This is a genomic window from Cytophagales bacterium (assembly GCA_019456305.1).
Lineage (GTDB): Bacteria > Bacteroidota > Bacteroidia > Cytophagales > VRUD01 > VRUD01.
Genome location: VRUD01000018.1, coordinates 1 through 49,551 on the forward strand (window position 1 = coordinate 1; position 49,551 = coordinate 49,551).

The window sequence follows — 49,551 nt, forward strand, 5'->3', positions numbered from 1 at the left end:
TATAATGTAGATTTTTGTTTTGCGCACATATTCAGTCATTTACATTCGCATAAACAGCAAAATGTATAGATAATGCACATTATTGCACACTTATTTATCGTAATTATAAGATATTCCACAATATTATAAAACAGAACCATTATTTTTTAATTCAATCTCAAATAAGCCAACAACCCATGCAGCCCTCCTTCACGTCCAAACCCGCTTTCTTTATAGCCGCCAAATGGTGAAGAAGGATCAAACTTGTTGTAGGTGTTTGCCCACACAACGCCAGCCCTCATCTGGCTGGTAGCTTTAAATATCTTCGCCCCTTTGTCGGTCCACACACCGGCAGATAAGCCATAGGGGGTATTATTGGCTTTTTCCACCACTTCTTCCACCGTTCTGAAAGTTTGAACGGCCAGTACCGGCCCGAAAATCTCTTCCTGTACAACCCTGTGCGACTGCGATGCATTCAGAAACAAGGTAGGCCTGCACCAGTAACCTTTATTGGGTAAAGAGCAAGATGTTTGATACAACTCAACTCCTTCATCCAACCCAATTTTGAGGTACTTGTTGATCGTGTCTAATTGCATTTTAGAATTAATAGCTCCAATATCGGTATTTTTATCCAACGGATCACCTACTATAAGCGTTTCCATCCTGTCCTTGAGCTTACGGATAACTGTATCAGCGATTGATTCCTGTACAAACAACCTGGAGCCTGCACAGCACACATGTCCCTGGTTGAAGAAAATGCCGTTGATAATGCCTTCTACGGCCTGGTCAATGGCAGCGTCTTCAAAAATGATATTGGCAGCTTTGCCTCCTAATTCCAGCGTAACCTTTTTGTTTGTTCCTGCAATCGCCTTTTGAATGATCTTACCCACTTCAGTGGAGCCCGTAAAGGCAATTTTATCAATATCGGGATGGTTAACGATGGCAGCGCCTGTTTTGCCTGCTCCTGTAATAATATTTACCACTCCCGGAGGCAGATCAGCTTCCTGGATAAGTTCAGCAAGCTTTAACGCAGTTAATGGCGTTGTTTCAGCAGGTTTTAACACTACGGTATTACCTGTTGCCAGGGCAGGAGCAATTTTCCATGCTGCCATCAATATTGGGAAATTCCAGGGAATGATCTGGCCGGCAACCCCGATTGATGCCGGCTTCCTTCCCGGGAAAGCATATTCCAATTTGTCTGCCCAACCGGCATAATAGAAAAAATGGCTGGCAGCTAACGGAACATCCACATCCCTTGATTCGCGGATCGCCTTCCCGCCATCCATGGATTCTATCACGGCAAACTCCCTTGCTCTTTCCTGGATCATGCGGGCTATGCGGTAGATGTATTTGCCTCTTTCTTTAGCCGGCATTTTAGACCAACTATTTTCGTAAGCATTCCGGGCAGCTTTAACGGCTTTATTGACATCTTCCTCCGTAGCATCCGCCACCTCTGCTATTTTTTCTTCATTAGCCGGGTTGATCGTATCAAAATATTTGCCTCTGGCAGGCTTAACAAATTTCCCGTTGATGAAAAGATCATACCTTTTTTTTAGCTTGATATGATCGGTTTGCTCGGGGGCAGGGGCGTAGCTCCAGCCGGTTTTGAAGTTTAGGGTTAAGTTGTTTTGTTTGTTATTCATGATTAATTTTTAAAAATTAGCAATTTCAACATCCTGGGGATCTAATCCGACTGTATAGTCTTCATTTTTAAGATCCAGCTTAATATCCCAGCCTTGCATAAAATCTACCCCAATGATCATTTCGCGGGGCATCTTATCAATGATATAGAAGAGGCCGCTTAGAAGTTTTCCTTTCATTTCAACTTCAATACCACAATAATTGCTGGCGGAGAAAGCTTCTTTGCCATTTACCCCATTAAAGATAATTGGTTTGTGCAGTTTTAATAAATGTTGAACAACCTTATTAACAACATCTCTTCTAATAAGTGACCGGCCAGCACCGCTATCAAACAATGCTATGACATTGATTTTACCTTTATCTGCGTAAACAGGCAGGTTTTTTTCGATTTTTCCCATGGTATAAATTATTTAGGAAATGAAACGGTAAAGTGGTTATTTTCTTTTTTAATATCTGCAATATATTTTTGTACAAACATTTTTTTCAATTCTTTGCCTGACATAATTCAACGTAAAAAGCAACCTAAAAGTTAAATTATTTTCTATTTGAATCTGCTCCTTTTACCCAATACTGAATTTGTTTATCTACGTTAATCATTCGAAAAATAATCCAATGACTGATAATTTCCCGTTCTCTCTTTCACTATCTGCATCAACACATCATTTGCCAGCCTGCTTGCACCGAAACGGAACCAATCTGGTGAGAGCCAGGCACTGCCCAATGTTTCTTTCACCATCACTAAATAATGTAACGCCAGCTTTGCTTTGGAAATACCGCCTGCAGGTTTCATGCCCACCATCCTACCCGTTTCATAATAAAAATCCCGTATGGCTTCCAGCATGACCAGGGTAACGGGCATTGTTGCTGCAGGGGTGATCTTGCCGGTGGATGTTTTGATAAAATCTGCACCGGCATGCATGGCGATCTCGCTTGCTTTCCGTACGTTATCCAGGGTAGAAAGTTCGCCGGTTTCCAGGATCACCTTTAAATGGGCTTTACCGCATGCTTCCTTTATTACTGCAATTTCGTCAAACACATAATTGTATTCTCCTTTCAAAAATTTACCCCTTGAAATGACCATGTCCACTTCATCGGCCCCTTCCTGCACGGCAAATTTTGTATCGGCAATTTTTACCTCCAATGGCGCCTGCCCGCTTGGAAATGCCGTGGCAACTGAGGCCACTTTGATGGCGCTGCCTTTCAATGCGGCTTTTGCCACCCTGACAAGCGTAGCATAAACACAGATTGCAGCTACTGATGGCAGGTCATCCAAAGCATCATGCAAATGCATGGCTTTATAGCACAATTGTTTCACTTTGCCGGGACTATCCATGCCTTCCAGCGTTGTAAGATCAATCATGCTCAGCACCAGCTTCAGCCCGGCTATCTTGGAATCTTTTTTTATGCTGCGCTTTGAAAACCTTGCCGCGCGTTCTTCTATACCTACCTGGTCTATGCGGGTGGTATTGGATAAAGCCCCCCTAAATCCCCCCAAAGGGGGGACTTTGCCATCGCTTTTGCCATGGGGTAGTTCAGATACTTTCATATTTTCTGTTGATTTATACGTTAAAATTTCTATGATCAAACTTCCATTCTATTTCTTTGCACTAAAACAACCCCATACATCCATAGCAGCCCAGGCACTTTCCTTTATCAACACCGCTTTTAGTGCTTAGTAATTGAAGCATTGGCTTCAAAAATATTTTTATTTTAACAATATAGATTGGTGCATTAAACTCACTTTTAACGATCGTTTCTTTTGTCAGCATCCTTCTATAACCTAATCCTCCTCCAATTCCCAGCCAGGTAAAAAATTTGTAATAACCAGTCAATGAAAATGTAACAACTCCTACTGATTTATCGAAAAGAACCTTACCCGTTTCGACTTTATATGCTTTAATGCCACCTAACCCAAACTGTAAGGGTAAACTTATTTCTCCTCGTTTTTCTTTAAAAATTAAAAATTCCCAGTAGGGGCCTAAATAGTTAAACTCAATTTCAACAGTATCTTTTTTAGTTTTAAAACTTTTCAGGAAATAAAATCCCAGCCCGGCTCTTATTTTCCCCTCATACTCCAATCCGAGCTTTATCCCTCCCATTTTTGCTTTTTGATCAGTAATAAATGATTTTCTACCGTCAGTAGCAATGATAAATTTCATTGCGCTGATTGGTTCAGCAGTATCCTTCTTAATATTTATGGGTGTACTATATTCTACGTCTTGTGTAAAAGCTGCTTTATATTGAAACACTAAAACCAGTGCTACTGTGATTAATCGTTTCATGGGCGTAAGTATTGGTAGTTGGCTATTAGATATTGGATAATATCAAAAATAAAAATCAATTATCAAATATACAACATCCAAATTACAAAATTACTTCATTTCCAAATTATCAATCATATCCTTTGTCATTTTCACCAAATCATATTCATGCTGCCAGCCCCAGTCATTTCTGGCTGCAGTGTCATCAATGCTCTTAGGCCAGGAGTCTGCGATCTGCTGTCTGAAGTCTGGTTTATAGGAAATGGTAAAAGCGGGTATATGTTTTTTTATCTCATCTGCAAGTTGTTTGGGTGAGAAATTAACGGCAGTTATGTTATAGGCAGAACGGACCTTTACTTTTTCTTTATTTACCCCCATCAAGTCTATAGTTGCTTTAATTGCGTCTGGCATATACATCATTGGCAGGAAAGTATCCTCTGAAAGCGGGCATTCAAAGTGCTCGTTATTTGTAGCCTTATGGAAAATATCTACCGCATAATCAGTGGTTCCCCCTCCTGGCAGTGCTTTATAACCGATCAGACCGGGATAGCGTAAGCTTCTTACATCCACTCCGTATTTTTTAAAATAATATTCACACCATCGCTCTCCTGCCAGCTTGCTTATACCATAGACAGTAGCAGGTTCCATGATAGTGCTTTGTGGTGTATTATCCTTTGGTGTGTTGGGTCCGAATACGGCAATAGAGCTTGGCCAGTAAATTTTTTTCAGCTTTTTCTCCTTTGCGGCATCCAGTACATTGATCAACCCGTCAATATTCAATTTCCAGGCAAATTTTGGCCTGTTTTCCCCGCTTGCTGATAAAATAGCTGCAAGATGATATATATGCGTGATCTGATACCGGTCAATGATTGCATTGAGCCGGTCAGCATCCAAAACATCAAGTATTTCAAATATTCCCGATTCGGTTATCAGCTGCTTTGATTGTATAATATCAGATGCTATTACGTTATCAACGCCATAAACATCTCTGAAACAGATGGTTAGTGCGGTGCCTATCTGCCCGCAAGCTCCGATGATCAAAATTTTTTCCTGGCTCACAAAAGTTGTCTTTTTTTGCCACTAAATCTCTAAAGCGCTAAATCCCACTAAAGAAATTGACAATTGACAGTAGACAATTGACAATATGCCTGCTGTCAATTGTCAATTGTCTACTGATTTAGTGGCATAATTTTTACTTCTTTATATCCAACGCTTTTTTAATTAAAAACAAAATATGTTCACGATGAGCTTTTGTTACCGTATTTGTAAATTCGGCAGCAGATAACGTAACTTTGATCTGATTTAAATGAAAAAGGGCTAAGGATTGTGATATATTGTCGTATTGAGATTTCTTGCCACTGGTACCCGGGATGATGTTAATTAGGCGTTCAATGTATTCAATCTGCAGATTTTGCCTGAAAGAATTCACTACAGTGCCCTTGTCATCTCTAAATATGGCTTTTGTAAGATCATACATATATTCAGATAGCTTGTATTTGTTGCCATATAACTCAGAGTCAGTTATTCTTTTTAGTACATTCGGATGCAAAAGATGGTTTAAGATATCTTTCTGAATATTTAAGATCCTTTCGTGGATCCTGGGGTCTTCATTTTTTCCGAAATGATTGAACCCCCTCCTTTGTATTTGCAGATAATTATATAAATCAGCGGGGAAATTGAATGCATCTATACCAAATGCATATTTTGACAAAGCATTCATAGCTCTTTTTTGCTCTTCATAGCTTACCGGTGTAAAGGGTTTGGAAGCGCCCTGCTGTCCTACCATAGCACGGTCAATATATACACCTCCTATATATCTTGAGATCACTTTCGCAGCAACATAATATTCGCGTGTCAGGATCAGGTAAGCGCTTCTCAATTCATGATAAGACTGCCCCTCAGTACTGTATTTTTCTTTAAGGTTTGAGAAAATGTTGTTGACTAATTTTATCCGGTCTATGGCATAGGTAATAGCATCACCAGACATATCCCCGATCATTATTTTTGGATCTATACCGGAACCAGGGCTGCGCATATCATCAGCATCATTGCCAAATGCCAGCATCGGATCAGTAGAGCGTGACAGGATACTATCTAATCGCTGCTTTTCTGCTTCCGGGTCATCTAATGCTTCAGAATAACCGTATAGAATCGCCCATTTGTCATAGGGTCCTGGTTTAACATCATAATAAAGCCCCTGTTTCTCTTTATCAAGGGCAATATTCACAGGTGAATAATCCATTACAGAACCGGTAAGCCCGATCTCTAATGTTAAATTTCTATCGTTTATTTGTTGGGGTGAATGAAGCTGGCTGGCTTTCATGTTATGGTTCAGGCCAAAAGTATGGCCCAATTCATGCAAAATCAGGGCATATAATGACTGTTTAACCAATTCTTTATTTTCCATTTCTGACAGATCATTCGCCTTCAGTGCACAGATCCCGAATAGCTTTTCCTGATGTAAGAAATCACCAAAAGAGCAGTATGCCAGCCCTCCTTTAACTCCGGGGATAATATCTTCCCCTTCCTGACCTGTGGTGGAGAGGGGGCCAGGGGGCGAGGTGGACACGCTTTCAAAAAGTTTTTCATACTTGAAACGATTGGTCATATAAATAAATTCCAGCATAATATCAGCGCCCAGGATCTGCCCTGTTCTCGGGTTGACAAAGCTGGGGCCGTATCCTCCAAAGGGAGGATTGGGTGATGAAGTCCATCTCAGAACATTATACCTGATATCACCCGCATCCCAGGTTGCATCATCAGGCTGGATCTTTACCTCGATTGCATTTAAAAAGCCTGCTGCTTCAAAAGCTTCGTTCCATGCAAGGGCAGCTTCCTTAATTATATCTCTGAACTCGTTCGGTGTTGTTTTTTCAATCCACCAAACTATCGGTTCAACCGGTACAGAGAGGTCTGCTTTTTTACGCTTTTTTTCCAGATGCCACCTGTGGACCAGGTCCCTGTAAGGTGTGGCGCTCACTGAGGTCATATTATCCACCTGACTGGTGAAATATCCCACACGCGGATCATCAAATCTGGGTACAAAGTTGTTTTGAGGCACTTCTAAGAGACTATGCTGGATTTTAACACTCACAAAGCGAGCATCCGTAACAGCTTTACGACCGTAATTTACAGGATAAAAATTTTCATAAACGTATTCTACAACGATATCGGTATTCATTGGATAGTTTTTTATCCTGACATATTTGGTTTTTCCCTTGCTCAGCTTACCTAAATTAAAGCGTGTAGCCGCTTGTTTGTCTTTTGGATTTGGAGAAGGCTTGACCTGCTGCATACTCTCTTTGAGAAAAATATCATCTGCTTTGATCAGAAACTCTGTTTTGTTCTTGTTTTCTCCAACAATTATTTGATTTGCAAGAATAGCCCTGTTAATATTGGCGTCAGCAGCCCGGCTTAATGGATTTTTTTCATCAAAATAATAGCCGGTATTTTCCAAAATAAATTCGATCTTGTTAAAGTACTTTTTTATCCTGAATATTTTTGCTCCCCTGTAAGCCCCCCTGAAATGCCGTGCATCCAGAATACCTTCCACGGTGTGGCTGAAATAAATATACTCCTTATTTAATTCATCTTTATGAATTAACATATAGAGTATTCCATTTGTCGTGTCCTGATACAACGTAAACAGACCTTCATATTTCCTGCATGGCTTTGTTATCGATTTTATCGATTTTATTGTTTCCTTCTTTTTATTTTTGGCAGCTTCAATGATCTGTTCTTTGATTGATTTCTGGGCAAATGAAACAGTAGACAGCAGACAGTTGACAGTTGACAATAAAACCAATGCTACAATAACAGATAAAATTCTTTTATTGACCATAATAAAAAATTTTGTTAAAGCACAAATATAGTATTTTTTAGTAAAAAAAGAACAATGAAATAAAAACCAAAATTTACAAAAATCTGAAATCCACAACTGTATTGTTAAAATTAATAATTAATCCATTTTTGCAATTATAATGTTTAACATATTTTGAGCAAACATAACAATAATTTATGTGCCCCGCACATAAATTTTATGTGCGGGGTGTGCGGGGTTATGGTATTCTTTTCATTCTTTTAAAAAAATATTCCTGTAGTTATAAACGATGAACACCTGGTACAAATCCGTACGTACATCAAAAACAATCCCGAAAAATGGAAAGATGATGAACATTACAAATATTCATTAAATCCTAAAATCTTAATTAGATTTGTTTGGCAAGCCGATGTTTTAGTGTTTTTAAAGAAAATATGAGATTTTATCAGGTTTTTTAGTAATTGTGTATTATATTGCAGTGTTTTTTTCAAATCACAAGGCACCTGGTCTCAAAAAGCCGGCTTTGATTAAATTCTTTATCTTTGTCTGATTTTAAAAATATAAAACAATGACAACAGTAGTTTTAAAAATCCCCGATAAAAAAGAAAACTATTTTTTGAGTTTATTTAAAAAACATCGTTTGAAAACGCGTGTTTTAGAACGGGAAGAAGACGAAGACCTGATAGCGCAGTGGATTGACGAAGGAATGAAAAGTGAGGATGTCTCCGAAGAAGAAATTTTTGAAATATTCCGGAAGAATGGAATTAAAGTATAAAGGTTCTTTTAAAAGGGATTTTGAAACAAACAACCGGCTCATTATTGAAGCGGTGCACAAAGCGGTTATGAATGTAAAAAATGCTTCATCGGTAACCCAAATTCAAAATCTGAAAAAAATGCGTAAATACACAACTCATTACAGAATCCGTATAGCAGATGATTATAGAATTGGCGTTATCATCAGAAGCAACACCGTTTGGTTTACCCGTTTCGGACACCGAAATATTTTTTATAAAAAACTTTTTCCATAAAATCATTTAAAACCCTAAAACCATGAAAAAATCAAATCTCTTCCACGCAGCAGTTGCCATTGCAACTTTCTACTTTCTAACTTTACAAACTTTCAACTGCTTTGCACAGCCCCCCCCCACCATCTCCTCCTTCACCCCTTCATCGGGTGCAGTAGGCACATTGGTAACCATTACAGGCACTAATCTAAGCATCCCCACGGCTTTTACCATTGGCGGAGCTACTGCCATAGAGGTATCCAATATCGGAACCACATTAGTAGGCTTGGTAATGCCCGGCGCTGTTACAGGCGCTGTATCTGTTACCACAGCAGGAGGCACAGCAATAAGTGTCAGTAATTTTACGGTTACACCAACACCTTACCCTGGCTTACAGCAGGGAAATAAATTAGTCGGCACAGGGGCTGTGGGCGCTGCACGACAAGGTTGGTCTGTTTCCATTTCATCCGATGGGAATACGGCTATCGTGGGAGGATTAGGTGATAGTAGCTGGGCAGGAGCAGCCTGGGTTTATACCCGCACCGGCGGAGTGTGGACACAGCAGGGAAGTAAATTGGTCGGCACAGGGGCTGCGGGCGCTGCATTTCAAGGCATCTCTGTTTCCATTTCATCCGATGGGAATACGGCTATCGTGGGAGGATATCAAGATAATTCTGCTGCAGGAGCTGTATGGGTTTATACCCGCTCCGGCGGAGTGTGGACACAGCAGGGAAGTAAATTGGTAGGCACAGGGGCTGTGGGCGGTGCAGAGCAAGGCGCCTCTGTTTCCATTTCATCCGATGGGAATACGGCTATCGTGGGAGGAGATGGTGATAGTAGCTTTGCAGGAGCAGCATGGGTTTATACCCGCTCCGGCGGCGTGTGGACACAGCAGGGAAGTAAATTGGTCGGCACAGGGGCTGTGAGCTCTAACGTTCAACAAGGCGCCTCTGTTTCCATTTCATCCGATGGGAATACGGCTATCGTGGGAGGAATTGGTGATAGTAGCGGTATAGGAGCAGCATGGGTTTATACCCGCACCGGCGGAGTGTGGACCCAGCAGGGAAGTAAATTGGTCGGCACAGGGGCTGTGGGCGCTGCAAATCAAGGCATCTCTGTTTCCATTTCATCCGATGGGAATACGGCTATTGTGGGAGGACGGTTTGATAATAGCAGTGCAGGAGCAGCATGGGTTTATACCCGCTCCGGTGGAGTATGGACACAGCAAGGTAGTAAATTGGTCGGCGCAGGTGCTGCGGGCGCTGCATATCAAGGCATCTCTGTTTCCATTTCATCCGATGGGAATACGGCTATCGTGGGAGGACATCGTGATAGTACCAATGCAGGAGCAGCGTGGGTTTATACCCGCTCCGGCAGTGTGTGGACACAGCAAGGAAGTAAATTGGTCGGCACAGGGGCTGTTGGTTCACTCGTTTATCAAGGTTACTCTGTTTCCATTTCATCCGATGGGAATACGGCTATCGTGGGAGGATATCGTGATAATACCGATACAGGAGCAGCATGGGTTTATAGCGTCTGTACTGTTACGGGTACTCCTGCATCCGCAGCAATTTGTTCAGGAGACAGCATTTTAATCAATGGAACATACAGAAGCGCAGCGGGAACTTATACCGATACGCTCACAGCGGTGAATGGCTGCGACAGCATCATTGCAACCACTTTAATGCTAAATTCAAACCCTGTTATCATTTCATTTACCGTAACCTCTATTGGCTGTACACCGCTTAATAATACGCTATGTGTTACTACAACCGGTGCCGATACACTCTTTTGGTATTTTGGGGATATGACTTATGATACAACCTTATCAGATACCTGTCTCACCCATATTTATACCAATGTTACCGCCAGTCCTGTTTTTTACAATCCAACCATAATTATAGAGAATGTTTTTGGCTGCAGGGATACAGCTTCAGCAACAGTTACGGTTTTACCACCGGTAACTGCTGCATTTACTGCTTCGCCAGATACGGCCGGCTGTCATCCTTTTACGGTTGATTTTCAAAATTCCTCAACAGGTGCGGATAATGGCTACTTGTGGGATTTTGGAGACGGAAGTCCGGCAGTTAATGATACAAATCCTACCCATATATTTACCAATACAGCAAGCCTGATTGATAGTATTTATACCGTTAGATTGATCGCTACCGGTTTTCCGATCTGTAAAGATACTGCTGTACGACAAATATTAGTACATCCAATACCAACAGCAAGCTATACAGTAAGCGATACTGTTGGCTGTGTAGGCGATACTGCCTTTTCTACCAATACAAGTACCGGAGCGACTTCATACCTGTGGCAGGTAGATGGTATTACTTTAAGTACAGATACAAATGCTTTTATAATAGCGCCTATACCCGGCACTTATGCATTCAGGTTAATAGCATCAGATGGTGTATGCAGCGATACCTCAGCAGAGACAATTATAACGGTCTATGCTTTACCCACTGCAAGTATTACAGGCACAGATCTAAGCTGTACCGCAGCTAATGATGGGGCTGCTGACCTGACAGCTTCCGGTGGCGCCCCGCTTTCATACAACTGGTCTAACGGAGATACTACTGAGGATATCATGGGTTTGTCTGTTGGTACCTACACGGTGATCGTTACCGATACGAATGGCTGCACAGCAACTGACAGTGTTATGATCTCAATTACCGGTAACTTAATAGTTGTCATAACAAGCATAATTGATGCTTCATGTATTGAACTATGTGATGGCGTAGCTTCTGCATTTATAACCGCAGGAACAGGAACTTACCAGTGGAATGATCCTTCAGGGCAAACAAATCCCATAGCTAATAACCTCTGTACAGGTGAATATAACGTAGTTGTAACTGATTCTGCCGGCTGTACTGATACAGCCACTGCAATAGTTGGGTCACTCCCTGAATTGACCCTGGCCATCACTCCAACAAATTCGACTTGCGGCAACACAGATGGCAGTGCAACGGTAAATGTGTCCAATGGCGCTATTCCTTATACTTATTCCTGGTCAAGCGGTGATACCCTTCTCTTTGCAGACAGCCTGGCATCAGGTATTTATGTTGTAACCGTTACAGACGACAATGGTTGCTCAAGCTTTGAGATTGCCATCATCAGCGACAATAACGGGCCAGTTATCACGGTGGTGGCAGCAAATGATATTACCTGTAATGGTGGTTCAGATGGTTCAATTGCTGTGAGTGTATCAGGCGGAACAGCGCCTTTTACTTACCAGTGGTCAAACGGAAGCACCGGACAGGTTATCACAGGTTTGGTTGCCGGGCCTTATGAACTGACGGTTACAGATTCTGCCGGTTGCATTGCCAATAAAAGCGTTACGCTTATCCAACCTGACGCACTGAGCTTATTAATAACCACCACCGATGCCATTTGCAGCAATAACGATGGAAGTGCAACGGTGAATGTAAGTGGTGGAAACGGTGGCTATACTTATTCCTGGTCAAGCGGAGATACGCTGCCCGATGCAGACAGCCTGGCAGCAGATGTTTATACTGTAACCGTTACAGATGTTAGTGGATGCACAGATTCCGCGAGCGCTGCTGTAAGCAACGCAGGTGGAGCAACGATCACCATAGATTCTATCATTGATGGAGGATGTGGCGCTTCTTTAGGTTCAATTTATATCAGCTTAACAGGCGGGTCAGGGATATTTACCTACTTATGGTCAGATGGTTCTATCAATGAAGACCTGGTAAATGTATCTTCAGGAACGTATAATGTAACTGTAACCGATACCAACAACTGTATAGCAACAGCAAGCGCTCACATATCAGGAATACCTTCAGTAGAAGCTTCAATTTGTCTTGTCACGGTTGACAGCGCTACGGGCAAGAACCTGATCGTATGGGAGAAAACACAAACACAGGGCGTTAAATCTTACAACATCTACAAAGAAAGCTCTCAAATTAACAATTATTACTGGATAGGAAACGTACCTGTTGACACCTTAAGCATATTTGTAGATACTTTGTCAGACCCAACGATCAGATCGTGGAGGTATAAGATGCAGGTGGTAGATTCATGCCTAAATGAATCAGAATTAAGTGCAGACCATAAGACGATGCATCTAAATATAAATTTAGGAATACCCCCTGCAATAAACCTGATATGGGATCATTATGAAGGAGATTTTTCATTTTCCACATATTATGTTCTTAGATATACAGCATTAACAGGCTGGGATACATTGGGCGCGCTGGCAAGCAATCTTACTTCCTTTACTGATCCTTTACCGCCTCCTAATGAAGACCTCTATTACGTTGTTGAAGTAAAGCACCCTACGGGCTGTGATCCAAATCTGAGTAAGGTGTTAGTTTACAATTCAGCCAGGTCAAATGTATCCAACAGGCTATTGCCTACGGGGATCACTGAGGGGGGTACCTCGCTTCGCCCGGTACAGGTTTTTCCCAATCCATATTCGGGTGTGACTCAGATAAGCTATACTTTACCTGAAAAAGCAGATGTGCTCTTAGAAGTATTTAATGTTTTGGGCAAAAAGATACAGGTATTGGTTAACGGTGAACAAAACAGCGGGAATTACCGGTATAGTTTTAGCGCTAAAGGGTTGGGTTATTCTTCGGGGGTTTATATCCTGAAATTAAGAGTGGGTGATAGTGTATATACTAAACAGTTGATGGAGTATTAAGGCGTCCCGGGTAATTAGTATATCGTTTCACTAAAATAATACACCAAAAATAATTACTATCCTCAATTATTCATAAAATCCCAATTTCAAAATCCCAAGTTCAAAATAAATCCCAATTTCAAAATCCCAAGCTCAAAATAAATCCCAAATGAAAAATCCCAAAAACAAAACCACCAATCACGATTGTCTGCCTCCTGATGACTTATTAATGATAGTGCTTAGAATACTTATGATCTCTTCGGATTCCTGAATATCAGCAGCAACTTCATTGGGATTCAGGTAAGTACCACTTATTGTCCGCAGAAAAAACCTGACTTCCTTAGCCTCCTTCCTGGATATCCCCACTTTGTTTATGAAATCCTTTTTAGTCAAAGTCCCATCGGCTTCTTCAAAATTAGCGCCTACAGAAGTTCCCGAAGCGCCCAATTGTCCACGTATTCTGGCACATTCAGGATATTTGGGAAGCAATTTACATATTTCGAGCATCCTTTTTCCAAATAGCAATAATCGCTCTCTCAAATCATACGGCTTTTTGGGATTTTTCATTTGGGATTTATTTTGGATTTTGAGCTTTGGATTTGGGATTTTATTTGTTTCATCTTAAAGTTTAGGAATAATATAGGTTAAATGTTATCCTTTTTATGAAACGCTACACTAGGGAGCGCATAGCGGATCAACGTTCGCTATGCTCAATGCTCTTATTTTTCATTTCTTTTTTTCTGTCTATAAAATAATGAATAAACTTAATAATAGACATTATACCAACGATAATAAATATAATTGCACCAATTATTCTTAAAGTTATTTCTATTTGCTCTAAAGATATAACTAAAAATAATATTGTCATTAATATAAGTTCACTTGTATCTTTCATTTTTGAGTTTTGAGTCCACTCTAAAAAGTCCGAAAAATAAAAATGCCACTAAATCACCAAAGCACTAAATCCCACAAAACCCTGAAAATCAATTAGTTAATTTTTAGTGGGATTTAGTGTTTTTGTGCTTTTGTGGCAAAAAAGACTTTTTAGAGTGGACTCAGTTTTAAAAATAAGATTTGTAATTTGAAAGTTCTACTGATTCACTTTATCTGGTTCCCCATCAACTTTTTCTTCTACTGTATCTGTTACTACCGGTTCGGGTTCTTCGGGTATTTTTTCAGTTTCAGTAAGTGTAGGCAGGGATTGTTCTCTTATCTTATTTTCCAATTCTTCCATTAATTCGGGGTTATCAGGCAGCATTGCTTTAACGCTGTCCCTGCCCTGCCCGATCTTGCTACCTTTAAATGAGAACCATGAGCCGGATTTTTGAAGGATATCCAGTTCAACGCCCAGGTCAACCAACTCACCTTCTTTTGAAATGCCTTTTCCATACATAATGTCAAATTCTACCGTTTTGAAAGGAGGAGCAACCTTATTTTTAGCAACTTTTACTTTTACACGGTTACCGGTAATTTTATCAGGTCCATCTTTGATTTGGCCTATCTTTCTAATGTCAAGGCGTACAGAAGCATAAAATTTGAGGGCATTGCCGCCCGTGGTTGTTTCAGGGTTGCCGAAAAATACGCCTATTTTTTGCCTTAGCTGGTTGATAAAGATACAACTGCAGCCTGTTTTATTAATAGTTCCGGTTAATTTTCTCAATGCCTGTGACATCAGCCGTGCCTGGAGGCCCATGGTGCTGTCTCCCATCTCACCTTCTATTTCGTTTCTGGGCACCAGGGCAGCCACTGAGTCAACGACCAGGATATCTATTGCCCCGGAACGGATAAGGTTCTCGGTAATTTCCAGCGCCTGTTCCCCGTTGTCTGGCTGTGATATAAGCAGGTTTTCAGTATCGATGCCTAAATTTTCGGCATAAAGTTTATCAAAGGCGTGCTCGGCATCTATAAAAGCAGCAATGCCTCCGGTTTTTTGAGCTTCAGCAATAGCGTGCATGGCAAGTGTGGTTTTACCTGAAGATTCAGGGCCATAAATCTCTATCACTCTGCCTCTGGGTAATCCGCCTATTCCAAGCGCCATGTCAAGACCTATGGAGCCCGTAGAGATAACAGGCATATCCTGTACCTTCTCATCACTAAGCTTCATCACAGTGCCTTTACCGTAAGATTTTTCAAGTTTTTCTATGGTGAGCTGCAGGGCTTTAAGCTTTTCGGATTTTTCTGAGTTTGTGCTCATGGTTTTAGTTAGTTTTTTAAATATGAAATTATACAACGGGGTAAAGTTACTTTAATAAAAATAATTAGCAAAATGTTTTTTTGGTTTTAATTTTTAATTTCTTAAATTTACAGTCAGAATAGGATATCAAGCAGCCCATATCCTTAAAGAAAGAGTAAGAATAAACGTATGAAAACAATCATAATGAAAAAATTATTATTTCTTACTTTCCTGTCTATCTTTTTAATTAATCCCGTACCAGCCCAATTAGACAACAGCGCTTTTTACGATGAAATAACAATTGCATCTAATACTAAAAACAAGCTCTATCTTGGTATCAATAACCTTAATTTTGCAAAGAACAATGAATACTTCAATAAAATAGCCGATGGCTATACCTTGTTCGGTTTTCAGCTCAATCCAGCGCTTATTTATTACCCTTCTGACAATGTCCGCATTGATGGGGGCATATTTTTGTGGAAAGACTTTGGCAATGACAGGTTTTCTCAAATAGCTCCTACCTTTACAATAACGATTAAGAAAAACGATCTCCGTTTTCTCTTCGGGAATTTAACCGGGAGCCTCAATCACAGGCTGATAGAACCCATTTATGATTTTGAAAAAATCATGCTTGACAGATTGGAACACGGAGCTCAGCTTATTTTGAAAAAAAATTGGTTGTACTTCGATGCCTGGATAGATTGGGAAAAAATGATATACCGGGATTCTCCTTTTCAAGAAGAAGTATCAGGAGGGCTATCGACAAATTTTATATTATTAAAAAAACAAGATAGTAATACAAATGAAGGGAACCTTTCCCGACCTGCGGTGCGGGACAGGTCGGCTTCGCCTCGCAATAAAAATCTGACATTTGAAATACCTTTTCAATTTTTTGCCTATCATAAAGGCGGACAGATTGATACAAATACCACACCGCTATTATCTGTACTTAATACAGCCGTGGGGTTTTCTATTGATAAGAGATTAGGCTCAAAGGTGTTTTATGATCTTCGCACTGATAATTATTTTGTTTATTATAAGGATTTTTCATTAACAAAAAGGCAAGCATTTAATGAAGGAACCGGCATTTACCTCAACCTCGCATTAAAAACAAAATTTCTAACGCTGATGGTTAGCTATTGGCAGGGAGAAAGGTATATCGCTGAATATGGTGGTAAGTTGTATCAATCAGTATCAAGTAAAAAACAGGGGGAGTATGAGGGGGTACGTCAATTGCTTTTTCTCAGGTTCATGCATGATGTAAAAATAACAGACAATATATTCCTGGTATTCCGCTTTGAACCTTATTATGATTTTGTTAATGATAAAATAGAATTTTCCCACGGGTTGTATGTGACTTACGGGCAGGATATTTTTTTGAAGAAAATAAAATAGCAAATAAATTCAATTACGTCCATTCTTCCTCACGTACAATTTTCGCCAGGTCTTTTTCCAAAGCTATCTTCTCATTTTCTTCAGGCGTGTTGGATTCTTTGGTTTTTGAATAAGGGACATTTTGAGGTATAAAGTCATCCTTTGCCCCGGGCTTGCTGTAATCATAAGGGCCGCGATAAACGGTAGGAATTTCACCTGACCAGTTGCCGTGAATTGGCTTGGGATCGGCAGTCCATTCCAGCGTGTTGGAGTTCCAGGGATTTTGTGGCGCTCTGCGTCCTTTGAAAATACTGTAGAAGAAATTGAACAAGAATATCAATTGAGCGCTCACTGCAACGAAAGCAAACATACTGATCATTGAATTCAGGTCTGCAAATTTATCAAAGGCATCAAAGCCGGTAAAGGAATAGTATCTCCTTGGAACCCCTGCCATACCAATATAGTGCATGGGGAAAAACACCAAATAAACAGAAGCAAAGGTGAGCCAGAAATGCAAATACCCAAGCTTTTCATCCATCATCCTGCCAAACATCTTGGGGAACCAGTGATAAACACCTGCTATTACACCAAATAAAGAAGACATACCCATCACGATATGAAAGTGAGCAACCACAAAATAGGTGTCGTGCAGTTGAATATCAATGGCAGGACTACCCAGGAAAAGCCCTGTTAAGCCGCCTGAAATAAATACGGAAACAAGGCCTATAGAAAACAGCAATGCAGGCGTAAAAATGATATTCCCCCTGTACAGAGTGGCGATATAGTTAAATACCTTAACGGCAGAAGGAACGGCTATGATGAAAGTGAGGATCATAAAGACTGACCCCAGAAACGGGTTCATACCTGTTATAAACATATGGTGCGCCCATACAATAAATGAGAGACCCGCAATGGCCAAAAGCGAACCAACCATTGCCTTGTATCCAAAGATAGGTTTCCTTGAACAGGTAGCAATGATCTCTGATGTGATGCCCAATGCCGGCAGCATAACAATATAAACTTCAGGATGGCCCAAAAACCAGAACAGATGCTGAAACAGAATAGCGCTTCCACCAATATTATGGAGCGCTTCTCCTGCGATATAAATTTCTGACAAGTAAAAGCTGGTCCCAAAACTCCTGTCAAAGATCAATAATAAAGATGCTGAAAACAATACAGGAAATGATAGTAAACCAAGAATAGCAGTGAGGAAAAATGCCCATATAGTTAAAGGCAATTTAGCGAAAGACAGCCCTGGTGTTCTGAGGTTGATCACCGTAGTGATATAATTGATGCCTCCCATTAACATAGCCAATATAAACAAGGCCATGCTGACAAGCCATAAGGTCATCCCCAATCCCGAACCTGCAATAGCCTGGGGTAAGGCGCTTAAGGGCGGATAAACGGTCCATCCCCCAGCCGCAGGGCCAGACTGAACAAAAAATGACCAGAACATAACCAGACTGGAGGCAAAGAAAAACCAGTAGGAGAGCATATTGATAAAGGGTGACGCCATATCGCGGGAGCCGCACTGGAGGGGAATGAGGTAATTGCTGAAGGTTCCGCTCAATCCGGCAGTTAGCACAAAAAACACCATGATGGTACCATGCATGGTGATCATGGCCAGATAAAATTCCTGGTCGATCTTACCATTTTGAATCCATGCCCCTAATATAGGTTTGAGAAATCCCATTTCCATATCGGGATAACCAAGCTGCAGCCTCATCAAAACAGACAGGGCAGCCCCGATCAAAGCCCAGAAGATACCGGTAAACATAAACTGCTTGCCAATGATCTTATGGTCCTGGCTGAAAACGTACTTAGTGATAAAGGATTCTTTTTTATGATCGTGATCGTGTCCAAGTCCGTTTTCCTCAATATGAGCAAAACCGTCTCCTTCTTTGGTATCAATTTGCTGGGTTTTTGTGCCTGCTTTTGCCATGTTTAAAGTTTAGAGATTAAAGTACAAAGTTAAAAATTTTTATATGTAAATATACAAATCTATTACTTATTCTTCTTCATCCTCACTTTCATCTCCTTTTACTTCCTCCTGCGCTAAAGCTTCATCAGGCAGGCTTTCAATACCTAACACAAATTTCCTTAATTTTTCAGGCACTTTTTCCAGATATTCAGGATGTTTACTTAGCCATGACTTTTGTTCAGAGAGCCACTTATAGTAATCCTCCTCCTCATCTACATAAATCAGATATCGCATAGCAAAATGTCCCTTGCCGCATAATTCAGCACAGGCGAGCTCATATTTAAAATCAGGGTTATTGAGCTTCTTGCGCATTTCTTCCGTAGTAGTTCTCGGAGTAAAATAGAACCTCGTAGGCATACCTGGCACTGCATCCATTTTTACCCTAAAATGAGGTGCATAGACACTGTGCAATACGTCCCGCGACCTGATCTTAAACATAACAGGCTTGCCTTTTGGGATATGGATTTCACGGGGACTAAAATCATCCAGGGATGCTTTGTCGGTAAAGTCTACACCGTTTTCATTGGTTTCATCAATAAGCCTGAAATCATATTTGCCTAATTTACCATCGGGGCCCGGATACCTGACTTTCCAGGCAAATTGCTTGCCCATAATTTCTACAATTACAGGATCTTCAGGGGGATCCATCATCACATTTATCCAGGTTTTTAATCCGTAGAATGCCATAATAACGATCATAATTGTAGTAGCAACTGTCCAAAAGATCTCTAATTTATGATGATCAGGAAAGAAATATGCTCTTTTGCCTTCTTTATATTGGTATAAGTAAGGGAAGACGAAAAGTAGAGTATTTAAGAAAAGCCAGGCAATAACCGTAACTACTGTAGTTACCCAAAACAGATTGTCAGTTACCAGGCCATGTACAGAAGCGGATTCAGGTAAAAACTTTAAACTGAACTCTCCATAAGTCCCGAATAATAATCCGATGCCTAATACCATGATGACCGGGAATAAAATAGCATTTACCTTATTGAGCTTGTCTACCCGCTTTCTGAAACTTCCACGTAGAACAGAAAAGAGAGTGTGGGTCCGGTAACCTAACAGTAAGATCACCATGATCAGAATGGCAGCGATGATTAGCAATATTTTGAACATATCATTTTGAATTTGAAAATATTAAGAAAATTTAAACAGTATGATGCACACTCTCCTCCAACATCGGATGATGCTTCGCTATCAGCGATGCTTTGGAAAGCGCAAAAAGAACAGTATATAGAAAAATACCGATATAAATCACTGTAACGCCTATTTCCATAAAACCTATACCTCCCTGTTCGTGTACGGTGCCGGGCATCACCATCAGGTAAAAATCCAGCCAATGACCGAAAAGAACTAACATACAAACAATTTTCACTATTGCCATATGGCGCTTCGAATCTCTTGTCATCAATGCCAGGAAGGGAAAGATAAAGTTAATGATCAGGGTGGCAAAAAACCATGGAGCATATTGATCGCTCAACAACCTTTGTACAAAATAAATTGACTCTTCGGGGATATTGGCATAATAGATCAGGAAGAATTGACAAAACCACAGGTAGGTCCAGAAAACGCTGAAAGCAAATACAAATAAAGCCAGGTTATGAATATGGTTCTCATTTACGATTGCCAAATAGCCATTTTGTTTGAGATATATTACTATCAATGTAATAAAGCACAACCCTGAAACAAACCAGCTTGAAAACACATACCACCCGATCATGGTGCTGAACCAGTGAGCGTCAATGGACATGATCCAATCCCAGGCAGCCATAGAAGAGGTAACGCCAAAAATTACCATAAAAAAAGCGCAGATCATTCTTAGCTTATTAAAATGTTCAAGCCCGCCACTAATATCTTCCGTAAGAGAATATTTTCTGATCAACCAGAACAGCCCGAACCATAATACAAAATATCCTACCATCCTGGAAGTAAAAAATGGCATATTCAGAAAGCCACTCTTTCCATCGAGTATTTCATCATACCTTGCATCGTTTTTATCATAAAGATATTCGTGTGTCCAATGAAACAGGTCATGGTTTGCAACAAGAAATATAATTAGCATCAGTACACCTGCAACAGGCAAAAAGTAGCCAAAAGCTTCCGGGACTCGCTTTATTGACACCGACCATCCTGCCCATGCTACATATTGCATAGAAAGGAAGAACACACCAATAAGCGCTATACCTGTAAACCAGACATTATTGAGCCAAAGATTCGCCCATAGTCTTTTTGACCAGTGGAGAACATGATTTAGAGCTTCTCCTCCCTCATGCTCACCGTGACCGCCAACGTTCATTAATACAATTCCGAGTATCACCAATAAGATACCGGCACCGATCATTGTCATCAGGCTTTTTTTAGCCTTTTTTGTAAATTCAAATTTTTCTTCCATGAGATAGTTATAAAAAAATCACTTTATTGGTTTAACTATTATTTAGAAAAGATTTTGAAGAATACCGCCAACGGTGTCCTCCATAAACCCAAAAAACAAGCTCTCTGGATTTTGATTCCCATTCATCTATAGTATTAAGGTCACCCCCCTTAGTTTTATCCCATTGATATTCAAAAGCGCCACCAGAATAAAACGATGCGGAACATCTAATTATTTATTTCTATGCTTTTTTTCCCTTTTTTCTTCCCTTTTTTCTTTTATTGTTTTAGCTGGCTTCTTTTTTATGTTTTTTTTAGCATTTCTTTCTTTTGCCATGATTTTAGATTTTGGTTATTATTTTTTTTAAATGGTTGCTAACGTATGTGCAATTCTTAGACTTATATCCCCAATATGGTACGGTAAACGAAGTCTGCAAAGATCAAATTTAATATTTTTTTTTCAATCCATACTTAAAATAATCGTTATCTTGTATTTTTACTGTAATTGTTTTCATGATTATTTAAATTGGTTTTTCAAACGTAATTGATTATTTGTCATAGTTTATTGTTTATTGTCAACTGTCTACTACCTATTGCCTACTGCTTCTGCTTCTGCAATGCTTGAACATAATGAACGATCTTCCACCTTTCCTGTGGATTAAGCTGCGAAGCATGAGACCCCATCCTGCCCTTTCCCCAGGTGATGGTATGGAAAATATGTCCTTCTGCCAGATTCTTTACCCTGCCTTTATTGTATGCAGCAACGCCTTTAAAAACAACACCAACAAGCCCATCCCCTTGCCCGGTTTCTCCATGGCAATGAACACAAAATCTTGAATACAATACTTTACCTTCCTCCAGTATTTCATCAGTCAGCGAAATTGGATTCTTTAAAGTTCTTGCAGCCAGTTCAAAGCTGTCTTTAGGTATATGATAAGGCATCTGTCCGCGGGCAATCGTGCCAGGAACAGGTTCCCGCATTCTACTTGCATCAGAGTTGGCTTGAACTTCTGTTTTTTTAAGAGGTTCATAGGGAATTGAGTGATACATATTAGGCGCAAATTCAATACCCGGGTCACCCGGATCCTTTTGGCAGGAGGTCAGTATTACGAAACTGAAAAAAATAATATAGTACAGATATTTGTTCATATTGAAATTCGTTAATCGTTATATTATATGTTACATTTCTTTCTTATTAACTTCAGCCGCACCTGTATCCTTTAAAATTGTAGTGATCTTTTTTGCATCCAGATCATTTGCTTCAAGTTCAACTGCCAAAACAAATTTATCATTAACACTTCTGACGTCAAACATTTTTGCTTTCACACCAGGCAAAAGCCAGCTCCTTAAAAGGAAAGTTGCTACCATTCCCAAAGCACACAACAATACGGTCATTTCAAAAGCAACAGGTATAAAATCAGGCAAAGGGATACCCGATTTACCGCCAATGATCATAGGCCAGTCAAAGCCCAGCATCCATATTTGCATCAGCAGCGCAAGAGAAGTACCGGTGGCTCCGAACAAAAACGCCACAATATCTATCCTTGATCTTCTGAGCCCCATCGCTTTATCCAATCCATGCACAGGAAATGGTGTATAAGCTTCATGGAGCTTTACGCCTTTGTTACGGCTTTCTTTTACAGCTTTGAGGAGAACTTCCTCATCATCGTAGATTCCGACTAGATAATTGTTAGCCATTGTTTACAAAGTTGATTATCATTAAAGTAATTCAACAAAATATTCTACAAGGTAAAGGCAAATTATGCGCTTTTCTGGTTTCTATGCTTAACTCAATAGCTTCCTTAATATTTTTTAAAGCTTCTTTTTTGGTTTTACCTTGAGATACACAGCCTGGTAATGATGGACACTCAACTACAATATAATTATCTTCACCTTTAGTTAATGTGATAATAAATTTCATATCAATTATTTAATTAATGTATATGAACTGCTACTGCTACTTCTCCCTATTCCCTTATTCCCTCATCTTTAACCAAACCCATTGTCCATCAACATGAATGTTGAGTTACAACCCCCTATTTCCCTATTTTCTACAATCCACGACATAAATGTCGTGCTACGATTCCTTCCCATTCACCCTATCCGAAGACGATTTCAAAATTGACTTCACCTCCCACATATTTATCACCGGTAGTACCTTTGCAAATAATAAGAAACAGAGGAAGAAAAAAGCCAGTGAAAACAGGAAATCGCCCATATCTATGAGCGTTGGGTAGAACATAGCCCAACCAGATGGAAGATACTCCCTGTGCAACGAAGTTGTAATGATCACAAAACGTTCAAACCACATGCCTATATTGATCACGATTGACAAAATAAATGTACCAATTAAGCTTCTTCTTATTTTCTTTATCCAAAAAAGCTGCGGTGACAACACATTACAGGTCATCATGACCGCATAAGCCCACCAGTAAGGACCCGTAGACCTGTTTATAAAGGCATATTGCTCGTAAGGCACGCCTGAGTACCAGGCAATAAAGAATTCTGTAATATAGGCGATACCGACAATAGAGCCGGTAAGAATTATGATCTTATTCATGGATTCAATGTGTCCCCTGGTTATGTAATTTTCCAGCTTAAATACCTTTCGGGTAATAAGCATTAAGGTCAACACCATAGCAAAGCCGGAAAACATAGCTCCCGCCACGAAATAGGGCGGGAATATAGTGGTATGCCAGCCCGGCACCAGGGTAGTGGCAAAATCCATACTTACAACTGAATGTACTGATAATACAAGCGGGGTAGCAATACCGGCTAAAATCAAGCTTACCTGTTCATATCTTTGCCAGTCTTTTACGGAACCAATCCAGCCAAAGCTCAATATGCCATAGATGAATTTAGATACTTTATTTTGGACTTTTTCGCGTATCGTGGCCAGATCAGGTATTAAGCCCATATACCAGAAAACTAAAGAAACAATAAAATAGGTGCTTATTGCAAACACATCCCACAATAAAGGTGAGTTGAAATTGACCCACAGCGAACCAAATGTGTTGGGTAATGGAAACACCCAATAAAACCCAACCCAGGGACGGCCCATGTGTATAATTGGAAATAAACCAGCACACATCACAGCAAAAATCGTCATTGCTTCGGCTGAACGGTTGATGGAATTTCTCCATTTTTGCCTAAAAAGCAATAATATGGCAGAAATGAGCGTTCCCGCATGCCCGATCCCTATCCACCAAACAAAGTTGGTTATGTCCCATGCCCAGCCTATTGTCTTGTTCAATCCCCACATACCGATGCCTTCGAATAATGTGAAGTATAAAGAGATCATTCCAAGTGTTAAAAGTCCGAGCACAAATCCTACTGTCAGCATCCAGGAGATGGTAGGTTTACCAATCACCTGCCTGGTTATGTCATCGGTCACATTGCCCATGGTTTTTTTGCCTGTGACTAAGGGTTCTCTTACGGAAGATACTACTTGCATGGTCGTTGTTTGTAATTCAGTTACAATTCAGTTGTAAATTACTATTGAATTATTTATTCCTAATCTTCGTCAAATAACTCACATTCGGCTGCGTATTCAATTCTTCAAGCACATGATAAGCCCTGTCTTTGTTTTCTTCTTCCAATGTTTTAGATATCTTGCTTTTCGGATCGTTCATATCACCAAATACAATTGCCTCTGTGGGACATGACCGGGCACATGCTGTTGTAAATTCACCATCAATGGGTCTGCGGTTCTCTTTTTTAGCCTTTAATTTACCTTCCTGAATTCTTTGCACACACATGGTACATTTCTCCATCACTCCCCTGGAGCGAACTGTAACATCGGGGTTCAAAACCATTTTACCCAGCTCATTGTTCATATTATAATCAAACTGGTCATTTTCGGGATACTTGAACCAGTTAAAACGCCTTACTTTATAAGGGCAGTTGTTAGCGCAGAATCTTGTACCAATGCACCTGTTATACACCATCTGGTTCAATCCTTCCGTACTATGCGTTGTTGCCAGCACCGGGCAAACTGTTTCACAGGGAGCGCGGTTGCAATGCTGACACATCATGGGCTGAAAAGTAACTTCAGGATCTTCTGAAGGGACGTCCAGGCCATCCAGGTCATCCTTTTCAGCATCGCTGCTATAATATCTGTCGATCCTGATCCAGTGCATCTCTCTTCGGTTAAGCACTTCCTCTTTGCCCACTACCGGCACATTATTTTCAGCCTGGCAGCCGATCAGGCAGGCGCTGCATCCGATACAGGAATTCATATCTATGACCATGCCCCAATGATGGTTGGGGTGTTCATGTTCTTCATGCCCTTTGGGCCATAATGAAACATCTTTTGGATCTTTAGGCCCTTCATGGGTCTGTACTTTTGGAAAATCACGCCCGGCTTTCGGGTCTTTCAAATATTCTTCAAAGGTAGCTTCCTGGACAATAGCATCCCGATCCATGAAGGTGTGATGGGTCTGTGTCTGGGCTACATTACCACGATCACCTCTACCAACCCTGGTAATCCGGGTATTCAAATGCAAATCTTTATGGTTTTCATCCTGAGGCTTTTCTGTTTTGGTGATCTTTACATTGCTGGTAGAGAAATTAAGAGAACCATCTGTAATTGAGGCAAAAGGATAAGCATTTTTTCCAATACCATTAGCACACTTGCCGGCATTTTTTCTGCCATAACCAATGGCTATTGCCGCTGTACCAAAAGCCTGCCCTGGCTGAATTAATACCGGAAGTACTACTGAATTATCACCCGCCTCTATCTTAACATAATCGTCCTGTGTCAATCCTTGATCTTTAGCATATTTAGCTGAAACTGACAAATAATTGTCCCAGCAGGCTTTGGTGATAGGATCCGGCAGTTCCTGCAGCCAGGGGTTATTTGCCTGTGAGCCGGTTCCTATCCCAATCTTTTCATATAATACAAGCTCACTTGTTTGTGGATTAGCCTTATATTTTTTATTTATCTTTGATGCCAGATCATTTAATGCAGTACTAAAGTTTTTTTCACCTTCCATTCCTTCATGGATACTGGTATAATTTACATTCGGAGCTAATTCAAAAACTCCATCATGCAAACTTTTATCCCAAAATTTCTGAAAGGAAGTATATTTCGTTTGAAGTGGAAACAGATTGCTTTTCCAGCTTTCTTTCAAATAACTGTAATAATCTTTTTGAATATTTGCCCATTTTAAGAGACTTTCCTGTGCTGCTCTTGTTTTAAAAATAGGTGAAATTGTTGGCTGCCCCAGGCTGAAATATCCCTTTTTCGGTTCTGCATCATTCCATGCTTCAAGGTAATGATGATCGGGACAAATATAATCACACAGGCTTGCTGTCTCATCAACCCTGTCACCAAAAGAAACTTTTAAGCCAACGTTTTTAAGAGCATCTGCCAGATCACTCCCTGAAGGATGATCGTAAACAGGATTGGCATTGTAAAAAATAACAGCGCTGATATTTCCTTTTCTTACATTTTCAATGAATGATCCCATAGCAGCATCATCGCCTTGCTTTTGGAATGAAGGAACATCTATCTCAACTGCATTACCATAGTTTATCAACAACTGGTTGATCTTATTGACCAGGATTTGGACAGAAACATCATTAGAGCCGCAAACAACTAATGATCTGCCTTTATTTAGCCACAAGTCACTAACAGCTTTATCAATAAATTTTACATTTTTAACAGGTTCTGTGTTAATCGTTTCCCTTCCGGCTAATTCAGCTAGCTCATTATACAAAGCCGCAACCACCAATCCCTGCTGTGATGGTTTGATTGTAGAACGATGATCAGCATTGGCGCCGGTAAGCGATAAAACAGATTCAAACTGGTAATGGCGTGACATACTCTTCCTGCTCTTTCCTATCTTCCTGGTCTTTGAATACTGGCGGGCATATTCTACAGGCGAGATCCAGGTTCCCAGAAAGTCTGCTCCAATGCTTACGATAATATTGGCTTTGCTGAAATCATAAGAAGGGATTAAGTACTTGTCAAATGTAGCTTTATTCGCATATAATATGGCTGAGGATGAATTGGCGTCATAAGTAATATGTTTGGCGGTAGGATATTTAGCCAGGAAATCATCAACGACCTTTTTGGTGGCAGGACTGATAAGGGTTGAGGAAATGATCCTGATCTGACCGTTATTTTCAGCAATTTTCTCTAATTTAGAAATGACCTTTTTATCTGCATCCTCCCAGCTAATGTATTTATCTTTTCCATTTTCGATTTTTCTCGGCCCTTTTAACCGTCCATTATCATATAAACTTAAAACTGACGCCTGTGCCCGGGCATTCAACCCACCCATTGTTACGCCTGAAAGCTTGTTTCCTTCAATTTTGATCGGCCTGCCTTCCCTTGTTTTAACCAATACACTGCAATAATCGCTGCCATCCATATAGGAAGAGGCATACCAGTTGGCTACTCCCGGGTCAATTTCTTCAGGTTTATTTAAATACGGGATAGCTTTTTTGATAGGAGTTTCACAGGCGGCTAAAGATGCTGCGGCTACACTGAAACCAACCATTTTTAAAAAATCACGCCTGTTGGATGATAAAATACCGGAACTCCGGAGATTTTCTCCATTAGGATCATTTACCTGCCTGCCCGCAGGCAAAGAGTAGAAGGATGCCGGCAAAGGTTCGGAAAACTCTTTACCGGCATTTTCCAAAAATTCAGGATCTTTATTGAGTTCTTCAATTCCCTGCCAGTATTTTTTAGTGTTGTTTTTCATTATATTAGTTCGTTTAAAAATTTTCCTTTAAATAACCACCTTTACGATTTTATAATCTGTGTAATCTGCCTGCCCCGTTAAATCTCTTTTATTTAATGGGGTGTTCAATAATGACACTTCACACAATTGATCCCTCCAATATCGGCAACGACCATAGGCTTTTTTGTTCCTTTTTGCTGATGAATTTCAAGCAATTTATCATAATAAGCATTACCTTCTGCATTTACTGCTGTGCGTCTGTGACAATTAATACACCATCCCATAGTTAAGCGGGCATGCACCCTTATAACATCCATTTCTTCAACCGGACCATGGCAGGTCTGGCATTCAACACCTCCGACTTCTACGTGTTGCGAATGATTAAAATATGCCAGGTCCGGGAGATTATGAACGCGCACCCATTCTATTGGTTTATTATTTTCTATAGCTGCATAGATCTTCTTTATTTCCGGAGATTCTGTTTTTATGGCGCTATGGCAATTCATGCAGATATTTGGCGATGGTATATTTGCATTTTTACTTTTACGAACGCCTGTATGACAATAATTACAATCAATCTTATATTGTCCGGCATGCAGCTTATGGGAAAATGCGATAGGCTGCTGAGGTTCATATCCCTGTGTAACACCTATGCTATACAAGCCCATAATACCGGAATAGGCAACTACACAAATAAAAATAAATGCGATAATACCGATGAAAGCTTTGCTCCGCAGCACCGCAAGCAGGTCAAATTTTTGCTCAACGAGATATGCTTCAGTTTCGGTTAATTGTTCCTTTTTCTGGGTAAGTACATTTTTCAGAATAGAAATGATCAGAAAAAGAACAATTACTAAGATCAGGAGAACTACCAGTAAGACACCTAATACAACTGAAAAATATTTATCAGAATCCCCGGTTTTTTCAGATCCGCCAATAACTTTTCCATCACCCGTCTCTTCCTTAGCTGTAACTTCTACAAAATGCTCGCTTTGATATATAATATAGGATACAACGGATTTGATCTCATCATCTGTAAAATCATGGGTGGGCATTTCGGTTTTGTTGTGTTTATTGAAAAGATCCACCGCATATTTATCACCGCTTTTTATTACCTTCTGGGAATTTTTGACAAATTTCAGTATCCATTCAAGAGGCCTTCTTTTGTGCACATCTTTCAGACCCGGGCCAATGACATCATCATTGCTCACTTCATGACATTGCGTGCAATTATCACTGAAGAGAATTTTACCCTGGGATATGATCGCTTCATCGGTAGAAACGCCAAAACCAATCGCAGCGCTTTCAGTAGAAGAAGGAGTAGTGGCAGGAGCAACGGCAGCAGTATCCGTGTTTTCATCAGAGCTGGCAAGAGCTTTAAAGCTCATTGAACTGATGAAGAAAATAATTGCGAATGAAATGAATATATGTTTCATATCACTGTAGGTGTACATGATTGTATCAAAATCATTTTCGGCACAAATCTAACATTGGAAATGATATAAACAAATGATTTTTAAAATTTTTTTTCATTGTTGAAAAAAATACGTTTTTTTAAGAAAAAATGTTAGGAAAATATATATTTGTATCTTCCAAATCCTTATTAGTAAATAGATAAATTGAACACTTTTATAAAAAACCTAACACGCTCCTTTAAAAATTCCCTGCCAGGTGAAGTTGCCCAGTACAAGATGGCGCCTTATGGACGTTTATTAAAAGAAGAGGCATTAAAGCTCAATGCAAATCCCAGGCTTAGTGCTGTACTGATATTACTTTATCCTGTTAAAGGAGCAAAGCGCATAGAGCATAGCCCCGCCAGTTGGAGGGGTAAAGAGCATCACTCAAAGGGCTCTGCGTTCAGCATATATACAGTTTTGATTTTACGAACATCTGATCATGGAGTCCACAGCGGACAGGTAAGCTTTCCGGGAGGGAAAAAAGAAGAAAGTGACAGATCGTTGGAGGATACAGCATTAAGGGAAGCAGAGGAGGAGATTGGCATCAAGAAAAATGATGTAAAAGTAATAGGTCCCTTGTCAGAGCTTTATATACCTACCAGCGGGTTTTTAGTACAACCTTTTGTTGGATACTTAAATAAAAAACCCTTATTTCATCCCGACAAGAATGAAGTGCAAAAATTGATTGAAGTGCCGCTTGATCTTATTATGGATGATGGTATTGTAAAAGTAACCACCATTCTAAAATCAAAAACCCGAAATCAAAAATCCGAAATTCGAATACCTTATTTTGACATACATGGAGAAGTAGTCTGGGGAGCTACGGCTATGATGTTGAGTGAATTGAAAGAGATTTTAGTGGGTATAGGGATATAAAGGATATAAATAAAAAAAACAAAAGCCCTTCAAAATTAGACGCTTATAGCATACATATTGAAAGGCTTTCATAAGATTAACTTATTTTAAAATTATCAATTTATCAGTTTTAACGATCACATCGTTAATAATGATCTTATAAAAGTATAAACCATTTTTCAATGAACCCTCGCTTATATTAATGGTATTGCCATTTACAAGAGGGTAAGTGAATAATTTTCTACCCATTATATCAAAAATTATCAATTCTCCTTCCTGCCCTTCCTGAAATTCATAATCTAATTGCATATTGCCGGTATTAGGATTGGGGTATAATTTAATTTTATATGATAACCATATTTCATTAATACCCAACACATCCACTGCAACCAAACGCGTAGTTGTATCACTGCCGCATGGATTGGTTACGGTTAAAGTTACCCAGTAAGCGCCGGCAGAAGCGTAAGTATAGGTTGTATCTTTTGCAGTAGAAGTACCTATTCCGTCTCCGAAATCCCATAGCCAGTTGGCTGCACCTGTTGAAGAATCTGAAAAATTAACCGTCATTAAAGAATCTGTGTAGCCGAATAATGCAACAGGATTGGGGCAGACTACTGTTACAGGATCACATATGGTATCCGAACCACATAGATTGGTAACAGTTAAGCAAACATTGTAAATCCCTGAACTGTCATAAGTATGTATGGGATTTTGCAGCGTACTGGTATCTCCATCTCCAAAATCCCATAGCCAGTTGGCTGCACCTGTTGAAGAATCTGAAAAATTTACTGTTAATAATAAATCTGTATAACCAAACATTGAAACAGGATTGGGGCATATTACAGATACAGTATCACAAATGGTGTCTGAACCGCAACTATTTATGGCAATCAGGCATACGTAATAAGTTGTTGCACTATCATAGGTGTGTACAGGATTTTGTTGAGAACTGGTATCACCATCTCCAAAATCCCAGATAAATGAGTTGGCTCCGGCTGAGGTGTTAAAAAAGGTCACTGTTAGCGGGAAACTGTCTGAAATAGTATCAGCGATAAAACCGGCAATTGGTTTTGGGAATACAGTAACATAATGCGTGGTAGAATCTTGATTGCCGGAAGAATCTGTTACAATTAAAGTTACCGCATAGACTGTATCTGGAATTGCAGATAGGTTGGTAAATGTATGTACAGGATTCTCAACCGTAGAGGTATCACCATCCCCGAAATTCCATAAATAACTGACTACTCCGCAAGAAATGTTACTGAAATAAACCGTATAAGGATGGCATCCAACAACATCATAGGTATAATCATTTTCATAAAACGCAGCGGAACCCTCTTTTGCAGTAATTACTCTAAAACCTTCCCAATTTTCACAAAATGGAGTTAAATAGTGTAATATAGTAACCCAATAAATACCTGCACTATCATAAGTGTGCCAGATAGTATCACCTGGATACCATAGAGGGCCTGTGATCACAGCATTACAAATATTTAAACTATCAGGCCAGGCAGAAGAAGTATCTACAACAAAAGTATCGCTTATACAGGCATAAGGATCTCCAAATGTTAATGTGAAATTGGTAAGTGTATCAAATGTAAAAGGTACTTGCCATGAATCCATACCTGTAGTATCACAATAGAAAAAAACATCAGGTTCAACAAATATATTTTGTTTTGGGTGTGACTGAATACAGAAACCTGCTGTATCTACACCCTGTTTACATGCTGAAATTTGATATGGGCCAACTCCTTTCGTATTAAGACATATATCTGCTCCACCTGGTATCCATGTATATGAAGGTTGTGTACATTCCACATAAATTTCCATTCCCGGGGGACAAAAAGGATACTTACACTTGAGCGTCACCCATTCAGCGCCAGGATCCATCGTAACAAAAAATTGAAAACAATCTAGATTTCCGGGTACACCGCAGCACTGGCAATTTCTTATTATTGTATCAGGGGCGCACCACAAACTATCAGGATTTCCTGTAAAGTCAACATTGAGAGTAGGTACATCCATATGGCAGAAATTGGGAGGATAATTGGGATCAGGATTTGTAATATCACAACCACCGCTTGCGCCATAAGCGTGATAATTGCATATAATTAAGAATAATACTAAATATGAAGGAATAATGCTATTCTTTAAATTTTTCATGCTTTCAATTTATTATTTAACGATTACAATTTTCTCCCTTGCAACTATCACCCCGTCTGCTGCCAACTGCATAAAGTACACTCCTGTTTCTATATCATTTATACGAATGGTCAATGAATTTTGTTTTTGATTGGCCGGATAATCTTTAACTTTTCTGCCTATGAAATTGTATAAAGATATAAAACATTTCTTTGTATTTGCAGGTAGATCATAAAGAATAGTAATTGATTGATTTGCCGGATTTGGATAGATTTTCATTAGTACACCGTAACTTGTTTGTGATAAAGTACCGGTAAGTATTACAGTAATCGTATCTGTTACAGTATCTTTCTCGACTTCCTCACATCCTTTGGCAATTAAAGTTACAACATATTTACCTGTATCAGGGTAAATATGAGTAGGATTGACTGCTGTACTGCTATCACCATCACCAAAATACCACAAGTATTCTGTTGCATACTGGCTTAGATTTGTAAAAGTAAAACCAGCTATAATAGTATCAAGGTTATAAGTAAAACCAGCCTGAGCAGAAGGAGTGATCGTATCATACCCCATACAATCTGTCTTCACTAACCACACATCATTCTTTGTGACAGTCTTATTATTGATCACCATACCACACATCACAAAACCACCATCGTATGTGAGATCCATGCCGTAAAAGTAATGATCGGTGCTGTCGCTGGTGTAGTAATCATACGTTCTTGACCATAAGCTGTCTCCGCTGGGGCTTATTTTCATTATAAATCCTACCGGCTTGTTCCTTGTACCACTGTAATCAAGCGTGTTTCCACAAGCAATATAACTTCCATCAGGTAATATTTTTACTTTTGTAAATTCATCATATTCCGGTCCTTTTCCAAAAGTGCGTTCCCATTCAATATTACCGGTACTGTCAGTTTTTACGATGTACGCTTCATAATTATCCGTACTTACCTCCGAAGCGCCTACTAATACATAACCTCCGTCATTAGTTGTTACTACCGAATTTCCATAATCACGCATACTGTCACCAAAAGTTTTTTGCCATTGAAAATTACCGGCACTGTCTGTTTTGATCAAATACAGATCATAGGGGCCTAAACCAAAGCTAAAAGTTGTACCCCCTAAAATATATCCCCTGTCACTGGTAAAATCTATTGATCTTATTAAATCATAATCAACACCTCCATAAATTTGTTCCCATTGCATTATTCCTGAACTATCGGTTTTTACTAAATAGACATCAGAATCAGTGCTGTTTCCACTACTATCTATATTATATCTCCAACCTACAAAAATGAATCCTTGATCTTGATTTTGTTTGATATCATAACATCCTTCACTATTAGTAAAAAGCCCGTATTTTTGTTCCCAAATCTTATTGCCGTAATTGTCTAATTTTATTAAAAAAGCATCTGATTTCATTTGGCTAATATCAGCTGTTACTCCCCCTACAAGAATATTCTCATCATCTACCTGTAATCCATTATATATAATATCCCCCCCTCCTATTCCTAAATCATATACTATTGACCATAAAGTATCACCAATAGAATTAACTTTTAAAATATACATTTCAAGAGCATTTGAAGTAGTACCAACAACAATATAACTACTATCTGTTGTTTGGATAACCGAATTGGCTCTGGATGGAGAATTATTGGTATTATATTTTTGATTAAAAACTATTTGTGAGCAGCAAAGTTGAGATACTATGCAACTAATAAGTAAGAAACTATATGGAAGATAATTTTTCATAAAAATAAATTGTTATTAATTTTTAATCAGAATTACTTTACAATAGTTATCTTCCCATTTCTTATAATTTCATTGTTTATTGTATATTTATAAATGTATAAACCACTTTTAAGTAATTTAGTATTTAGCGCTGTTTGATTTGTTCCCTGGTTGAGTTTAATTTTTTGCACAATCCTACCAAAAATATCATATATCAGCACTTCTGCATTTTCTTCGCTATTCATTTGCATGGTGATTATCCAGGCAATCTCATTGGCAGGGTTTGGGATTATTTGAATTAACTTATCTTCTGTCTGTGTTTCTAATTCTTCGCGGATACTTTCATTATCCCCATCTTTATGCAATCTGGCAATATTGTTGTTACCTTTCTTAATAAGGTGATAAAATTGCCCGCCTTCCACTTTTGCAAGTATCAGTTCAGCATCTGCAGATACTTTCACTTTCGCCTTGCATACTTCCCTTACCCTTTGTATTTGTATGGTATCCAATTCAGTAATGGTTTTGCCTGTTGAATCTTTTGTAAGTATGGATTTACCCTGCTCACCTGCTTCAATAAAAGTGAACGTCAGTTTAGAAAAGTTTTGATTTTCTTTCCAATTATGGGCATGACTGGTACTATCCAGAAAGATTGAATCTTTATTGGTGATCCACATCACAGTATCGAGCATTAACCTTGCATTTATAAAATCCTTATCAGCATAGTATAGCCGGGCAAGTGTTTTTTTTGATTCTGCAAGGGGTGATCCATGCAGGTATGTTTTCAGTTCAGGTACCCTGGCACATTTTGGCAGCTCCCTGATCAGTTCATTCTCCAGTAAAATGGCTTCACCTTCATGCCAGGTAATTTGTTTTTTCAATTCTTCTTCCTTAGGATATAGAGGCGCATTGTATTGAGCATTTTCAATATCCTGCATAACAGTGACAGGCAATGGAGGAATTTTGTTTCTAAGCTCATTCATAATATCTTCATTTAGCGGAGCATTGGGTATCAATACATCTTTGAGCATACCCGGTGGCAACGGGGGCCTTCTGGTAATAACTGTTTTGATCACTTCATCTGAAAGTGGTAATGAATTTAGCAGCCTGTTTCTTAAATTAATTGCTGAAACAGCGGGTGTTTGGTCAATATATTGTAACAATGCCTTTTTATCCCCGCCATCTCTTAATTGTATCAGGTCAAGCAATCTCTTTCGGTAGTCTTCCAAAGCAGCCAGGTGTTTAGCGATAAGGTCTTTAATGTCCGTTACCCATTGGTCAAAACCGCTTCCACATCCTCCCGGGTTTACTTTTCCCTGTGTAGGATCGTCACATGAGGTAATTGTTTTATCCTGGCAATTGGTTACCAGGAAGAATGATTTCCAGGCAGGTGTGCTGCAATCAGGAACAGTTGTTGGAAAATTATCCTTATCTAATGGATTCGCATAATAAGCAAACCCTACATTAGTAAAGATATCCCTTTCAGTACTTGGCGGGCATGAGTACATCCATTGATTACCGGCAGCTTGAGAGGGATCGGTAACACAATTTGCACCGCCTTGCTGTTTTAAAGAACCATCAAATACATACCATGCTGTGTGTCCATGAGGCCCACCATTAATTCCGAACTTATTGCATCTTATCTTGAGGTTCTGGTTATCTCCCTGGGTATGCACTGCAAAATCGGTTTTTTCAAAATCATTATCAAAAAAACGTCCGCCTTGTGCACCTGAGTTTTCAATGGCTATTCCATGCGAACCGGCAGTTAAAGGGCTGCTGCTTGAAACAGTAACACCGCTAAAAGTGTTGCCATCAACAATAAATCCGCTGGAGCTCACCAAAAAGACACCATAGGTATGATCGCCCAGCGCATCGGCATTGGGGATATTGGTAAAGGTGTTATTTGTGATTTCATCGGAAGTACCCCCCTGTATATAAATACTTCGTTGTACGTTATTAAAAGTGCTGCCGTCAATTATTACCTGTCTTGAAATAGAGTTAAAAAGATCTGATTTTATGGCATAGGTTAAACCATCAAAGGTGTTGCCGGTTGAACTTGATACCATATTAAAGCCAGCGCTTTCTCCTTTTATAGCAATTCCTCTTTCATCAGGTAGATATGCAGTAGCGTCAACAGTAAAGGTATTATCGGTAAATGTGATTCCATAGGTATCGATAAGATGAACAAAAACAATCTTTTCTGTAGCAAAAGGATTATACTCATAAGGTGAAGCAGCATCATATTGAAAATTACAATTATTAAAGTAACTTACCCGCTCAAAGTCAGGGTAATTATTCATTTTTACTGCTAATCTATTATTGATAAAATCAGAATTATTTATTCTAACAATACCGCCGGATGAAGGACGAAATTTAGCATTAATAAGCGGTCTGATCCCGCAAAGAATCCCAATTTGAGCATTTTCAATGGAAGATTGATTCATTTCCAATACTCCTTGATCGGCATCATTTTGTGGAAGTGTTTCATCACCTCTAACTTCTATGCCATCCCATATACCTCCACCGCATCCGGTTAAGGTATCATAATTTGATATTAATTTACCTCCGGGTTTGATCACTATTCTTGCCCTGTCATAATCATTGCCCAGTTCATTGATCACATCATAAGAAAATTCAAAATCAGCCCATCCCATATGTAATACGCCACCACTATCTATAATTACTTCACCCAAAACTTTGAATGAGCCGAATTGCCAGTATACAATAGTGTCAATAACCGGATTTACAAAATCAAAGACAGGTAGTGAAACCAAAACAGTATCATAATCTACACATTCTGTAGTAGTATCAGTTACGGTCAATAAATATGCTGTAGTACTATCAGGTGATGCAATGGGTTGAGCGATCGTTGAATCATTTAAACCAGCAGCCGGTGACCAGGCAAATAAAAATGTGCTATCAAATGGCTGTGTACCAATAGTAATGCTATCTCCTCGGCAAATAGTAATATCAGGGCCGGCACCAGCAACAGGATTTCCTACTGTTATCAATATACTGGCAAAATTTATGCAGCTTTTAGCAGTATCTGTCACAGTTAAGATATATGAGGTAGTTATAGATGGAAATGCTGTAGGATTTGGTATTGTGGCATTATCTAATCCTGTCACCGGTGACCAACTATATAATAAGGTAGTATCAACTACTTGGGGACCAATAATAATGCTATCGCCACAAAGTATATTCGTATCAGGTCCGGCATCAGCTATTGGTAATGGATTTACTGTTATTATTACCGTATCAGAATCTATGCAGCCCGTAGCGGTGTCGGTTACTGTTAATACATATTGTGTGGTAAAAACCGGGAAAGCAATGGGGTTTGCTAAGGTTGTATCATTTAAGCCTGAAGATGGAGACCATGCATATAATGATGTGGTATCTGCAGTCTGGGCGCTGAAAGTAACACTATCTCCACAAAAAATAGTTGTATCTGTGCCTGCATGTGCTATTGGCTGTGGTGCAAGCTTGACTGTATCAGTAGCAGTAATGATGCAGCCATTTGAATCAGTGACTGTTACGGAATACACACCTGCTGATAAACTATCAGCAATAGAATCTGTTTGTGCTAATGGGTCATCCCATAAGAAAGTATATGGTAGTGTCCCTCCTATTACTGTTGCTGTTGCTGTTCCGTTAGCAGATCCGATGCAAACTTCATCAGTAGTAAAAATAGAGATTGTTAAAGTAGTATCGTCATTAAAAACTGTATCTTTTGCAAAAGTAATGCAAAAATTAGTATCAACTACAACTACTTGATAAATTCCGGCAGCTAAGCCAGTTGCTGTTGCTGAGAATTGAGGAGGCGTTGTAAACCATTTATAAAAAAAATACGGAGGCGTACCTCCTGTAGCAATAACAGTGGCTGTTCCATTGCTTACACCGTTACATAAAGCATTGGTTGTGGTAGTTGATAAGATCACGGGTGTCGGCTCATTGATTGTTACAATGGCACTGTCATAGCAACCATTGTCATCTATCACATAACCAACATAGGTTCCGGCAGTCAGCCCTGTTGCTGGATTTGTTGCAGCTATTAGTTGTGTGAATGGAAAATCCCACCATTGATAGGAATAGGGTGGAGTACCTCCTGTGCCTGCTATAGTAGCTGTACCATCACTACCTCCATTACATGAAACATCTGTTGCTGATGATGATGTTACAATCAACACGGGTGGATCAATTAGTGTAGCACTGTCAGTTGCGGTACAGCCATTTGCATCGGTTACAATAACAGTATAGGACCCGGCTCCTAACGGGAATACTGTTTGTGAAGTTTCACCGGTACTCCATAAAAAAGTATATTCAGGATTGCCCCCGGTAACAGCTATTTGGGCAAAGCCATCAATACTGCCGTTACAAAAGGGATCTTGTGCAAACATTGTAATTGTGATAGCAGGTGGTTCATTTATTGTTACACTGTCAGTTACCATAATACCGTTTGTATCTGTTACAGTAATGCTATAATTACCAGCTGCCAAACCAGTTGCCGTATCATTTGTTTGACCATTACTCCATAAATAGGTATAAGGTGGGGTTCCGCCACATGCTATTACTGTAGCAGTACCGTTGCTGTCTCCAATACATAAAACATGTGTTGGAGATATTTTCACTCTTACCTGAGATAGATCAAAAACACCTCCTGAAATGATCATGGAGAATGCTTGCGGGTTTACTCCCTGTAAAGTCGCTTTATGTGTAACCTTAACAATATATGTTCCAGACGTAGGTGTACTCAAATATACTTGTTCTACATTATCCCGGAAATTATCTTGTGTTGTATCTGCCGGGATTGAAGAATTTGTTGGATCTAAGGTCCAAGGGTAAAAAATCTGTCCGTCAGATTGACGGATGATACGCAGGTCAAGGTCGTTAACCAGCATAAGATCAGGAGGGTTGAGTGTATCTGCAACCGGAGTTCCTGCAGGATCATTCCACACGATAGTAGCTTTTATAAATTGTTGTGAGGTGTCATAATCAAAAGTGAATGTAAAAGTATCATTATTATTTAATATCAATTCCTGTATATTTTTGAAGCAATTAGAAGAGTCCAGTGTGATCAAATTAGCAGCTTTTTCTGTATTTAATAAGCCCCAGCCATGCTGATAATCAGGACCATTTGCTGAACCGGCTTCATCAGCCGTATGAATGACCAATGCTTTTAGCGTTGCGGATTTCATAAATGAGCCGGCATAAGTATTGGAATAGTGTTGCTGGAGAAGGGCTAATGAACCGGTAACGCTGGCTGAAGCCATTGAAGTACCTGTTTTATCTTGGTAAGCAGTTGCGTAAGGGAAAAAATATGAAGAGGAATATAGAGCCGTAGCATTAGCAACTAAATCCGGTTTAATCCTGCCATCATCAGTAGGCCCCCAACTACTTTTAGTATACATAACAACATCAGAAGGGCTAGAATAACCACTAATAATATCATCAATACCACCAACCGTTAAAACATTTTTAGCAATACCAGGACCATCTGGAATACAATCATAGCCATCTGATCCTCCATTATTTTCCTGAGTTGCTGTTTGAGTACCACTACAAATATATGTATTTCCTATACCAGGACCATCACCTCTGTAATTTCCTGCTGCCTGAACAATAAGATAATATGGAGCATTAAAAGCAAGTTCATCCCAATTACGAGTTTCCTGAGAGTAAAAACCAAATTTATAATCTTCGTTGGGATCAACAACAGGATCGCCAAACCATTTCCACGTACAACCATCAATATTTGCTACCCATCCATTAATATTTCCATAAGAATGATTGGATAGTAAGTATCCTGAAATTGCAAAATCTGTCATTTCACTTAAATCCGAATACCAATCATAGGTGTGCAATATAGCTCCTGAAGCCATGCCTCGGGCAAGTGGATCAACTCCTTTAGCTATCATTGTACCTGCCACGTGGGTAGCATGTTGCCTCCAGTTGAGTGGTACACTACCCCAAGGGTCTTTTGCAATCACATTTCCGATTAATTCTTGATGGTTAGCATACGGAATTGCAGCATCCCATTCTCCAATTATTACTCCAGATCCATCCAAATTTAAACCAGCATTTCCTCCTGTCCAAACTTCGTTTGTTGAAACGGTTTGAGCGGCATTTACATTAAAAGTTACATAATAAATTGGCCTACCATCCCTTATTCTCATAATTTCAAAAGCACCTCCATCTGGCAGTGTGTCTCTTACAGGAGCACCATTATCTATTGCCCATTGCTCAGCTTCGGCTTTTTGTTGCGTAGCTAAACTATCCCAAAATATAGCTAATGGATTAAGAACCGTTACATTTGTTGCTGTCAGAATTTGTTGTCTTTGGGATTGTGTTTGACTAAAAACAGTAGATGAAAATAATACGCCAAAACTAATTAAGATAGCTCTGACGCAAGAGATTTTAATGTTGTGTATAAGTTTCATGTCTTTTATATGTTTAAGTGTTGAGTCCACTCCGAAAAGTCACTCAAAAGTTTAATGGTACAAACACCACGTATAAGGTTGTTGGCAAACATTTAACATGACAGCTAATTTATTTTTATTCCGAATTGTGAGAGTTATTACCTTGACTGTTTATATTTTGCGAAATTTTAGATAACATTACAAATCTGCAATGAAGATTATATTTTTAGGAGTAGGTGAAGCATTTGATGAGACGCTTCCCAACAATTCACATTTGATATTGTCTGATACCAACCTTTTATTGGATTGCGTGAAAATTAAGATCATTGTTCCGAAGCCATTGGAGGAATATTTATTGTAGTGTTCATGTGTTCATGTTTACTCTCAGGAACACATGAACACGATTAATTTTCCTTAATGAAAAAAATATTTATTATATTATCAATCATTACCTTATTTTTGCTCCTGACTATTTATCTTTTAACCAATCCGCTCATGAGTTCATCAAATAACAATAAACCGAAAATACCTGTAAACAAAGATCGCCTTTATGCTGATGTAAAAGCGCTTACTTCCATTGATCCGCCAAGAAATTTCAACTATATTTCTTCACTTAACCAAAGCGCTGATTATATCTTTTCTGAATTTAAAAAGCTGGGATCTGATGTAGAAGTACAAAATTATACTGTTGAAGATTCTGAATATAAAAACATCATCTGTTCGTTTGGCCCGCAAGATGCGCCACGGATCATTATTGGTGCACACTATGACGTTTGCGGTGACCAGCCCGGTGCAGATGATAATGCCAGTGGCGTTGCCGGCTTGTTAGAAACGGGCAGGATGATAAATGAATTAAAACCTCAATTAAAATATCGCATAGACCTTGTTGCATATAGTCTTGAAGAGCCTCCTTTTTTTCGTACAAAGTATATGGGAAGCGCTGTTCATGCCAGGTCTCTGGCTAAAGCCGGTGTTAAAGTAAAAGCCATGATCAGCCTGGAGATGATAGGGTTTTACAGAGATGAACCGGGGTCACAGCATTTCCCGGTATTTTTTCTTAAATGGTTTTATTCTGACAAAGCAAATTTTATTGCTGTGGTAGGCAAACTATGGCAGAGAAAAATAGTGAAGCAGATCAAAAAAAGCATGATTTTAGGTTCAAATATAGATGTGTATTCCATTAATGCTCCGGTTTTGCTTCCGGGTATTGACTTTTCAGACCACTTAAATTACTGGAACCATGGCTACCAGGCAGTCATGATCACCAATACATCGTTTTTCAGAAATCCCAACTACCATGAAGTAACAGACAAGATTGAAACTTTAAATTTTGATAAAATGGCAGAAGTGGTGAAGGGGGTTTATTGGACGGTTGTTCAATTTTAGATTTATTAAATTATCACTTGATTGATCATGATACATTATACTTTTAAAAGCCGGGTGAACCCTCAAGCTATTTTCATCGTTCTTTGTTTACTTTTGTACGTGAGGGTTTCATTTTGTCAACATAAAAAAGATGAATTGTTAAAAGCTGTTCAAATTAACTTTGAACAATTAAATAAAGTAAGAAAATTTCCACAAATATATGCCTTTAAATATTTTATACCGGCATTATTATGGAAGCTGCCTAAAAGATCCTTAACCTGGGATACTACTTTAGCCAGGTTGGCACAGATGAAAGCAGAAGATATGGCTGCAAAAAACTATTTTGATCATATTGATAAAAATGGCAAAGGCATGAATACGGTTCTGTGGCAGGCAGGTTATCCTTTGCCTGAATATGACAAGAAGGGGTTTATTTATGAAAAAGACCCCAAAGCCAATAATGTAGAATCAATTTCAGCATATAGTGAATCTCCGGACAAATTCATAAAAGACCTGATCAAAGATAAAGGTGAATGGTCAAAAGGACATAGAAAGCACTTGTTAGGAATAGGAAGATTTGATCGCCAGCATACCCATGCCGGCATCGGAATAGCCTGGAACCCCCAATCAGAATATGGGTACTATTGCTCTGTGTTGATAGTGCACAAATTGCAGTAGTACCTAATTTCATAAATACTCTTTATTATGAAACTTAGTAGTAGGTTTACTAACCCTCAGATGGCATAGGTTTTGGAGGGTTAGTAAACCTAATTTCCGATATCCAATACTCAAAAAAAATCTGCTGTGTATTTTAAAAATTACGCTTAATTAAATGTGTGATTAATTTTATAGGTATATGCGTTTAGGTCGCACAAGATTTATACTTTTGAATATGTATGAGTGACTAACCACGCCATTTATGGCGTGGACATTAAAGAATAAAACTGACAGGGCTTTAGCCCAATTATGCTAAAAACGGGCTAAAGCCCAGGGTTTGTATAGTTTGATTATCTCCGCCATAAATGGCGGAGTTAGTCAGCCATAAATAGACACAATCTTCAATTTGTTTATAAAAAGGATGGTAGAGAATGAGTAAAAGCCAACAAACTCTTTCAATTTTATTATCATTATCAAATTTTCTCCCAAAATTTACCCATTAAATAAAAACTATCCCTACATTTGAAACTTTTAACTTTGGAAATTTTCGACTTTTTGTAATCATGAAAAATTATTGCTCAAAACCCGGTTACCAGCGCCAGTATTTGCGTGCTCAAAAAACAGGATCCCGGATATGGTCTGTCCCGACAAAGCCGGGAGGTCTTTGTAAAATTGCCCTTTTATGCTGCTTGTTTTTATTGCCTAATTACTCAAATGCCCAGGTGAAACAATCCTCAGGCAAATATGAGCTGTTATTAAAATCGGCTTCTGTGATGCCAGAGGAAAACCTCCGGGATTTTATTAATGAGCCTGATATTAAAGCAGGGGAAAAGTTTGAAGGGCGGTATTTCAAATTCATTCAATTTTATGAAATACCAAACCGGGATGATCGTGAAGAAATAGAAAGTATGGGGATCCAATTATTAAATTATATACCACATAATACTTATGCTGCATCCATTCCTGAAAATTTTGATCCCGGATCGTTACAAGAGCTCAATGTAAGAAGTGTGATCAGTATTGAAGCGGACTATAAAATAGATAACCGGCTGAAAACGCTGCCCTACCCAGACTGGGCGTTATATGGTGATAATAGCATAGATATAGTTGTTCAATATTATAAAAACATAGATCCCACCAAAGCAAAAAAATTATTAATTGAACGTGGTATCAAGATTATAAGCGCCTATGATTATTTGTATCTTGTCACGATCAGGGTAAATATTTCAGAGATTGAAAGCATAGCCTCCCTGCCTTTTATCTCATGGGTTGAACCCATTGCATCTCCTTCGGTTCCTGATGATACAAAAGGAAGAACCCTTCACAGGGCAAATGTATTAGACTCTGATCATGCTTTGGGAAGACATTATGACGGAACAGGGGTTAGTTGTGCGCTTGGCGATGATGGCCCCATTGGCCCTCATATTGACTACCAGGGCAGGGTAGATCAATCAAATACTACAGCCAATACCGGCAATCATGGCGATATGACTTCCGGGATTATGATGGGTGCAGGCAATATAGACCCAACTATCAAGGGGATGGCTGCTGGCGCTTTTTTATACGTGTATGATATCTCCGGCTACAACCATATTCTTGATGCTCCAAGTAACCTCACAAATTTTGGGGTAGTGATTACCTCTACATCCTACAGCCAGGGTTGTAATGCTGGCTATACAACAAATGCCAGTTCGGGTGACCAGATGATCAGGCAAAATCCTTCGTTAATCCATGTTTTCTCAGGTGGTAATAGCGGCAACAGTGATTGCGGGTATGGAGCAGGTACGGGTTGGGGGAATATTACGGGTGGTTATAAGCAGGGTAAGAATGTGATCGCCTGTGGAAATCTTAATGATAAGGATGCTCTTGTAAGCAGCAGCAGCAGGGGCCCTGCTGATGATGGCAGAATTAAGCCCGATATTTGTGCCAATGGTGTTGGCCAACTATCAACCGATGATCCCAATACTTACCAGGTTGGAGGAGGCACTTCTGCGGCAGCGCCCGGAATTGCAGGTGTTCTGGCTCAATTATACCAGGCTTACCGTGAGCTCAATTCCGGTGCAGATCCTGAATCACCGTTACTAAAAGCCTGTTTATTAAATACGGCTGAAGACCTCGGAAATCCTGGCCCTGACTTTTCATTCGGCTGGGGAAGGGTTAATGCATTCAGGGCTGTGAAAACACTGGAAGATAACCGGTACCTGGATTCTGCAATAAGCCAGGGAGGCGCCAATACCCATAATTTAACCGTCCCGGCAGGCGCCAAGCAATTGAGAGTAATGCTTTACTGGCTGGATTATGAAGGAGCGCCTGCCGCTGCGAAAGCATTGGTCAATGACCTGAATATGCAGGTCACCGACCCTTCCGCTGTGGTTTATGATCCCTGGGTATTGGATCCCACTCCTAATCCTGTTAACTTAAATTTAAATGCTGTCAGAGCAGTGGATGATCTGAATAACATGGAACAGGTGACCATTGACAACCCGCCAGCAGGTAGCTATACTATTACGGTAAATGGATTCCAGGTGCCGCAAGGCCCTCAAAAGTATTATATCGTTTATGAATTTCCTGATGATGATGTTACGCTTACTTATCCAATTGGTGGTGAAGGTTTTGTACCGGGAGAGACAGAATTATTACGCTGGGATGCTTATGGATCTATCCTGACTTTTTTGTTAGAATACTCCATTAACAATGGCGCCAGTTGGATTACTATAGGTTCAGTCAGTGCAGCACAAAGATATTATGACTGGACAGTGCCTGGTGTCCTTACCGGAGAGGCATTGGTCAGGGTTACCAGGGGGGCTTTCAGTGATGTGAGCGATACTACTTTTTCAATCATTGGTGTGCCTCAAAACCTGGCAATAGACTGGGCATGCCCTGATACTATACAACTAAACTGGGACACTGTAACCGGTGCCACAGGTTATGAAATAAGCATGCTGGGCAGTATGTATATGGATTCGATCGGCACCACGAGCGCTGACTCCATTGTGGTTTACGGTATCAACCCGCTTTTAGAATATTGGTTTAGTGTAAAAGCCTTAGCTCCAGCCAATGCCAGAGGAAGACGAGCCATTGCCATACAAAAAAATCCGGGAACCTTCAACTGTGCCATACCCATTGACGCAGCCCTCACTGAGATCATCAATCCAACAGGTGGAACATTACAGGGTTGCCAGGATTACTCATCTGTGACCGTCTCAATTCGGTTGAACAATTACGGCATTGATACTATTTCAACTATTCCATTGCACTACCAGGTCAATGGCGGGCCGGTGGTAAATGATACTTTTCCGGATACCCTTGCACCGGGCAGTTCTGCAGTACATAATTTCTTATCTGCCGAAAATTTTTCAGTACCAGGTAATTATAATATATCTGCGTGGGCAGATTATCCTTCAGATGGAAATGCTTATAATGATACGAGCAAGACGATGATTGAGGTAGTTACGGGTACGCTCGTTGGCCTTCCCTGGTCTGAAGATTTTGAAACCTTTGCTCTTTGTGCAACTACGGCTGATTGTGAAATTACTACCTGTAACCTTGTTAATGGATGGATCAATGATGTAAACCTGGTTTTTGATGATATTGAGTGGAGAACTGACGATGGAGGTACGTTTTCAAGTAATACCGGGCCTACTATTGACCACGCACCCGGCACTTCTACCGGTAACTATCTCTACCTGGAAGCTTCAGGAAGCTGTAATACCAGATCAGCACATCTGATCACACCCTGTATTGACCTGACCGCTGCAACCCTGCCGGAGCTCAGCTTTTGGTATCACATGTATGGCGCTGATATGGGGGAATTGCATGTTGATATCCTGCAGGGAGGTACGTGGAGCAATGATATTATGATCCCGGTTTCAGGTGACCAGGGAGATAGCTGGAAAGAGGCAAAGGTGAACCTTGTGCCTTACACAGGGCAGATCATTAATATTCGTTTTCGTGGAATCACCGGATCAGGTTACCAAAGCGATATGGCAATTGATGATATTTCCATAATAGAATCAACGCTTGCTCCGGTTGCTGATTTTGTTGCTGATAAAACTTTTATTTGCAGTGGGGAAACAGTGATATTCAGCGACCTGAGTGTGAATGTACCGAACGCCTGGTCATGGGTTATTTCGCCTGGTACTATAAACTTTGTAAACGGAACCTCGGCAAATTCACAAAATCCCCAGGTGGAATTTGTAACCACTGGAGCTTATGATGTAACGCTTATAGTTATCAATACTTTCGGAAATGATACACTCACCAGGTCTTCATATATAAAAGCAGGTATAGGGCCATCTTCTGCATTTGTGGAAGATTTTGAATCTTTTGAACCTTGCGCTACCTCATTCAGTTGTAGCCAAAATATTATATGTGACCTCTCAAAGGGTTGGGTCAATGAAGAAAACCTGGTAATTGATGATCTGGATTGGAGGGTTGATGAAGGGGGAACAGCTTCAAGTAATACAGGTCCATCTACTGATCACGCACCCGGCACTATTTCCGGAAACTATATTTATGTAGAAGCCTCTGGCACCGCAGGTTGTAATGAGAATAAAACAGCACTTCTGGTAACACCATGCATAGACCTGAGTGGTTCAGTTCAACCACAACTCAGCTTTTGGTACCATATGTATGGCGCCAGTATGGGGGAATTGCACCTGGATATCCTGGATTCAGGTATATGGACCAACGATATTATGATACCTCTTATCGGTAACAAGGGAAATAGCTGGCAGCAGGCATTGGTTGATCTTACCGTTTACACCGGGCAGATGACCAACCTGCGTTTCCGGGGGATTACCGGTTTGGGTATAACCAGCGACATGGCCATTGATGATATTGTAATATTTGAAGGACAAGCGCCACCGATCCCTAATTTTATTGCCGATAATACCAATACCTGTATTGGCAAGACGGTTACCTTCACTGACGTGAGTTTGAATGCACCTAATTCCTGGTCATGGAGCTTCTCGCCCGGCACTGTGAACTTTGTAAACGCAACAACTGCCAATTCACAAAATCCACAGGTGCAGTTCACCGCTTCAGGTTTTTATGATGTTACGCTTACAACTTCCAATGCATACGGTAGTAACCCTGTTACCAAAACCTCTTATATCATAGTAGATATAGGGGCAACGATCCCGTTTGCGGAGGGCTTTGAAAGCGGCATCTTCCCGCCTGTTGAATGGAATATTGTTGATCCGGGTGGATCGAGAACCTGGGATGTGAGAACCAATGTTACAGGCAGTGATGGCGCTTTTACTACAACAGCATATATCAACAACTTCTCTTACAACAATACCGGTGCAGAAGATGAGCTGATCATTGAACCTGTAGATCTGACAGGTATGTCTTCTGCAATGATGACTTTTGATATAGCTTATGCAGCCTATAGTTCTACATTATTTGATGGCCTGCGCATTGATATATCCACAGATTGCGGGGTTACATATACCCCAACAGGTTATAATAAGTTTGGCCCTGCTCTTGAAACGGCACCGCCTACCACCAGTAGTTGGTTTCCTTCTGGTCCGAGCGAGTGGCGCAATGATACGGTTGATCTTTCTGCTTATATTAATACTATTGTAAGAATCAAATTCGTTAACATCAACGGCTATGGCAATAACCTTTTTATTGATAATGTAAATTTAGATCTTCCATCACTCTTTGTATCCATCTCATCACCAGCCGGTGCCACCTGTAACGGTGGTTGTGACGGATGGGCAGTTGCAACTGTTACAGGAGATTTTCCACCTTATACATATCTATGGAATGATAGTTTAGCACAAACCAACGATACGGCAACAGGTCTTTGTCCAGGCGTGTATTCAGTAATGGTAGTTGATTCGATATCAGATACTGTGTCAGCAACGGTTACTATTTCAGAACCTGCTGCTCTTTCCGGAATTATTTCAACTACCCTGGAATCATGTGCTGGTTGTAATGATGGCACAATTTCAGTGGTTGCCAGCGGTGAATCCGGTAATTACACTTACTTATGGGATGATCCGGCTAATCAAACTACAGCCACGGCTGATAGCCTCACAGCGGGTGTTTACAGTGTAACTGTTACAGACACTGTTTGTGGTACCAGTATTGTTCTCACAGATACCATAGAAGTTGCCCCACTCTCTTTATCAATCTCAACATCAGCCGATGCTACCTGTAACGGTGGGTGCGATGGATGGGCAGTTGCAAGTGTTACAGGAGGTTTTCCACCATATACATACCTATGGGATGATAGTACAGCACAAACTAATGATACGGCAACGGGTCTTTGTGCTGGCGTTTATTCAGTAGAGGTAATGGATACTACATCAGATACTTTATCAGCAATGGTCATTATTGCAGAACCTGCCGCTCTTTCCGGAATTATTTCAACTACCCTGGAATCATGTGCCGGTTGTAATGATGGCACAATTTCCGTGGTCGCCAGCGGTGAATCCGGTAATTACACTTACTTATGGGATGACCCGGCTAATCAATCAACAGCTACTGCCGACAGCCTCACGGCCGGTGTTTACAGTGTAACTATTACAGACACTGTTTGTGGTACCAGTATTGTTCTCACAGATACCATAGAAGTTGCTCCACTCTCTGTATCCATCTCATCATCAGCCGGTGCTACCTGTAACGGTGGTTGTGACGGATGGGCAGTTGTAACTGTTTCAGGAGGTTTTCCACCTTATACATATTTATGGAATGATAGTTTAGTGCTAACCAACGATACGGCAACAGATCTTTGTGCTGGCGTTAATTTAGTAGCAGTAATAGATACTACATCAGATACTTTATCAGCAACGGTTACTATTGCACAACCTGCTGCTCTTTCCGGAATTATTTCAACTACCCTGGAATCATGTGCCGGTTGTAATGATGGTTCGATCTCTGTAACGGTAAGCGGTGAATCCGGTAATTACACTTACTTATGGGATGACCCGGCTAATCAATCAACAGCTACTGCCGACAGCCTCAC

29 protein-coding genes are annotated in these 49,551 nt (G+C 39.9%); 8 read left to right on the forward strand and 21 right to left on the reverse strand.

All coding sequences use genetic code 11. The features are described from left to right. Positions 1-146: 146 nt before the first annotated feature. The 6 genes from FVQ77_05585 to FVQ77_05610 all read right to left on the reverse strand — a co-directional run bounded on the left by FVQ77_05585 (position 147) and on the right by FVQ77_05610 (position 7,722). On the reverse strand, positions 147-1,622 hold the full coding sequence (locus FVQ77_05585) for an aldehyde dehydrogenase family protein (GenBank protein ID MBW8049802.1): 1,476 nt from the start codon (positions 1,620-1,622) through the stop codon (positions 147-149). Positions 1,623-1,631: 9 nt separating this feature from the next. Next, a complete protein-coding gene (locus FVQ77_05590) occupies positions 1,632-2,018 on the reverse strand; it encodes a retroviral-like aspartic protease (GenBank protein MBW8049803.1) in 387 nt (128 codons plus the stop codon). Positions 2,019-2,209: 191 nt separating this feature from the next. Continuing rightward, the gene (gene deoC / locus FVQ77_05595) at positions 2,210-3,166 is read right to left on the reverse strand and encodes a deoxyribose-phosphate aldolase (protein MBW8049804.1); all 957 of its coding nucleotides are present in this window, start codon (positions 3,164-3,166) and stop codon (positions 2,210-2,212) included. 61 nt (positions 3,167-3,227) lie between these two features. After that, positions 3,228-3,902, reverse strand: a complete 675-nt coding sequence (locus tag FVQ77_05600; protein ID MBW8049805.1) for a hypothetical protein — start codon at positions 3,900-3,902, stop codon at positions 3,228-3,230. A 90-nt stretch (positions 3,903-3,992) separates the two neighbouring features. Further along, the gene (locus FVQ77_05605; GenBank protein MBW8049806.1) at positions 3,993-4,940 is read right to left on the reverse strand and encodes an NAD-dependent epimerase/dehydratase family protein; all 948 of its coding nucleotides are present in this window, start codon (positions 4,938-4,940) and stop codon (positions 3,993-3,995) included. A gap of 133 nt (positions 4,941-5,073) precedes the next feature. Further along, positions 5,074-7,722: a DUF5117 domain-containing protein gene (locus tag FVQ77_05610; protein MBW8049807.1), complete on the reverse strand. Its 2,649-nt coding sequence runs from the start codon at positions 7,720-7,722 to the stop codon at positions 5,074-5,076. A 547-nt stretch (positions 7,723-8,269) separates the two neighbouring features. Here FVQ77_05610 and FVQ77_05615 point away from each other — a divergent pair. The 3 genes from FVQ77_05615 to FVQ77_05625 are packed head-to-tail and all read left to right on the forward strand — an operon-like array spanning position 8,270 to position 13,377. Further along, positions 8,270-8,476 carry a hypothetical protein gene (locus FVQ77_05615; GenBank protein MBW8049808.1) on the forward strand — a complete coding sequence of 69 codons (207 nt, stop codon included), beginning with the start codon at positions 8,270-8,272 and terminating at the stop codon, positions 8,474-8,476. After that, positions 8,460-8,729: a hypothetical protein gene (locus FVQ77_05620; protein MBW8049809.1), complete on the forward strand. Its 270-nt coding sequence runs from the start codon at positions 8,460-8,462 to the stop codon at positions 8,727-8,729. Before FVQ77_05615 ends, FVQ77_05620 begins: the two co-directional genes overlap by 17 nt. 22 nt (positions 8,730-8,751) lie before the next feature. Further along, complete coding sequence (locus FVQ77_05625) at positions 8,752-13,377, forward strand: T9SS type A sorting domain-containing protein (GenBank protein ID MBW8049810.1); 4,626 nt, start codon at positions 8,752-8,754, stop codon at positions 13,375-13,377. Between the two features lie 177 nt (positions 13,378-13,554). Here FVQ77_05625 and FVQ77_05630 read toward each other — a convergent pair whose 3' ends face one another. The 3 genes from FVQ77_05630 to recA form a co-directional block, all read right to left on the reverse strand. Continuing rightward, positions 13,555-13,923, reverse strand: coding sequence for a four helix bundle protein (locus tag FVQ77_05630; GenBank protein ID MBW8049811.1), 369 nt, complete (start codon positions 13,921-13,923; stop codon positions 13,555-13,557). A gap of 127 nt (positions 13,924-14,050) precedes the next feature. After that, complete coding sequence (locus FVQ77_05635) at positions 14,051-14,251, reverse strand: hypothetical protein (GenBank protein ID MBW8049812.1); 201 nt, start codon at positions 14,249-14,251, stop codon at positions 14,051-14,053. A 195-nt stretch (positions 14,252-14,446) separates the two neighbouring features. Then, positions 14,447-15,550: a recombinase RecA gene (recA, locus tag FVQ77_05640; protein ID MBW8049813.1), complete on the reverse strand. Its 1,104-nt coding sequence runs from the start codon at positions 15,548-15,550 to the stop codon at positions 14,447-14,449. A 168-nt stretch (positions 15,551-15,718) separates the two neighbouring features. Here recA and FVQ77_05645 point away from each other — a divergent pair, with 168 nt between their 5' ends. Next, a complete protein-coding gene (locus FVQ77_05645; protein MBW8049814.1) occupies positions 15,719-16,924 on the forward strand; it encodes a hypothetical protein in 1,206 nt (401 codons plus the stop codon). 13 nt (positions 16,925-16,937) lie between these two features. Here the strand turns inward: FVQ77_05645 and FVQ77_05650 are convergent, their stop codons facing one another. From FVQ77_05650 to FVQ77_05690, 9 genes are all read right to left on the reverse strand, one after another. Then, positions 16,938-18,845 carry a cytochrome c oxidase subunit I gene (locus tag FVQ77_05650; protein ID MBW8049815.1) on the reverse strand — a complete coding sequence of 636 codons (1,908 nt, stop codon included), beginning with the start codon at positions 18,843-18,845 and terminating at the stop codon, positions 16,938-16,940. Between the two features lie 66 nt (positions 18,846-18,911). Next, complete coding sequence (locus FVQ77_05655) at positions 18,912-20,000, reverse strand: cytochrome c oxidase subunit II (GenBank protein ID MBW8049816.1); 1,089 nt, start codon at positions 19,998-20,000, stop codon at positions 18,912-18,914. A 31-nt stretch (positions 20,001-20,031) separates the two neighbouring features. After that, positions 20,032-21,276, reverse strand: coding sequence for a quinol:cytochrome C oxidoreductase (locus FVQ77_05660; GenBank protein ID MBW8049817.1), 1,245 nt, complete (start codon positions 21,274-21,276; stop codon positions 20,032-20,034). A 575-nt stretch (positions 21,277-21,851) separates the two neighbouring features. Continuing rightward, a complete protein-coding gene (locus FVQ77_05665; GenBank protein ID MBW8049818.1) occupies positions 21,852-22,403 on the reverse strand; it encodes a cytochrome c in 552 nt (183 codons plus the stop codon). A 30-nt stretch (positions 22,404-22,433) separates the two neighbouring features. Then, positions 22,434-22,952: a DUF3341 domain-containing protein gene (locus FVQ77_05670; GenBank protein ID MBW8049819.1), complete on the reverse strand. Its 519-nt coding sequence runs from the start codon at positions 22,950-22,952 to the stop codon at positions 22,434-22,436. A gap of 31 nt (positions 22,953-22,983) precedes the next feature. After that, a complete protein-coding gene (locus tag FVQ77_05675; protein ID MBW8049820.1) occupies positions 22,984-23,175 on the reverse strand; it encodes a type II toxin-antitoxin system HicB family antitoxin in 192 nt (63 codons plus the stop codon). Positions 23,176-23,331: 156 nt separating this feature from the next. Further along, positions 23,332-24,708, reverse strand: coding sequence for a hydrogenase (locus FVQ77_05680; protein MBW8049821.1), 1,377 nt, complete (start codon positions 24,706-24,708; stop codon positions 23,332-23,334). A gap of 49 nt (positions 24,709-24,757) precedes the next feature. Beyond that, a complete protein-coding gene (locus FVQ77_05685; protein ID MBW8049822.1) occupies positions 24,758-27,967 on the reverse strand; it encodes a 4Fe-4S dicluster domain-containing protein in 3,210 nt (1,069 codons plus the stop codon). Positions 27,968-28,071: 104 nt separating this feature from the next. Next, positions 28,072-29,334 (reverse strand): c-type cytochrome, encoded by a 1,263-nt coding sequence (locus FVQ77_05690; protein MBW8049823.1) that lies wholly within the window; start codon positions 29,332-29,334, stop codon positions 28,072-28,074. Positions 29,335-29,565: 231 nt separating this feature from the next. Between FVQ77_05690 and FVQ77_05695 the strand changes: the two genes are divergently transcribed. Further along, positions 29,566-30,279 (forward strand): CoA pyrophosphatase, encoded by a 714-nt coding sequence (locus FVQ77_05695; GenBank protein ID MBW8049824.1) that lies wholly within the window; start codon positions 29,566-29,568, stop codon positions 30,277-30,279. A gap of 81 nt (positions 30,280-30,360) precedes the next feature. Here the strand turns inward: FVQ77_05695 and FVQ77_05700 are convergent, their stop codons facing one another. From FVQ77_05700 to FVQ77_05710, 3 genes are read right to left on the reverse strand one after another with little or no spacing between them, the layout of a single operon-like run. Beyond that, entirely contained in the window at positions 30,361-32,421 is a 2,061-nt protein-coding gene (locus FVQ77_05700) for a PKD domain-containing protein (protein ID MBW8049825.1), read from the reverse strand. A 12-nt stretch (positions 32,422-32,433) separates the two neighbouring features. Next, positions 32,434-34,161 carry a T9SS type A sorting domain-containing protein gene (locus FVQ77_05705; protein MBW8049826.1) on the reverse strand — a complete coding sequence of 576 codons (1,728 nt, stop codon included), beginning with the start codon at positions 34,159-34,161 and terminating at the stop codon, positions 32,434-32,436. 32 nt (positions 34,162-34,193) lie between these two features. Next, positions 34,194-40,574, reverse strand: a complete 6,381-nt coding sequence (locus FVQ77_05710) for a S8 family serine peptidase (protein ID MBW8049827.1) — start codon at positions 40,572-40,574, stop codon at positions 34,194-34,196. 474 nt (positions 40,575-41,048) lie between these two features. On the opposite strand from FVQ77_05710, the gene FVQ77_05715 reads away from it, so the two are divergent. From FVQ77_05715 to FVQ77_05725, 3 genes are all read left to right on the forward strand, one after another. Continuing rightward, positions 41,049-41,939 (forward strand): M28 family peptidase, encoded by an 891-nt coding sequence (locus FVQ77_05715; protein ID MBW8049828.1) that lies wholly within the window; start codon positions 41,049-41,051, stop codon positions 41,937-41,939. A 27-nt stretch (positions 41,940-41,966) separates the two neighbouring features. Then, entirely contained in the window at positions 41,967-42,596 is a 630-nt protein-coding gene (locus FVQ77_05720) for a CAP domain-containing protein (protein MBW8049829.1), read from the forward strand. 542 nt (positions 42,597-43,138) lie between these two features. Continuing rightward, on the forward strand, positions 43,139-49,551 hold a 6,413-nt coding region (locus FVQ77_05725; GenBank protein ID MBW8049830.1), incomplete at its 3' end, for a S8 family serine peptidase.

Coding starts and splice junctions, on each gene's coding strand:
- FVQ77_05585 (MBW8049802.1), bottom strand. CDS start 1,622: ATGAATAACAAACAAAACAACTTAACCCTAAACTTCAAAACCGGCTGG.
- FVQ77_05590 (MBW8049803.1), bottom strand. CDS start 2,018: ATGGGAAAAATCGAAAAAAACCTGCCTGTTTACGCAGATAAAGGTAAA.
- deoC (MBW8049804.1), bottom strand. CDS start 3,166: ATGAAAGTATCTGAACTACCCCATGGCAAAAGCGATGGCAAAGTCCCC.
- FVQ77_05600 (MBW8049805.1), bottom strand. CDS start 3,902: ATGAAACGATTAATCACAGTAGCACTGGTTTTAGTGTTTCAATATAAA.
- FVQ77_05610 (MBW8049807.1), bottom strand. CDS start 7,722: ATGGTCAATAAAAGAATTTTATCTGTTATTGTAGCATTGGTTTTATTG.
- FVQ77_05615 (MBW8049808.1), top strand. CDS start 8,270: ATGACAACAGTAGTTTTAAAAATCCCCGATAAAAAAGAAAACTATTTT.
- FVQ77_05620 (MBW8049809.1), top strand. CDS start 8,460: ATGGAATTAAAGTATAAAGGTTCTTTTAAAAGGGATTTTGAAACAAAC.
- FVQ77_05625 (MBW8049810.1), top strand. CDS start 8,752: ATGAAAAAATCAAATCTCTTCCACGCAGCAGTTGCCATTGCAACTTTC.
- FVQ77_05630 (MBW8049811.1), bottom strand. CDS start 13,923: ATGAAAAATCCCAAAAAGCCGTATGATTTGAGAGAGCGATTATTGCTA.
- FVQ77_05635 (MBW8049812.1), bottom strand. CDS start 14,251: ATGAAAGATACAAGTGAACTTATATTAATGACAATATTATTTTTAGTT.
- recA (MBW8049813.1), bottom strand. CDS start 15,550: ATGAGCACAAACTCAGAAAAATCCGAAAAGCTTAAAGCCCTGCAGCTC.
- FVQ77_05645 (MBW8049814.1), top strand. CDS start 15,719: ATGAAAACAATCATAATGAAAAAATTATTATTTCTTACTTTCCTGTCT.
- FVQ77_05650 (MBW8049815.1), bottom strand. CDS start 18,845: ATGGCAAAAGCAGGCACAAAAACCCAGCAAATTGATACCAAAGAAGGA.
- FVQ77_05655 (MBW8049816.1), bottom strand. CDS start 20,000: ATGTTCAAAATATTGCTAATCATCGCTGCCATTCTGATCATGGTGATC.
- FVQ77_05660 (MBW8049817.1), bottom strand. CDS start 21,276: ATGGAAGAAAAATTTGAATTTACAAAAAAGGCTAAAAAAAGCCTGATG.
- FVQ77_05665 (MBW8049818.1), bottom strand. CDS start 22,403: ATGAACAAATATCTGTACTATATTATTTTTTTCAGTTTCGTAATACTG.
- FVQ77_05670 (MBW8049819.1), bottom strand. CDS start 22,952: ATGGCTAACAATTATCTAGTCGGAATCTACGATGATGAGGAAGTTCTC.
- FVQ77_05675 (MBW8049820.1), bottom strand. CDS start 23,175: ATGAAATTTATTATCACATTAACTAAAGGTGAAGATAATTATATTGTA.
- FVQ77_05680 (MBW8049821.1), bottom strand. CDS start 24,708: ATGCAAGTAGTATCTTCCGTAAGAGAACCCTTAGTCACAGGCAAAAAA.
- FVQ77_05685 (MBW8049822.1), bottom strand. CDS start 27,967: ATGAAAAACAACACTAAAAAATACTGGCAGGGAATTGAAGAACTCAAT.
- FVQ77_05690 (MBW8049823.1), bottom strand. CDS start 29,334: ATGAGCTTTAAAGCTCTTGCCAGCTCTGATGAAAACACGGATACTGCT.
- FVQ77_05700 (MBW8049825.1), bottom strand. CDS start 32,421: ATGAAAAATTTAAAGAATAGCATTATTCCTTCATATTTAGTATTATTC.
- FVQ77_05705 (MBW8049826.1), bottom strand. CDS start 34,161: ATGAAAAATTATCTTCCATATAGTTTCTTACTTATTAGTTGCATAGTA.
- FVQ77_05710 (MBW8049827.1), bottom strand. CDS start 40,574: ATGAAACTTATACACAACATTAAAATCTCTTGCGTCAGAGCTATCTTA.
- FVQ77_05715 (MBW8049828.1), top strand. CDS start 41,049: ATGAGTTCATCAAATAACAATAAACCGAAAATACCTGTAAACAAAGAT.
- FVQ77_05720 (MBW8049829.1), top strand. CDS start 41,967: ATGATACATTATACTTTTAAAAGCCGGGTGAACCCTCAAGCTATTTTC.